Source organism: Kitasatospora sp. NPDC058406, from assembly GCF_042722765.1.
GTDB lineage: Bacteria > Actinomycetota > Actinomycetes > Streptomycetales > Streptomycetaceae > Kitasatospora.
Genome location: NZ_JBHXKE010000021.1, coordinates 1 through 57,671, shown reverse-complemented (window position 1 = coordinate 57,671; position 57,671 = coordinate 1). Strand labels below are relative to the sequence as shown.

Annotated in this window: 42 protein-coding genes and 2 pseudogenes; 30 read left to right on the top strand and 14 right to left on the bottom strand. The window is 75.1% G+C overall.

Going from position 1 to position 57,671, the window contains the following annotated elements; genetic code table 11:
• The first annotated feature begins 105 nt into the window (after nt 1–105).
• The 5 genes from ACFWOG_RS06810 (at nt 106) to ACFWOG_RS06790 (ending at nt 5,546) form a co-directional block, all read left to right on the top strand.
• Nucleotides 106–1,377, top strand: coding sequence for an acyl-CoA dehydrogenase family protein (locus ACFWOG_RS06810; RefSeq protein WP_380355478.1), 1,272 nt, complete (start codon nt 106–108; stop codon nt 1,375–1,377).
• Between the two features lie 438 nt (nt 1,378–1,815).
• Nucleotides 1,816–4,077: an ATP-binding protein gene (locus tag ACFWOG_RS06805; RefSeq protein WP_380355475.1), complete on the top strand. Its 2,262-nt coding sequence runs from the start codon at nt 1,816–1,818 to the stop codon at nt 4,075–4,077.
• Nucleotides 4,077–4,508, top strand: a complete 432-nt coding sequence (locus ACFWOG_RS06800; RefSeq protein ID WP_329878217.1) for a roadblock/LC7 domain-containing protein — start codon at nt 4,077–4,079, stop codon at nt 4,506–4,508. The genes ACFWOG_RS06805 and ACFWOG_RS06800 overlap by 1 nt, the downstream gene beginning before the upstream one ends.
• Complete coding sequence (locus ACFWOG_RS06795) at nt 4,505–4,885, top strand: DUF742 domain-containing protein (protein WP_329878219.1); 381 nt, start codon at nt 4,505–4,507, stop codon at nt 4,883–4,885. Before ACFWOG_RS06800 ends, ACFWOG_RS06795 begins: the two co-directional genes overlap by 4 nt.
• A gap of 88 nt (nt 4,886–4,973) precedes the next feature.
• Nucleotides 4,974–5,546, top strand: a complete 573-nt coding sequence (locus tag ACFWOG_RS06790) for an ATP/GTP-binding protein (protein WP_329878221.1) — start codon at nt 4,974–4,976, stop codon at nt 5,544–5,546.
• A 64-nt stretch (nt 5,547–5,610) separates the two neighbouring features.
• Here the strand turns inward: ACFWOG_RS06790 and ACFWOG_RS06785 are convergent, their stop codons facing one another.
• The 7 genes from ACFWOG_RS06785 to ACFWOG_RS06755 all read right to left on the bottom strand — a co-directional run bounded on the left by ACFWOG_RS06785 (nt 5,611) and on the right by ACFWOG_RS06755 (nt 21,220).
• The gene (locus tag ACFWOG_RS06785; protein ID WP_329878223.1) at nt 5,611–6,078 is read right to left on the bottom strand and encodes a MarR family transcriptional regulator; all 468 of its coding nucleotides are present in this window, start codon (nt 6,076–6,078) and stop codon (nt 5,611–5,613) included.
• Nucleotides 6,079–6,234: 156 nt separating this feature from the next.
• A complete protein-coding gene (locus ACFWOG_RS06780) occupies nt 6,235–8,397 on the bottom strand; it encodes a hypothetical protein (RefSeq protein WP_380355470.1) in 2,163 nt (720 codons plus the stop codon).
• Entirely contained in the window at nt 8,394–12,218 is a 3,825-nt protein-coding gene (locus ACFWOG_RS06775) for a DUF5682 family protein (protein ID WP_380355467.1), read from the bottom strand. The genes ACFWOG_RS06780 and ACFWOG_RS06775 overlap by 4 nt, the downstream gene beginning before the upstream one ends.
• A gap of 270 nt (nt 12,219–12,488) precedes the next feature.
• Nucleotides 12,489–13,637 (bottom strand): AAA family ATPase, encoded by a 1,149-nt coding sequence (locus ACFWOG_RS06770; RefSeq protein ID WP_380355464.1) that lies wholly within the window; start codon nt 13,635–13,637, stop codon nt 12,489–12,491.
• The gene (locus ACFWOG_RS06765) at nt 13,634–18,829 is read right to left on the bottom strand and encodes a hypothetical protein (protein WP_380355462.1); all 5,196 of its coding nucleotides are present in this window, start codon (nt 18,827–18,829) and stop codon (nt 13,634–13,636) included. The genes ACFWOG_RS06770 and ACFWOG_RS06765 overlap by 4 nt, the downstream gene beginning before the upstream one ends.
• A complete protein-coding gene (locus tag ACFWOG_RS06760) occupies nt 18,826–19,680 on the bottom strand; it encodes a DUF4132 domain-containing protein (RefSeq protein ID WP_380355459.1) in 855 nt (284 codons plus the stop codon). The genes ACFWOG_RS06765 and ACFWOG_RS06760 overlap by 4 nt, the downstream gene beginning before the upstream one ends.
• A gap of 337 nt (nt 19,681–20,017) precedes the next feature.
• On the bottom strand, nt 20,018–21,220 hold the full coding sequence (locus ACFWOG_RS06755; RefSeq protein ID WP_380355456.1) for a PQQ-dependent sugar dehydrogenase: 1,203 nt from the start codon (nt 21,218–21,220) through the stop codon (nt 20,018–20,020).
• Nucleotides 21,221–21,461: 241 nt separating this feature from the next.
• On the opposite strand from ACFWOG_RS06755, the gene ACFWOG_RS06750 reads away from it, so the two are divergent.
• The 11 genes from ACFWOG_RS06750 to ACFWOG_RS06700 all read left to right on the top strand — a co-directional run bounded on the left by ACFWOG_RS06750 (nt 21,462) and on the right by ACFWOG_RS06700 (nt 34,436).
• Complete coding sequence (locus ACFWOG_RS06750) at nt 21,462–22,628, top strand: GNAT family N-acetyltransferase (protein ID WP_380355454.1); 1,167 nt, start codon at nt 21,462–21,464, stop codon at nt 22,626–22,628.
• A gap of 245 nt (nt 22,629–22,873) precedes the next feature.
• Entirely contained in the window at nt 22,874–23,719 is an 846-nt protein-coding gene (locus ACFWOG_RS06745; protein ID WP_380355451.1) for a DUF6202 family protein, read from the top strand.
• 25 nt (nt 23,720–23,744) lie between these two features.
• Nucleotides 23,745–24,860 carry a DUF6421 family protein gene (locus tag ACFWOG_RS06740; RefSeq protein WP_355401440.1) on the top strand — a complete coding sequence of 372 codons (1,116 nt, stop codon included), beginning with the start codon at nt 23,745–23,747 and terminating at the stop codon, nt 24,858–24,860.
• Nucleotides 24,857–25,801 carry a PhzF family phenazine biosynthesis protein gene (locus ACFWOG_RS06735; protein ID WP_380355448.1) on the top strand — a complete coding sequence of 315 codons (945 nt, stop codon included), beginning with the start codon at nt 24,857–24,859 and terminating at the stop codon, nt 25,799–25,801. Before ACFWOG_RS06740 ends, ACFWOG_RS06735 begins: the two co-directional genes overlap by 4 nt.
• Nucleotides 25,802–25,865: 64 nt before the next feature.
• Complete coding sequence (locus tag ACFWOG_RS06730) at nt 25,866–26,867, top strand: proline racemase family protein (RefSeq protein ID WP_329878242.1); 1,002 nt, start codon at nt 25,866–25,868, stop codon at nt 26,865–26,867.
• 44 nt (nt 26,868–26,911) lie between these two features.
• Nucleotides 26,912–27,781 (top strand): aspartyl/asparaginyl beta-hydroxylase domain-containing protein, encoded by an 870-nt coding sequence (locus tag ACFWOG_RS06725; RefSeq protein WP_329878244.1) that lies wholly within the window; start codon nt 26,912–26,914, stop codon nt 27,779–27,781.
• Nucleotides 27,775–28,041, top strand: coding sequence for a phosphopantetheine-binding protein (locus ACFWOG_RS06720; protein WP_329878245.1), 267 nt, complete (start codon nt 27,775–27,777; stop codon nt 28,039–28,041). Before ACFWOG_RS06725 ends, ACFWOG_RS06720 begins: the two co-directional genes overlap by 7 nt.
• Entirely contained in the window at nt 28,038–30,080 is a 2,043-nt protein-coding gene (locus tag ACFWOG_RS06715) for a hypothetical protein (protein ID WP_380355445.1), read from the top strand. The genes ACFWOG_RS06720 and ACFWOG_RS06715 overlap by 4 nt, the downstream gene beginning before the upstream one ends.
• On the top strand, nt 30,081–31,745 hold the full coding sequence (locus ACFWOG_RS06710) for an AMP-binding protein (RefSeq protein WP_380355443.1): 1,665 nt from the start codon (nt 30,081–30,083) through the stop codon (nt 31,743–31,745).
• Nucleotides 31,738–33,063 (top strand): acetyl-CoA carboxylase biotin carboxylase subunit family protein, encoded by a 1,326-nt coding sequence (locus ACFWOG_RS06705; RefSeq protein ID WP_380355441.1) that lies wholly within the window; start codon nt 31,738–31,740, stop codon nt 33,061–33,063. The genes ACFWOG_RS06710 and ACFWOG_RS06705 overlap by 8 nt, the downstream gene beginning before the upstream one ends.
• Complete coding sequence (locus tag ACFWOG_RS06700; protein ID WP_380355439.1) at nt 33,060–34,436, top strand: MFS transporter; 1,377 nt, start codon at nt 33,060–33,062, stop codon at nt 34,434–34,436. The genes ACFWOG_RS06705 and ACFWOG_RS06700 overlap by 4 nt, the downstream gene beginning before the upstream one ends.
• A gap of 264 nt (nt 34,437–34,700) precedes the next feature.
• On the opposite strand, the gene dhbC is transcribed toward ACFWOG_RS06700, so the two are convergent.
• The gene (gene dhbC, locus ACFWOG_RS06695) at nt 34,701–35,903 is read right to left on the bottom strand and encodes an isochorismate synthase DhbC (protein WP_329950969.1); all 1,203 of its coding nucleotides are present in this window, start codon (nt 35,901–35,903) and stop codon (nt 34,701–34,703) included.
• Between the two features lie 320 nt (nt 35,904–36,223).
• Here dhbC and ACFWOG_RS06690 point away from each other — a divergent pair, with 320 nt between their 5' ends.
• The 3 genes from ACFWOG_RS06690 (at nt 36,224) to ACFWOG_RS06680 (ending at nt 38,960) form a co-directional block, all read left to right on the top strand.
• Entirely contained in the window at nt 36,224–37,540 is a 1,317-nt protein-coding gene (locus ACFWOG_RS06690; protein WP_380355436.1) for an MFS transporter, read from the top strand.
• Nucleotides 37,541–37,544: 4 nt separating this feature from the next.
• Nucleotides 37,545–38,192 carry a TetR/AcrR family transcriptional regulator gene (locus ACFWOG_RS06685; RefSeq protein WP_380355433.1) on the top strand — a complete coding sequence of 216 codons (648 nt, stop codon included), beginning with the start codon at nt 37,545–37,547 and terminating at the stop codon, nt 38,190–38,192.
• Nucleotides 38,193–38,261: 69 nt separating this feature from the next.
• A complete protein-coding gene (locus ACFWOG_RS06680) occupies nt 38,262–38,960 on the top strand; it encodes a siderophore-interacting protein (RefSeq protein ID WP_380355430.1) in 699 nt (232 codons plus the stop codon).
• Nucleotides 38,961–39,028: 68 nt separating this feature from the next.
• Here ACFWOG_RS06680 and ACFWOG_RS06675 read toward each other — a convergent pair whose 3' ends face one another.
• Nucleotides 39,029–40,195 (bottom strand): CapA family protein, encoded by a 1,167-nt coding sequence (locus ACFWOG_RS06675; RefSeq protein WP_329950871.1) that lies wholly within the window; start codon nt 40,193–40,195, stop codon nt 39,029–39,031.
• A gap of 217 nt (nt 40,196–40,412) precedes the next feature.
• Nucleotides 40,413–40,625, bottom strand: a pseudogene (locus ACFWOG_RS06670) (aminopeptidase); the annotation flags it as partial.
• Nucleotides 40,626–40,827: 202 nt separating this feature from the next.
• Here ACFWOG_RS06670 and ACFWOG_RS06665 point away from each other — a divergent pair.
• Both ACFWOG_RS06665 and ACFWOG_RS06660 read left to right on the top strand, forming a co-directional pair.
• Nucleotides 40,828–42,048 carry a M48 family metalloprotease gene (locus ACFWOG_RS06665; RefSeq protein ID WP_380355427.1) on the top strand — a complete coding sequence of 407 codons (1,221 nt, stop codon included), beginning with the start codon at nt 40,828–40,830 and terminating at the stop codon, nt 42,046–42,048.
• A 37-nt stretch (nt 42,049–42,085) separates the two neighbouring features.
• A complete protein-coding gene (locus tag ACFWOG_RS06660; RefSeq protein WP_329878265.1) occupies nt 42,086–42,508 on the top strand; it encodes a MarR family transcriptional regulator in 423 nt (140 codons plus the stop codon).
• Nucleotides 42,509–42,646: 138 nt separating this feature from the next.
• On the opposite strand, the gene ACFWOG_RS06655 is transcribed toward ACFWOG_RS06660, so the two are convergent.
• A complete protein-coding gene (locus ACFWOG_RS06655; RefSeq protein WP_380355425.1) occupies nt 42,647–43,603 on the bottom strand; it encodes a zinc-binding alcohol dehydrogenase family protein in 957 nt (318 codons plus the stop codon).
• A gap of 175 nt (nt 43,604–43,778) precedes the next feature.
• On the opposite strand from ACFWOG_RS06655, the gene ACFWOG_RS06650 reads away from it, so the two are divergent.
• Nucleotides 43,779–45,215 carry a LuxR C-terminal-related transcriptional regulator gene (locus tag ACFWOG_RS06650; RefSeq protein ID WP_380355422.1) on the top strand — a complete coding sequence of 479 codons (1,437 nt, stop codon included), beginning with the start codon at nt 43,779–43,781 and terminating at the stop codon, nt 45,213–45,215.
• Between the two features lie 72 nt (nt 45,216–45,287).
• Here the strand turns inward: ACFWOG_RS06650 and ACFWOG_RS06645 are convergent, their stop codons facing one another.
• Nucleotides 45,288–45,731, bottom strand: coding sequence for an SRPBCC family protein (locus ACFWOG_RS06645; protein WP_329878272.1), 444 nt, complete (start codon nt 45,729–45,731; stop codon nt 45,288–45,290).
• Nucleotides 45,732–46,060: 329 nt separating this feature from the next.
• On the opposite strand from ACFWOG_RS06645, the gene ACFWOG_RS06640 reads away from it, so the two are divergent.
• The 3 genes from ACFWOG_RS06640 (at nt 46,061) to ACFWOG_RS06630 (ending at nt 48,840) form a co-directional block, all read left to right on the top strand.
• A complete protein-coding gene (locus ACFWOG_RS06640) occupies nt 46,061–47,221 on the top strand; it encodes an NAD(P)-binding protein (protein ID WP_329950876.1) in 1,161 nt (386 codons plus the stop codon).
• Nucleotides 47,222–47,575: 354 nt separating this feature from the next.
• A complete protein-coding gene (locus ACFWOG_RS06635; protein WP_329950877.1) occupies nt 47,576–48,235 on the top strand; it encodes a hypothetical protein in 660 nt (219 codons plus the stop codon).
• A complete protein-coding gene (locus tag ACFWOG_RS06630) occupies nt 48,232–48,840 on the top strand; it encodes an RICIN domain-containing protein (RefSeq protein ID WP_380355419.1) in 609 nt (202 codons plus the stop codon). The genes ACFWOG_RS06635 and ACFWOG_RS06630 overlap by 4 nt, the downstream gene beginning before the upstream one ends.
• Before the next feature lie 63 nt (nt 48,841–48,903).
• Here the strand turns inward: ACFWOG_RS06630 and ACFWOG_RS06625 are convergent, their stop codons facing one another.
• Both ACFWOG_RS06625 and ACFWOG_RS06620 read right to left on the bottom strand, forming a co-directional pair.
• A complete protein-coding gene (locus ACFWOG_RS06625) occupies nt 48,904–49,401 on the bottom strand; it encodes a YbaK/EbsC family protein (protein WP_355401503.1) in 498 nt (165 codons plus the stop codon).
• 36 nt (nt 49,402–49,437) lie between these two features.
• Nucleotides 49,438–51,144, bottom strand: a pseudogene (locus tag ACFWOG_RS06620) (2-isopropylmalate synthase); the annotation flags it as partial.
• A 794-nt stretch (nt 51,145–51,938) separates the two neighbouring features.
• Between ACFWOG_RS06620 and ACFWOG_RS06615 the strand changes: the two are divergent.
• The 5 genes from ACFWOG_RS06615 (at nt 51,939) to ACFWOG_RS06595 (ending at nt 57,636) form a co-directional block, all read left to right on the top strand.
• Nucleotides 51,939–54,896 (top strand): nitrate- and nitrite sensing domain-containing protein, encoded by a 2,958-nt coding sequence (locus tag ACFWOG_RS06615; RefSeq protein ID WP_380355418.1) that lies wholly within the window; start codon nt 51,939–51,941, stop codon nt 54,894–54,896.
• Entirely contained in the window at nt 54,896–55,327 is a 432-nt protein-coding gene (locus ACFWOG_RS06610) for a roadblock/LC7 domain-containing protein (protein ID WP_329878284.1), read from the top strand. The genes ACFWOG_RS06615 and ACFWOG_RS06610 overlap by 1 nt, the downstream gene beginning before the upstream one ends.
• A gap of 7 nt (nt 55,328–55,334) precedes the next feature.
• The gene (locus ACFWOG_RS06605; protein WP_380355415.1) at nt 55,335–55,760 is read left to right on the top strand and encodes a DUF742 domain-containing protein; all 426 of its coding nucleotides are present in this window, start codon (nt 55,335–55,337) and stop codon (nt 55,758–55,760) included.
• Between the two features lie 3 nt (nt 55,761–55,763).
• Entirely contained in the window at nt 55,764–56,417 is a 654-nt protein-coding gene (locus ACFWOG_RS06600; protein WP_329878286.1) for an ATP/GTP-binding protein, read from the top strand.
• A gap of 85 nt (nt 56,418–56,502) precedes the next feature.
• A complete protein-coding gene (locus ACFWOG_RS06595; protein ID WP_380355412.1) occupies nt 56,503–57,636 on the top strand; it encodes an FAD-dependent monooxygenase in 1,134 nt (377 codons plus the stop codon).
• Nucleotides 57,637–57,671 lie beyond the last annotated feature (35 nt).

The following is a 57,671-nucleotide window of genomic DNA, read 5'->3' as shown; positions in this document are numbered from 1 at the left end:
GCAATGGGGCAACCGGCCGCCACCCACCCCCACGCCTGGGCGACCGGAGCGGATCGGCTGCACGGACGGAGGCACGACCACCAGACGATCCGAGAGGACCCGGGCATGGCGATGGACTACTTCACCGACGAGCGACACGAATACCTCCGAGCGGAGGTAAGGGAGTTCGCGGAGAAGGAGATACGCCCACAGGTGGCCAGAATGGAGGCCGACCGCCGGGTCGAGTTCGAACTGTCCCGGGAGATCGCCCGTCGTGGCTGGATCGGAGTCACCATCCCCCGCGAGTTCGGCGGGCTGGGCCTCGGCCACCTCGCGAAGACCGTGATCGTCGAGGAGCTGTCCCGGGTCAGCGGCGCGATGGGCGCCATGGCCCAGGCCTCGCAGCTCGGTGTCGCCAAGGTCATCCACTTCGGGAACGACGTCCAGCGCCGCCACTGGCTCCCGAGGTTCGCCTCGGGCGAGTCGCTGCCGACCATCGCCGTCACCGAGCCGGAGTCCGGCGGCCACGTGCTCGGCATGACCGGCACCGCCCGGCGCGAGGGCGACGAGTACGTCCTCAACGGCCGCAAGTGGTTCGTCGGCAACTCTCACATCGGCGACGTGCACGGTGTGGTGTTCCGGACCGGCAAGGGCAGCCGGGGCCTCTCCGCCTTCCTGGTGGAGAGCGACCGCCCCGGTTTCCGCACCGGCACGCTCGGCTCGCAGAGCGGCCTGCACGGCTTCAGCTTCGGCGAGATCCTCTTCGAGGACTGCCGGATCCCGGTGGCCAACCGGCTCGGCCGGGAGAGCCAGGGCCTGGACGTCGCCTACTCCTCCTCGACCCTGTACGGGCGACTGAACCTCGCCGCCGTGGCGCTCGGCATCCACGTGGCGATCGTCGAGGACACCGTGCGGTTCGCGGAGGGGCGGATGCTCTACGGCAAGCCCCTCTCCCAGCTGCCCAACATCGCCCTGAAGCTGGGCGAGATGCAGTCCCGCCTGATGACCGCCAAGCTCGCCGCCTACCACGCCTCCCACCTGCTGGACCACGGCAAGGCGTGCGACGCGGAGCTGATGAACGCCAAGCTGGTCAACACCGAGTACGCCCTGGACTCGGCCCGCAACGCGATGGAGATCCACGCCGCCCGCGGCCTGCAGACGGAGTTCAACATCGAGCGCTACCTGCGCGACGCCACCCACGTCTACCCGCCGGCCGGCACCTCCGACATCCAGCGGCTGCGGCTCGGCCAGGTGGCCTCGGGCACCTACGGCAAGCAGTGGTCCGCCGAACTGTCGGGCCTGGCCAGCTGGGCCTGGACCGAACTGGCCCAGCGCGAGGCGGCGGCCGAGGCCGCCGCGGAGGTCGGTGCGGTGTTCCGGATGCCGCTGGCCGGCTGAACCGCACCGGCGACGACCGGCCGGGAGCCCGGAGGGGCTCCTTCGGGATCTCTTCCGGCGAAACGGACGACTCTTCGGAACAGGCGCCCTTGACCTGTCCCTGACGGCCTTCCGGCGACCACCCATCGGCCGCCGGAAGGCCGTCCGGCGTTTCCCGGAGCTCCGCTGACCAGCGGCGATCCCCGGCCCGACGGTCCGTCCGGGAACGGACCCATCCGTCACCGGCCGTTTACATATCGTCAGTTGATGTTGCAGTGAGGGCACCTGGGGCTGGTAGCGTGCCTGCAGTCGGCGGCCGTGCTGCACCCGTCCGGACGGTGACACCGCGTCATCCACGTCGGCGACCCTTCCGGGACCCGCCGGTCGTGGCACCCCCGAAGCCCCGGCCGGTACCGCACACGGGCGACCCCGCCGTTCGGCCCTGCTACAAGGAATCAGATGCCAGGCATATCGGCCCCCCGCACGGGCCACCGCGCCGGCCGGTCCGGCTCCCTCCGCAGCTCGCTCCTCGCGCTCGCGCTGGTCCCCTGCCTCGGCCTCGCCGCCGCCTGGGGCTACGCCGCCTACCTGCTGCGCGACTCCGGAGACACCACCGCCCTGTACGCCGGCAGTGCCGTCTTCGCCGCCGTCCTGCTCTGGAGCCTGGTCCGCGGCATACGCGTCGCGCGCTCCCTCCCGGCCAGGCTCTCCGGCCTGCGCGAGGACACCCTCGCGATCGCCCAGCACGAGATCCCGCAGGTGGTCGGCCGGCTCCAGTCCGGCGAGTCGGTCCCGTCCCCACCCGCCTGGGCCCCCGCCCGCAGGGTCGGCGACGAGGTGCAGCAGACCGCCGACGGCCTCGCCGCGGTCCGTCAGGCCGCGGTCGCCGCCATCATCCACCAGGCCCAGGGGCGCGAGGGGACGAAGAAGGTCTTCCTCAACATCGCCCGGCGCACCCAGATCCTGATCCACCGCCAGATCAGCATGCTCGACGCGCTGGAGCGCGAGCACGAGGAACCCGAGCTGCTGCGCGAACTGTTCGCCGTCGACCACCTCGCCACCCGGATGCGGCGCAACGCCGAGAACCTGGTCATCCTCGGCGGCGCCCTGCCCGCCCGGCGCTGGCGCAACGCCGTGCCCATGGTCAACGTGCTGCGCAGCGCCGTCTCCGAGACCGAGAACTACGCCCGGGTCGTCGTCCAGGGCGTGCCCCGCTCCTCGCTCAGCGGCCAGGCCGTCGCCGACGTGATCCACCTCGTCGCCGAACTGATCGAGAACGGCACCACCTTCTCCCCGCCGTACACCCAGGTCCAGGTCTCCGCGCAGGAGGTTCCGAAGGGCCTGGCCGTCGAGGTCGAGGACCGCGGCCTGGGCATGGGCGAGGACGAGTACGAGCGCCTCAACGACTACCTCGCCAACCCTCCCGAGCTCGACGTCTCCGCGCTCGGCGACGACCTGCGGCTCGGCCTCTTCGTGGTCGCCCGCCTGGCCGCCCGGCACGCCATCCAGGTCACCCTGCGCCCCTCCCCCTACGGCGGGACGCGGGCCGTGGTGCTGGTTCCGGCGGTGCTGCTGGAGCAGGCCGAGCAGGCGGCCTCCGTTCCCGGCCTGCCGGCCGGAGCCCGGGTCACCCGGACTCCGGTACCGGAGCCGCTGCCGGGCCCGGACGCGGACCTGGGCGAGATCGACGAGGAGCTGTCGGGGGCCCTGGCCGGCGTGCTCGGCGGGCTGCTGGGCACCGGGCCGACGCCCGGTTCCGGCGGCGCACCGGACTCGGCGCCGGGCGCGGTCGTGGGCCGGAGCGCGGACACCACCGCGGACACCACCGCGGTGACCGGCGACCTCGGCTACGTCCTCCCCGGCCACGTCCTTCCCGGCCAGGCCGTTCCCGGCCAGGTCGCGGGTGGGCCCGAGTGGCACGAGGCCCCGCTCGTGGACGGGACGCCCGCGAACGGCGTCCCGGTCGCCGGAACGACCGGCGGCGAAGGCGGGCTCGCCATCAGCGAGTTGCTCGCGCGCTACCCCATGGGCGGCGCACGGGGCGAGAACGACCCCGCCGTCAACGGCGGCCTGCAGGTGGGTGCGCAGATCCCCGGACTGCCCGGTGCGGTGGTCGTCCCACGACCCGTGCTGCCCCTGCCGTACGAGGAGCAGCAGGCGGGCGATCCGGCCGCCGGTCCGTCGGCCGGTCCCGCCGGGCCGTGGGAGAACGGCTCCGCGGAGACTCCCGGCGCCGGCTCCGACCGCGGCGACGGCAGCGGGAGCCACGCGCTCCCCGCCGCGCCCCGCACGCCGACGCACCAGCGGGCCGAGGACGAGGCCGCGGAGCACGGCCCCGACGGCGAGCTGCGCACCCCCCGCGTCCTGCCCCAGCGGGTCCGCAACGCCAGCCTCGCCGAGCAGTTGCGGGAGGCCCACGCCCCGGGCGCCATGCTTCCGCCGGTGGCCCACCCCGGCGCCCCGGCCACCGGCCCCGGCGCCGCGGCCCAGGGCCGGGACAACCCGTTCGGCCGGACCGGACCGCAGGGCGGAGCCGACCCGTACGGCCGGCCCGGACCGGCGGCCCCGGCCGCCGACGACCTGATGCCTCAGCGCTCGCGCGCGACCATGGCCGCCATCCAGCGCGGCACCCGTACCGCCCGTGCGGCGGCACCCGACTCGGACGCACCGGCCACTCCCTCTGCACCGGCCGCACCTTCCGCAGCTAAGGAACAGCAGTGATGACGCAGCACACCGACACCCAGCGCGACCTCAACTGGCTGCTGGACCAGCTGGTGGCGCGGGTCCCGGAGACCCGGCACGCCATCGTCCTCTCCGAGGACGGCCTGCTGGTCGGGCTCTCCCAGGGCCTGGACCGGGCCGACGCCGAGCACCTCTCCGCCGTCGCCTCCGGCCTGCAGAGCCTCGCCCGCGGCGCCGGGCACCGGTTCAACGGCGGCCGGGTCCGGCAGACCGTGATCGAGATGGACCAGCTGTTCCTGTTCGTCACGACCGCGGGCCAGGGCGCCCGGCTCGCCGTCCTCACCAGCGAGGCGGTCGACGCCGGGCTGATGGCCTACGAGATCAACATGCTGGTCAAGCAGGTCGGCCAGTACCTCACGGCGGCGCCGCGCAGCGACGCCGGCCTGTCGGGCGCGGGTGGCAGTGCGTGACCGTCGACGCCGAAGAGGCCTGGTTCTTCGACAAGGACGCAGGCCATCTGGTCCGTCCTTACGCCATCACCAACGGGCGCACCGGACCGGTCCGTGACGGGTTCGCTCTGATCACCCTGGTGGTCACCGCCGACGCGCGCACGGACACCAGCCGGCTGACGCCCGAACCGGCCGCGATCCTCGACCTCTGCCGCGAACGCCCGCTGGCGGTGGCCGAGATCGCGGCCAGCCTGGACCTCCCGGTGAGCGTGGTCAAGGTGCTGCTGGACGACCTCGCCGAGGCCCGGATGATCCTCACCCGGGCACCCGTGCAGCTCGCCGAGGCGCCGGACATCTCGCTGATCCGGGCCGTCATCGAGGGCGTGCGCCGGCTCTGACCGGCCGTCGCCCGCCCGGCCGTCCCCGCGGCCGTCGCAGTCCCCCGTTCATTCGTGTTCCGTTCAGTTCCCTCCCAGGAGACCCGACGTGACGACCCAGAGCCTGGTGCCGGGCGCGGTCAAGATCCTCGTCGCCGGCGGCTTCGGCGTCGGCAAGACCACCATGGTCGGCTCGGTCAGCGAGATCGAACCGCTCCAGACCGAGGAACGGATGACCCGCGCCAGCATCGGGGTCGACAGCCTCGACGGGATCCAGGGCAAGTCCACGACCACCGTCGCGATGGACTTCGGCCGGATCACCGTCCGCGAGGACCTGGTGCTCTACCTGTTCGGCACGCCGGGCCAGTTCCGGTTCTGGTTCATGTGGGACGACCTCGCCCTCGGTGCGCTCGGCGCGATCGTGCTGGCCGACACCCGGCGGCTGGAGTCCAGCTTCGCCGCCGTGGACTTCTTCGAGCAGCGCGGCATCCCGTTCGCCATAGGGGTCAACTGCTTCCACGGCCGCCGCGACTGCACCCCCGAGGACGTCCGGCGCGCCCTGGACCTCGACCCGGGCGTCCCGGTGGTGCTGTGCGACGTGCGGGACCGCGCCTCCAGCAAGGAGCTCCTGCTCGCCCTCCTCGACCGGGTCCACCGGGAAGCACTCGCCGCGCAGCGCTGACGGGCCGCGCGGCTTCCGCGCGGCGCGGCGCGGCGCCGACGGACGACTCGCGGCCGGGCCCCGGTCAGGTCCTGACCGGGGCCGCCGGCGTCAGCTCCAGCTCGTACAGGGCCCGGACCAGGGGTGCCAGCTCGGGGACGTCGGCGGCCTTGGTGAGCGTCGCCTCCAAGGCCGCGTCGTGGACCGGCCGGGCGGCCGCGAGGAGCTCGCGCCCCTGCGGGGTCAGCTCGGTGTAGATGCCGCGCCGGTCGTCCGCACAGAGGTAGCGGCTGAGCAGCCCCCTGTCCTCCAGCCGCGTCACCAGCCGGGTGGTCGCGCTGCTGCTCAGCGCGGCCGCCCGGGCCAGCTGCTGCATCCGCATGTGCCAGCCGTCCTGCCGGGAGAGGGCGTCCAGCACCGTGTACTCGACCACCGAGAGCCGGTGCTCGGCCTGCAGCGCCTTCTCCAGCGCCGTGTCGATCTGACCGTGCAACGCGGCGAGCGTGCGCCAGCCGCAGGCGCGGATCTCGGCGGCATCGTCCTGGATACCCATGGCTGGAGCCTCTCTGCTGCCGGTCGTCCCTCTGGCGACGGTCCTGCCATCGCCTGTCGTCCACTGCCGGTCGGCGGTAGGACGACCGGTCGAACGTTTCATGTCCTCCCAGTATGCCATTCGGCGCCGTTTACCTGCTCGTGCAAGTACCTCCCCTTATGGCTGGGATGACAGCTGTGAATGGACGGACGCCCCCTCCCCGGCAGGCACCGGCCCGGCGGCGGGCACCGGCCCGGACATCGCGGACGTCCAGGCGGTCGCGCAGAGCGCCGAGGCGAGCTCCTCCCCGTACCAGGCGGCTGCCAGCCAGGCCACGGCGAACGCCTCGTGGTCGTCCGCGACCACCCGGCCGAAGACGTCGCGCGGCTGGTCCGCAGCCGCCGAACGGAGCCCGTCGAGCAGCGCGGCACCGGTGGCCAGACCCGCCGACCGCAGTCGTGCCCGGTCACCGTCCACCGACCGCGCGCCGTCGGCCGTCCGCACGGTGAGGGTCAGCGCGGCCCGGCCTCCGGTCACCGCCTGCTCGACCCGGCGGGTGAGCAGGTGGACCGGGGCCGCGGGGCCCTCCCGGTCCGGGAGGGCCGCCAGGGGTCCGGGGGCGGAAGGAGCTCCGGTGAGGCGTGACGCGCCCTCCGGTTCCGCGCCGGACGGGGTCGGGGCTTCGGCCGGGGTCTCGGCCGGGAGGACGAGATCCGCCCGCTGGAGCCGCTCCAGACCCAGGTTGACCCGGTCCGCCCGGTCGGTCAGTGCGAGCGCCGGCTCGCCCGGGTGCGGACCGTCCGCCGGCGCCCCGACCGCAAGCAGCCGCAGCTCCGGCCGGGCCGCCCGCTCCAGCCGGCCGACCACCCTCAGCCGCAGCCCGGGAGCGGCGGCGAGCAGCGCGAGGTTGCCCCGGTGGGCCAGCCCCGGGTGGTCGTGCGCGGCGCGGAGCACCACGACGGCCCCGCCGCAGTCGGCCAGCAGTTGCAGTGCCCCGCCCGGCCCGTACGGAACGGCACCGATCAGCGTCACCTCCAGGAACAGCAGCTCGCTCCCGGCTGGCCTGCCCTCCGGGGGCAGCGCCGCCGCCGCGAGCGCCCGCTCCACCTGCGCGGCGGGCGGCTCGGCCCACAGCCTGGCGATCGGCTCCGCCGTCCACGCGGCCCCCGAGGCGCGGACCGCGCGGACCGCGGCACCCGCGCCGAGCCGCCCGCCCGCCGACCGGGTGGCGCCCTGGACCGCCAGACCGGCCCGGGTGAACTCGCGGTGGCTGAGCAGCGCGTCCCCCAGCCGGATCGCCCGGTTCCCGGCACCGACCGCCTGCGGTGCCGCCGTCGTCGCGTCGGCGTGCGGCATGATCTCGGCGATCGTGTGCAGGCCGCCGCCCGCGTCGACCGCCCAGGTGACCGCACCCGCATGGGTGGGCGTCAGTACCGGCTCGCTGAACAGCCCGTACAACCGCAGACCGCCTGCCTCGCCGTACGCCTGGCGGGCGGTGCCGCGCAGGCCGGCGATGCCGACCGGGACGACAGGCGGGGTACCGTCCGGGGCGCCGTCCGCCGGACCGGCCGGGGCGGCGGACGCGGCGTCGGCCAGGGCCGTGGTGAGGCCGAGGAGCTCGCGCAGGGCGGCGACCAGGTCGGCCAGCCGGTGGTCCGGCTCCCCCGAACGGGCCGCCCGGACCCGGGTGACCACCGCCACGGCCGCGGCCGACGGCCGGTACAGCCCGGCCAGCCGCGCCCGGTGGGCCGCGCGCAGCAGCTCCGCCTGGAGCACGGCGCCGGCGCCGCCCACGCCGGCCGCCAGGACGGCGGCGCCCGCCCGGTGCAGGTGGTGCACGGCGGCCACCTCGGCGGCGGCGAGGACGTCGGGGGGCGCGCCGTCACCGGTCCCCGCAGTGGTCCCGGCAGTGGTCCCTTGAGCGGCGACCGGAGTGCCGGCGGGCGGGGCCGCGGCGGACGGCCCCGCCCCGTCCGTACCGGCGCCTCCGGTGCCCGGTCGCCCGGCCGGTTCCTCGTCCGTGATCGGGCAGACGGTGACCGCCGCCGCCCGGTGCACGCACGCGGGTGCCAGCAGGCAGCCGCAGCGGACGTCGGCCTGATCGGCGATCACCCCGCCCGGGGCGTGCAGGACGAGCTCCGCCTCCTCGTCCACGGCGATCCGCCAGTCGTCGCCGGTGCGCTCCACCGGGCGGCCCGCCAACTTGGCCGCCGCGCTGTCCAGCCGCTTCTGCAGCCGGGCCGAGAGCCCCGCCACCACCTCGGCGACCACCTCCGGCCTGATCGCCGGCCAGTCCGCCCCGGTCTCCTGCACCGCTCCCACCGCTCCCGTCTCCGTCATCGGACCTTCTCCCCCACCCAGCGGGCCAGTTCGAGCGGGCTGAGCGCCGCCACCGGCATCCCGGCCGCGACCAGCCGGCCCGCGACCGCCTTCGAGTACCGTGCCGTCCCGGTGTCGTCCAGCGCGGCGCAGCCGACCAGGTGGCAGCCCGAGTCGACCAGCGCCCGGGTCTGGGCGAGCAGCCCCCCGATCGGGCCGCCCTCCTCGAAGTCGCTGACCACCGCGACCAGCGTGCGGGACGGCACGGTCACCAGCTCCCGCGCGTACTTCAGGCCGGCGGCGATGTGCGTGCCGCCGCCGATCCGGACCTCCAGGAGCAGGCTCAGCGGATCCTCCACCCGGTCGGTCAGGTCCACCACCTCGGTGGAGAAGGCGACGAAGTGGGTGCTCAGCGAGGGCACCCCGGCCAGGATCGACGCGGTCAGCGCCGCCCAGACGGTCGAGGCCTCCATCGAGCCGGAGACGTCGACGACCAGGATCAGCCGCCAGTCGGACGCCTTACGGGCCCGGGTGCGGAACACCGGCCGCTCCGGGACGATCACCAGGCCGCCGCCGGGGCTGCCGGGCGGGCCCGGTTCGGCCGGGCGGGCGGTGGCGAGGTTCGCGCGAATCGTCCGGTGCAGGTCCAGCCCGCCGCCCGGGCGGCGGCTCGGGCGCGGCACGCTGATCCCGGTGAGGGCCGGGCGCAGCGTGGTCGCCAGCTCCCGGGTCAGCTCGTCGACCAGGCGGCGGACCAGCGGGCGCAGTCCGGCGATCCGGGCCTCGGGCAGGCCGCCCGCGTGCTCCAGCACGGTGCGCAGCAGGTCCACGGAGGGGCGGACGGCGCCGGGGTCGATCGCCGCCAGGGCGTCGGTCCGGCCCCGTTCGACGGCCGCCGCCAGGACCTCCTCCCGGATACCCGGCCCGAACAGGGCGATGAGCTCCTCGGACCACTCCCGCACGCCCGGGAACGGCGCCTCGCGTCCACCGCGGTTCCCGCCGCCCCGGCCGTCCAGGCCGGGGCCGGAACCCTCGCCGTGTCCCGTCCCGTACAGCTCGTCGAGGGCGGTGGCGAGCCTGGCGGAGCGCCCGCCGAGGCCGCCGTCGCCGGGCCGGCCCAGCAGGAGCCGCCACCGCTCGGAAGGGCCGAGGGCACGGGCGGAACCGGCTGCGGGGTCGGCCGCAGAACCGGCTGCGGGAGCGGCCGGGCGGTCGGCGGACGGGTCTGCGGCGGGGACGGGTGCCGCGCCGGACGGGCGGGCCGGAGTGCCGCCGGGAGCCGGGTGCGCGCCCGCGCGGTCCGGCGCGGTGAGCGCCGCCGGGAGCAGTCCTCGACGGCCCAGTGCGGCCCGGGCGGCCAGGTCGGCCCGGGACCAGTCGGCGAGCAGGGCCGGCGGCACCTCCTCGGGCAGGACGTCGAGACGGGCGCCGAGCCGCTCCTCGACCAGGGTCAGCAACCGGTCGCGGGCGGCCGGGCTGAGGGTGTCGAAGCCGCCGCGCAGCGCGGGCAGGCGGTCCAGGAAGGCGTCGTCCGCGAGGGTGACGACCCGTTCCAGCACCGGTTCGAGGACTTCGGGAGCGCTCGCGAACAGGCCCTCGGCCGCCGTCAGCAGTCCGACCAGCGACCGGCCCAGAGCCTGCCGTGCCTCGGGACCGGTGGCCCCGTCCACCCAGGAGGCGGCCCGGCCGCCGAACACCGCGGCTTCCTCGTGTCCGAGCAGCACCCGCACCGCACCTGCCGCGCCGCGGACCAGCGGGCTTCCGCCGTCGGAGAGTTCGGCGAGGGCGTGGCCGAGCCGCAGGCCCCCGGCGAGGTCGGCCCGCCGGGCCAGTTCCACCAGGGCCCGGGCGTCGGCCGGCTCGTCCGAGCCGCCGAGCCCTTCCAGTTGCCGGACCGCGGCCACCGTCACCACCTCCGCGGCGGCGGCGAGGGCCTCGGCCCTGCCCGACCGGGCGGGGCCGGGCGGTGCCGCCGGGCGGTCCGCGTCGTGATCGGCGTCGTGATCGGCGTCGCCGCCGGCGTCGTGACCGGTGCCGGACGGGTCCGGGGCGAGGCCGGGGACGTGGCCGGCGCTGAGCCGGTCGACGAGGGCGAGGGCGTCGAGGAGTTCGGGGAGGGTCCCGCTCTCGGGGAGGACGGCGGTGAGCTGGGCGAGGCGGGAGTCGGCGAGGGCGGGGAGCCCGCAGGCGGCCGCGTCGGCCAGGCCCCGCAGGACCTCGCGCGCGGTCGGGCCGTCCGCCTGCCGCTCACGGCGCAGCTGTTCGCGCAGGGCGCCTTCGGCCGCCTGGGCCGGGGTGACACCCCGGGTACCGGCGACGGTGAGCATCGCGGCGGCGGTCGGGGTCCACTGGACGCGCCAGCGGGTGGAGAGGGTCTCGGTACCGCCCGCGCCCGTGGTGGCGACCGGGTCTCCGTACGGGACGCCGCAGACGGCGAGCCGCTGCAGGAGGAGTTCGCGGCGCCGGTCGAGGGACGACCGGAGCGGGTCGAGGCGGAGATCCCGCGGGGCGGACTCGGCGGTCTCACCGGGGCCGGGCAGGCCGAGTTCGGCGAGCAGCGCCTCGACGGCGGGTGCGAGGCCGCTGCGCGGGGCGGCCGGCGCCGGCCGGCCGGTGCGGGTGCCGACCAGGACGCGTTCCAGGGCGCGGGCGACGGCCCTGCCGCGGCCCAGTGGCTCGCCCTGGGCGAGGGCGGTCTGCACCGCCTCGATCAGTTCGCCCCGGCCGGGCGCGGCGAGCCCGCGCAGCCGGGCGAGGTCGCCGGCGATCCGGACGATCTCGCGGGCGTCGGCCGGGCCGGAGGGGTGGTCCTGGTTGCGGAGCGCCTCGCAGATGCGGACGGCGGTCGTGGTGAGCGCCTCGGCGAGCCGGTCCGGGTCGCCGCCCGCGTCGAGCACGGTGTGCTGCCACTCGGGGTCGCGGATGCCGGCCGGGTAGCCGGAGCGGGCGTCGAGCAGCGGGTAGGTGTAGGGGATCAGCGAGACGACGTGGCCGCCGCCTGCGGGGGCCGGGTCGGCGGGGTCCGCGGCCCGGGCGGCGTCCCCGGGGGCGGCCGGGCCGGCGGCCGTCAGCGCGGGGGCGTGGAACGCGCCGATCACGGCGGCCACCCGGCGTCCACCCGCCGCGGCCTCCTCGATGCGGGACCGCATCCAGTCCTCGCGCCGCAGGTCGTACGGGTCGACGCCGGGGCCGTCCTGGGCGTCCCGGCGCAGCGCCCAGCCGACCAGCAGGGCGGCGCGGCGGACGGCCTCCGGTGCGGAGCCCGGGGCGGCCGTCTCGACCAGGCGGTCCCAGAGGTCGTCGTCCTCGCGGCCGGTGAGGCGGTGCCGGAGGGCGTCGGCCACCCCCGGCAGGGGGCCGGCGGCGGCCCGCTCCCCCGCCGCCGGGGCCGAACCGCGCTCGGCGCCCCGAAGGGCGAGCGGCAGGTCGCAGGCGACCGTCTCGACGCCGTTGCGGCGGGCCCAGCGCAGGGCGGCCAGCTCCGGCGAGAAGTCGGCGAAGGGGTAGAAGGCGAGCCCTCCGGCGCCGCGCCCCGCGTCACCGCCGTCGTCCGGGCCGCCGGGCGCGGCGGCGAGGGCGACCGGCGCCCGGGTGGACTCGTCCGCCAGCCAGTCCAGCCAGGGCTGGAACTCGGCGGGCAGCTCGACGAGCAGCACCTCGGGCCGGGCGGCGTCGAGCAGTGCGGGCACGACCGCGCTGAGCGAGGGCGCGTGGTGGCGCACCCCGATCAGGTACGGCCCGGGCGCACCGAGGCCGGAGTCGGCCAGCCGGGCCGCTTCCGCCTCGACCACGCCTCGCGGGTCGTCGACGCCCGCCTCGTCGGGCAGCACCGCGCTGCTCATGTGTTCACCTCTCCGGTGTGGAACGGATCTGGATGGGGCCGGGCCGCCGGGCGGGCGGGTCGGCCGGGGGGACGGGGAGCCGCCGCGGTGCCGACCGTCGCCGGGTGGCTCTGGTGCGGTGCGGCGGTGGGCGTTTCGGGGCCGGGTGCGCCGGTGCGGGTCGCGCACACCGCGCACCGGGCCCGGCGACGGTGGCCGCCGCAGGCCCGGCGGATGCCGTCGGGGCCCGGCCGGAGGCCGCCGGTCCCGGTGGCGGTGTGCGCGGTCACCTCACGACTCCAGCGCCGTGCGGAGGTCCCAGAGCGTGCGCCAGGTGCCGGCGCCCTGTTCGGCGCGCCGGCGGACCGGGCCGTCCCAGTAGCCGAGCAGGCGGGCGCCGTCGGCGGGGTCGTCCTTGCGGACGACCCCGATGAGCTGGCCGGGCAGGCGCCCGAGCAGGTCGCCGCCGTCGGGGAGGTAGGCCGCGGTGACGCCGAGGGCCGTGGCCACCGAAACGGCCTCGGCGGTGCTCATCACGGTGGACGGGCGTTCGACGTCCCAGCCCTCGGTGGAGCGGCCGGTCCGCAGGTCCCGGAAGGCCGTGACCAGCGCCTCCAGGACCGCGTCGTCGACCGCGTAGGGGGCGCCGGCACGGGCGACCGCGGCGGTGGACTGACGCCGGACCAGCTCGACCTCGGCGGCCAGGCTGCCGATCGGACCGACCGTCTCGAAGTTGAACCGTCGCTTGAGCGCGGCGGACATCTCGCTGACGCCCTTGTCCCGCAGGTTCGCGGTGGCGATCAGGGTGAAGCCGGGCACCGCGTGCAGCTGGCCGTCCGGACTCCCGGCCAGCTCCGGGACGGCGATCCGCCGTTCGGAGAGGAGCGAGACCAGGGCGTCCTGGACCTCGGGGAGGCACCGGGTGACCTCCTCGACCCGGGCGACCGCGCCGGTGGTCATCGCGGTGAGCACCGGGGACGGCACCAGGGCCTCCCGGCTGGGGCCCTTGGCCAGCAGGAGGGCGTAGTTCCAGCCGTACTTGAGCTGGTCCTCGGTGGTGCCGGCGGTGCCCTGGACGGTGAGTGCGCTGGTGCCGCAGACGGCGGCGGCCAGGAGTTCGGAGAGCATCGACTTCGCGGTACCGGGCTCGCCGACGAGCAGCAGGCCGCGCTCGCCGGCGAGGGTGACGACGCACCGCTCGACGAGGGCCCGCTCGCCGACGAACTTCTGCTCGATGGCGAGGCTCTTCCGCCCCGCCTTGAGCTTCTCGCCGTCGCTGCCCATCACGAAGGTGATGACGGCGCGCGGGGTGAGGCGCCAGCCGGGCGGCCGGGGGCCGGAGTCGTAGGCGGCGAGGAACTCCAGTTCGGCGGCGTGGCGTTCCTCGGGCGGGACGACCTGCCGGGCGGCCGCAGGTTCCGTGGTGGTGGGGGTGGTCATCGGCGGGCCTTCCTGCGCTTGCCGGTCTGGAGCTCTTCGTAGCCGGGGGTGTCCCCGTCGGTGACGCGCTGCCAGGCCCGGGTGAACAGCTCCGGGACGGCGTGGCGGGGCAACGCGGTCCGGTGGGTGGGCAGTTCGTAGAGCCCGGCCTTCCAGGTCTCGGCGGGCAGGGCGGGAGTCTTGGCCTCCTGCCAGCCGCCGGGGAGGAAGAGGGTGCGGCCCGCCCGGGCCCGCTTGGCCTCCAGGACCAGTCCGGATCCGGCGAGTTCGGCCCGGGCCCGCTTCAGGCGGGCGGGCTTCCAGCCCGTCCAGCGGGCGGCGTTGCGGTCGGTCGGGTCGGGGAGGGCGAGCAGCTGGAGGTAGAGCGCGGCGGCGTCCTCACCGAGCTCGTGGGTCTTGGCCACCTCGGCGACGAGGTCGGGCACGCTGACCTGCGGGTGGTGCGGCCAGGACAAGTCGGACCCGTCGGCCCCGTCGGCCCCGTCGGGGTCCGGAGCCGGTCCGGCTCCCGGCAGGGCGGCCAGCCGGTCGAGCTCGCCGCCGAGGATCGTCCGGATCGCGAGCACCTGGTCCGCGAACCCGTAGCCCTCGGCGAGGCCGCCGAGCAGCTCCAGCACCGGGTCGTCGGCCCCGGTGAGGCCGGCCGGGCGCAGCCAGATCTGCTCGTCGCCGTGGCCGGGCGACAGGACGACGGCGTCGCCGCACCGGACCAGGCCGTCGGTGTCGGCGCCGCCCTCGACGGGCAGGCCGAACCGGGAGCGCAGCACCTCGGAGACCGGGCGGCCCTTGACGGTCTGCACGTAGCCGTAGCTCAGCAGCAGCTCGGGGTCCGCGAGGCGGGCGCGCAGCGCGACGGCGGCCCCGGGCAGCGACGGGCGCAGCGGGCTCTCGTAGGGCAGGTGGTAGGCGAGCCAGCGGACGGCGTCGACGGCGCCGGTGAGGCTGTCGTACGCCGGCAGGGCGGCGGGGTCGTCGGGGCGCAGGCGCAGTGAGCCGTCGTCCTCCTCGGGGCGGAGCCGGTGGCGGGTGGTGCGGCTGAGCCACGGGGTGCGGGCGACGTTGAGGATCTCCTCGATGTGCGCGATGGTGGCGCCGCTGACGGTGGCCTGGATCTCCTCGGGCAGGGTGACGAGCCTGCCGAGGCGTTCGGTCCAGAGCGCCGCGGCGGCCGCGGTGTCGGGGCCGTCGGTCCAGAGGCTCGCCGGGTCCGCGGGCAGCAGGGCCGCCCAGACGTCGGTGAGGACGGTCCGGTCCCGGTCGCGGACCCAGTCCCGGGCGGCCTTCGCCTCGGAGGACTTGAGGCCGTACTCCTTGAGCCGGTCGGCGGGCAGCGGCGCGCCGTACCACTGGACGAGGGCGGCGGTGGGGCTGAGCAGGAGGGTGGCGCGGACGGCGCCGATGCCGCTGCGGTCGCCGAAGTCGGCGGCGCGCTCGGCCCGGTGGGGGATGCCGCCGTGCAGGGCGAGCAGGGCGGTGAAGCGGGTGACCCAGTCGGCGGTGAGGGTCTCCTCGGTGCTGCGCTCCTGCTCGGCGCCGAAGTGCGCGACCTGTCCGAACGCTCCCGACGGGTCGTGGTCGACGGCGAGCCAGTGCACCCGGTCGTTCTCGTGGTGGCGGCAGCCGAGGATGACGACGGTGCGCTCGCCGTGCCGCCACACCTGGCCGGCCCGCTTCTCGTGCTTGCCCTTGGTGGCCTTGGGGTCGGTGAGCGGTTCGGTGAGGGTGACCTCGCGGACCGTGGCGCCGCGGTCGGCCAGGGGGCCGGCGGTGAGTTCGGTGAGCAGCAGCGCGAGCGAGGCGCGTGCGGCGTCGGAGGTGAGCGGGGCGGCGGCGGCGTAGGCGGCGGTGCCGAGCCGGCCGAGCAGGTGCAGCCAGCCGTGGTGGTTGTCGTCACCGTGCAGCTTGATCCGGTGCGGCGTCGTCCAGCTCTCGCCGGTGGCCGCGGGCGGTGCGGCGAGGACGGCGGTGACGGCCCGGAGGTTGTTGAGGACGCGCCAGTTGGCGGACCGCTCCCAGTTCCGGCCGAAGCCCCCGATGTCCGGCAGCAGGAGGGTGACGGCCTCGCCGAGGTCGTAGTCGGAGCCGTGCTCCGGCCGGTAGGCGAAGGCGGTGGTGCCGCTGTCCGCGGAGGCCTCGGCCTCGGCCTCGGGCTGCGGGACGTACCGGGAGATCGTGTCGAGCAGGTCGGCGGCGGTCCGGGCGAGCCCGGTGACCCCTGCGAGCAGCAGCCGGTCCCCGATGCCGGGGAGGATCCCGGCGACGTCCTGGACGGGGAGCCCCTTCTTGGCCTTCTTGCCGCTGACCAGCCGGCGGCGCACACCCTGGGTGGTGAGCCAGAGCTGGCGCTCCTCGGGGACGGGCTCGGCGTCGACCGGCCAGGCCGCGTCGATCAGCCGGGCGGCCTGCTCGGCGGTGACGGTGCGCAGGTGGCGCGAGCCCTCCTCGTCGCGCGGCCGCAGGACGTGCCAGTAGGGCAGCGGGGGCACCAGCGCGGTGCCGGCGGCGCCGCGGCCACCGGGGCGGCAGAACCGGACGTCGGCGGTGGCTCCGGCGGCGTCGCCCTCGACGACGGCCGGCCCGGCGACGGTACCCGTGGCCGTGGCGCCGTCGGTCGGCAGCACGAAGGCGAGGTGGTCGTTGGGGAGTTCGACGAGCAGCGGGTGGGCGCCACCGGGCAGGCCGAGCCGGCCGAGCGGGTAGAGCTTGGCGTGGTCCCTGGTGTTGTGCAGGACGAGGGTCGTGCCGTCGGCGGTACCGGTGGTGACGCGGCCGCCCTCGACCCGGAGCCAGCTGCCGACCGCGGAGCCGTCCGTGCCGAGCGGGGTGTCCTCCAGCCCGGGCCGGAGGGGCAGCAGCAGGGTGCGCCGGACGTCGAGCCGGCCGGCGGCCGCGGTGGCGGCGATCCGGGGCGGTTCGGCGGCGCGGCCGAGGGTGCCGGTGGCCGGGTCGAGTTCGGTGAGCGCGGCGGTGCCGCGGCCGTGGCGGACCGTCCAGTAGCCGGTGCCGTCGCCGAGGACCTGGTACTCCTCGGGCATCCGGGTGTCACCGGGGTGCAGCGGGCGCTCGCCGGTGCTCCTGCCGCCGCCGGGCAGCGGGAGCGACGGCTGGTCGGGCTCCTGGGACCCGCCGTAGTAGTAGGCGATGGTCGCGCCCCCGAGGTCGAAGATCTCGGCGGGACGGCTGGACCAGTAGGCGCGCTGCTTGCGCTCGTGGAACCAGGCGACCAGCAGCTCGCCGTCGACGAAGCGGAACCGGGGCCGCTGCCAGGACTCCTGCTTGTCGGGGATGCGGACGGCGTGTTCGAGGAGGATGCCCTCCGCGCCGACCACGAGGGCCTGGTCCCCGCGGACCAGGATGAGGTGCGGCCAGGCGTCCTCCAGGATGAGGCCCTCGGGGAGCGTCTTGCTGTCGCCGAAGCCAGGGGCCTCACTCTTCTTGACACCGAGCCGGGCGAGCGCCTCCTCCAGCGCGGGCCAGCCGAGTTCGTCGAGGATGCCGGTGCGCAGGCTGCGGGCGAGCAGGCCGGCCACGTCGAGCGCGGCGATCCGCTCGGCGGCGGCCGGGTTCTCGGTGCGGATGGCGGCGCGGCTGGAGGACAGCCCGCGCAGCAGTCCGACGGCGGTCGAGAGGCCGCGGACGGCGGCGAGCTCGTCGGCTCGCGCGTCGGACCACTCGACGAACAGCTCGCGCAGCACCGGTACCGCCGTCACGCCCTTGGTGCCGGCGGCCTTCCAGACGTCGGGGACGGCGGCGCGCAGGGACGGCCGGAAGCGGGCGTCGGCGGCGACGGCGGCGAGGTCGCGCCCGTCGGTGCCGGAGGCCTGGACCCAGCCGGAGAGGTGGAAGGTGTGCCCGTCGGACGGGTCGGCGACCGGGACGCCCTCGGCGAGCAGCAGATCGAGGAGTTCGATCTGGGTGGCACTGCGGCGCACCCCGGTGAAGAGGTCGACCGGGACGGCCTCGGCGCGCAGGCGCGCCGCCATCCGCGCGGCCAGGGCGAGGGTCTCGGCGCTGAGGCCGCGATCGCGCCAGCCGCGGCCGAGGTGGTTCACCCAGCGCTGAAGCCAGGCGGCGGCGGGTTCCGCGGGCGCGCCGCCGTCGATCGGCTCGGCGGAACCGGCGGGCGCGGCCGAACCGGTGACGTCGGTGAGCAGCCGGTCGGCGCCGCTCTCGGAGAGGACGGTGAGCCAGGCGGTGTCCTGGCCGTCGCGGTCGTCGGAGCCCGCGGGGTCGGGCAGGATCTCCAGCAGGCGGGCGCGGACGGTGTCGTCGCGCCGGGCGAGCTCGATGATGGCGTCGTGCCAGCTCTTCCAGAACGCGGTGGGTGCCCGGTTGACGGCGGGCGAGGCGAGCAGCTCGGCGAGCAGGACCCGCTCGTGCTCGTCGCGGTCGAGGCCGGCGGCCCGGAGCAGGGCCCGGGCGTCCTCGGCGACCCCCGCGTAGGGGGCCATCCCGGCCGCCGAACGCTCGGTGCAGAGCTGGCTGAACCGCTGCCAGGCGGTCACCGGGTCCAGCCGGACGCTCAGCTCCTTGACGTACTGGCGGAGCGCCTTGACGGTGAGCGCGCCGGCGAGGGCGAACTCCAGGAAGACGGCGCGCAGCCGCTCCTCGTCGACGGTCAGGTTGTGGGTGCGCTCGGCGTCGCGGGCCTTGCCGAAGAAGGTGCTCGCGTAGGTCTGGTTGCCCTGTTCGAGGAAGATCCGACCGACCTGCTCGCAGTAGGTGGGCAGGAAGTGCGGCACCGCGCGGCCGAGCCGCTTGGCCAGCTCCTCGAAGCCGTCCTTGGCGTGGCCGGGCTTGGACTTGGCCTGGCGGGCGAGCCGCTCCATCTCCTTGACCAGCGCGAGCGCGTGGTGGCCGTTGGCCGGGTCGTGGACCAGCGCCCAGGCCGGGAAGCCGAGCGCCTCCTGCCGGACCTGGCCGACCTCGGCCGGTTCCCCGGCGGGCACGAGGCCGAGGAAGTCCACCGCGAGGTCCTCGGCGGGACCGAGCGCGCCGGGCACCAGGCGGACGATCCGGCGCTCGCCGAGCACCGGGTGGGCGTAGCTGCGGGCGGTGAGGACGTCGGCGACGGCGTCGGGCGCGCCGGCGCCGGGCAGGGTACCGGGCGGAAGGACCGCCCCGGCGTCCAGCAGGCGCTCGCTCAGTTCGGTCCCGCGTGCGGTCCCGCGCTCGGCTCCGGTGGTGCTCATTCGGCTTCCTCCCCTTCGATCGTGCGGCCGGCGTACAGCGCGGCGGCCATCCGCGTCCCCTCGGACCAGGCGACCGGTCCGACCTCGGCGAGCGGCAGGACCTTGCCGTCCGGGCCCGCCCAGCTCAGCGAGCCCGTCTCGCACTCGTCGTACTCGTAGTAGTCGCCGACCCAGACCCTGGCCTCCAGCGCGCGGCCGTCCTCGACCACGGGCAGCACGGCGTGACCGCCGCGGACCCGGTAGCCGAGCCGGGCGCACCGGCCGAGCAGGTCGCGCAGCGCCGCGTAGTGACCACCGGCGTAGGTGTCGACCTCGGTGCCGGTGGTGTCGGCAGGCCGGTGCCAGACCTCCCGGTACAACTGCTGGACCTGCTGGGAGACGCCGAGTTCGACGGCGAACTCGCGCAGCTCGTCCAGGTCGGCCAGCAGGACCGGGTGGGGTATCAGCAACTCGTCGGCGGTCAGGCGGACGGTGTCGCCGTCGAGGTCGACCAGGCCGATCCCGCGCTCGGCGTCGGCACCGCGCAGGAACCCGGCGACGGCGCCGTCGGAGCCGGTGACGACCAGGTCGCGCAGGACCTCCTGCCAGGCCTCGTCGGCCCAGACGGCCGTGACGACGGCGGCGGGCACCGGCAGCGAGCGGACCATCCACCGCTCGACGCTCTCCAGGCAGCCGCGCCGGTGTGCGGCCAGCCACTCGGTGAGCTGCTTGAGCCCCACCACCACCGGATCGTCGTTGAGCTTCGACGGAAGGCTCTTCAGCGGACGCCCCGCCGCATTCCGGCAGAGCACCTTTCCCTCTTCGTCGAGGGCGACTTGATAGCCACCCGCACCCGTATCCACCCACGCCACGGCCGCTCTCCTCCCAGCTGGTCGGTCAGTGATGGAAGGAACGTAACGGGACACACTGACAACGCCACCGGCGGGGGCTGGCCCCGAGCGGATCCCGATTCCAAACCCCTCGAACGAATGAACTAGCGCAGCACAGAACGGCAGCGCAGAACGGCTGCGGAACGGCCGCGGAACAGCTGCGGGAAACGGCCCCGGCGCACGGACGCCGGGCGCCCCGGGGAGCGGGGACGCGGACCGGAGGCCCGGCGCGGGGCGGCGGAACGGGGCGGCGGAACGGGGCGGCGGAACGGCATGACCGGCAGACGGGTCCCGCCGGCAGGGCGGGCCCGGCGAGCCGCTACGAGACGGTCAGGCGGAGGATGCGGTCGTCGCCGGGGCGCGGCTCATCGCGGCCGTCGGTGTTGTTGGTGACGAGCAGCAGCGTGCCGTCCCGGTCGGCCACGACGGTCCGCAGCCGGCCGTAGTCGCCCGACAGGAACTCCTGCGGCTCAGATGCGAGTTGATCCCCGTTGAGCGGGACGCGCCAGAGCCGCCCGCCGCGCAGCGCGGCCAGCCAGACGGCACCGTCGGCGTAGGCGATGCCGCTCGGGGAGGCGTCGGCGGTACGCCACCGGGCGACCGGGTCGGTGAACTCCGGGCGACCGCCGACGCCCTCCACGGTCGGCCAGCCGTAGTTGCCGCCGGGAGTGATCAGGTTCAGCTCGTCCCAGGCGTCCTGGCCGAACTCGGAGGCCCAGAGCCGGCCCTGGGGATCCCAGGCGAGGCCCTGCACGTTGCGGTGGCCCAGCGACCAGACCGGCGAGCCGGGGAACGGGTTGCCGGCGGCGGGTGCGCCGTCCGGAGCGAGACGGAGGATCTTGCCGCCCAGGGAGTTACGGTCCTGGGCGAGTGCCTTGTCGCTCGCGTCGCCGGTACCCGCGTAGAGGAAGCCGTCCGGACCGAAGCCGATGCGGCCTCCGTTGTGCCGCGAGCCGTGCGGGATTCCCTTCAACAGGACTTCGGGAGCGCCGAGTTGCTCGCCCGCCGGACGGGTCGGGTCGTAGTCCAGCCGGATGATGCGGTTGTCGTCGGCGGTGGAGTGGTAGGCGTACAGCCGGTGATCGGTGGCGAATCCGGGCGAGAGGGCGAGTCCCAACAGGCCGCCCTCCCCACCGGAGGCGACGCCGGCGACGGTGCCGACGTCGGTCCTCGCGCCGCCGTCGGCCGCGACTCGGACGATCCGGCCGTCGTCGCGTTCGCCGACGAGGAGGTCCCCGTCCGGAAGGACGGCCAGGCCCCAGGGGGCGTCGAGGTCCTGCGTGACGGTCGCCCGGACGTTCACCGCCGGTGCGGCGGGGGGCGTGGCGGCCGGGGAGGTCGCGGGCGCCGTCGCGGGTGTCGTCCCGGCGGCCGTCGGCACGGGGGCCGGCGAGGAGGCGACGAGCGTGCCGGTGGGTGCCGGGTCGGCGGCGCGGTCCGGCGCGGCGGCGGAGGAGCAGCCCACGACGGCGGCCGGTCCGAGAAGCAGGGCGAGCAGGGCGGCGGCGGAGCGGCGGAGCATCGGTGACCCTCCCGGAGGCGGCAGGCGCATGGCGACACGAACGTCCGGCGGACGCTCTCCCAGCAGACCACATCGCCGGACGGCACGGTCAGCAACCCGCCGCGCCCGCACGGCCGACCGGGCGGTCCCGTCCCCGCCCTCGCTCCGGTGGAGCACCGCACAGGGGGGGCGGGCACCTGCCGCCGGGCGAACTCGCCCGATTCCCGCACGGGCCGCGACATTCATCAGTAAGGTGTCACATGTGACGCATCTTGCGAACGGCGTGATCCGCCCGTTCTGGCCCGCCACCGACTATCCGGCGCTGGCCGCGCTCCTGTCCTCCGCCGGGCCGGAACAGGTCACGGCGGCGGAGCTCCGGGCGCAGGACGAGGTGATGCCTCCCGTCGGCAGCCTTGCCACCGACCCCGACGGCCTCCTGATCGGGCACGGCCGGATCCGTCTGGTGGATCCCGGGCCGAGCGGCGGGCTCCTCGCGTTCGCGACCGCATGGCGGGCTCCCTGGACGCCGCCGGGCGACGTCGCCTCGCTCGTCGTCGGCACGCCGGGCCGGGCTCCGGAGCTCCTGCTCCCCCTTCTCGACGGGATCGAGGACTGGGCCCACGGCGCGGGCGCGCGCCGGCTGCTCGGCGAGCTGCCGGACCACGGCGAGTCCGCCGGGGCCGCGCCCGACGCCGACGGAGCCGACGCCCACCGGACCGCCGGCGGAAGCGAGGGCGACGGCGAGGGGCGAGACAGCACCGACGACAGCGGCCGGAGCGCGCGCGGCAGCGGCCACGCAGGACTCCTCGATCTGCTCATCGCCCGTGGCCACCGCATCGACGCCCACATCCGCACCGCCACGGCCCGGCTGGAGCCGCGCACCCTCGCCCCGCCGCCACCCCTCGGCATCGACCTCCGCACGCTCGCCACCTCCGGCGCACCGCAGCCGGCCCGGCAGCTCCACCGGCTCTACCGCGAGACGTTGAGCGACAACCCGGGCTTCACCGACGCGGTGCCCGGCTTCGAGCGCTGGCACGCCGAGGCGTTGTCCGGCCAGGGCTGCCGCCCGGACTGGGTGTTCACCGCCGAGGCCGCCGGCCGGATCGTCGGCGTCACGGCCGTCCGCGAGACCGCCGACCCGCGCGTCTGCCACATCGACTTCACCGGCGTCCTGCGCTCCTGGCGCGGGCGCGGACTGGCCCGGACGCTCAAGCTGCACGCCGCCCGACACCTCGCCTCCCGTGGCGTGCGGACCGCGTGCACCGAGGTCGAGGCGTCCAACATCCCGATGATCGCGGTCAATTCGGCTCTCGGGTACGAGTGGGGCCCCGGCCACCGCCGGCTGGTCAAGCTCCTCCGGCCCGCCGGGAACCGCCGACCGCAACCGCCCTCCGGCCGGCGCGAAGGCCCGAACGCCGTCCGCCCGTAGCGCGGTCGACCGACACCCACGGGCACACGGCCGCCACCCGCCCCGGGGGCGACGGCACACGCCCACCCGGGGCACCCGCCCAAGCCCCGGTCCACACCCCCGACCGCGCCCCGCTCCGCACCCCCGACCACCTTCCCGCCACGGCCTCCCGCCCGTCCTCCCGCCCCTCCGGGGATCATTGACACCTCCTCAGATGCCATTTAACGTGTGGCATGTGAAATGGCACAGGCAAAGGGGGAGCAATCATGCCTGGTGAGACTGCACTTGACGAACAGGTTTCCTCGATCGTCCGGGCGGCGGGGCTGGTCCGGCCCGGAAACCGTTTCTTCGCGAACGCGCGGCTGGTGGACGACGTCCCGCCCGCGAACGCACTCGCCGTGGCGCGGCAGTGGGAGGCCATGACCAAGGCCTTCATGTTCACCACGATCGGCGGACTCGGCGCGGCCGCCCGACACTTCGCCGCGCAGGAGGCCCCGGGGCGGGAGACCCTCGCGGCCTTCCAGACCGCATTCCGGGTGATCGGCGACGACCTGGACAACCTGGCGGACGACTTCGGCGCGGTGGCACCGGGCGGAGCGGCGGGCATCCACTACCTGTGGTGGGCGGACTCGATCGTGGCGCCGCTGGTGAAGGCCTCGGGCGAGGAGTCCGCGCCGGCGCTGCCCGCGGGCGTCGCCCGGCTGCTGGAGGCGATGGACGCACTCGCCGACCACCGACTCGGCGCGGCGGTCCAGTTGCGGGTGGTGGAGGCGATCGCGCTGGACATCGCCGTCGCGTTCCGGCGCGTGTACAGCAAGGTGCAGGTCGGCGGGGAGAAGCTGTTCGCGGACTCCGACGCGCTGGTGTGGATCGACGCGCACATCAAGGCCGAGACCAGCCACGCCAAGTCGGTCAGCGACGAGGAGACCGGCATGACCGCGCTGGTCGAGGGCGAGGAGGACGCGGCCGAGCTGCTGCGGCTCGCCACCGGGTACGCGGCCCACTGGGCCGACGCGCTCGACGACTTCGCCGACCAGCTCTCCGGCCCGCTCGCCGCCGGGACCCCGGCGCAGGCCACGGCGCAGGCCACGGCGCAGGCCTCCGCGAGCTGATCCGGGGAAGGACGTACGGAACCAAGTGAACAACGAGCCACTGAACGACGTCGTCGACGCGGTCAACGCGCTGCGCGGCTCGGTCCGGCGCGACGAGCTGCGGGACGAGGATTTCCTCAAACGCCTTTCGCACGAGCTGACTTCGTCACCGGCCCTGCGGAACCTGCCCGCCGCGCAGGCGCTGGCCGAGGACGTCCTGACGTTCACCGAGGACCCCCGGCTGCTCCGGACCAAGGCGCACATCAACGGCAGGAAGGACGGCCACGTCCTCTCCCTGTTCGACGCGTCCTACTTCCCGACCCTCTCCCTGGACTTCCTGGCCTACCGGCCGCTGCCGACCGACGAGGGCCTGGAGGTCCGGTACCCCAGCCCGACCCTGCCGGTCACCATCGAGCGGATGTCGAAGGGCTTCGAGGCCCGACCGGTCGTGGCGCTCTTCCCGGAGAACCACCTCGACGGCCGGCAGGAGAGCGGCGACCTGATCTTCTACTTCATCGACAAGTTCGTGGAACGGCACCTGCGCCTGACCCGCCTGCTCACGCGGCACGTCATGGCACCGGGCTCCTTCCCGCTGGTCGAGACGGCGGGGCCGGCGGAGGTCGAGCAGGCGTCGTCCTGGTGGGTGCGGCTGCACGAGTACCACCACCGGCAGGGCGACATGCCCATCCCGGACTTCCTCCCGGTGAAGAAGCTGAAGCCACTGGCCGGCCTGGAGGAGCTGCGGGTCGACGTGTCCGCGATGCTCGCCTGCCTCCACGACCCGGGCCTCCCGGAACGCGACGCACGGCTCGCCTACGAGTACATCCTGTCCGAACGGCTGCTGCGCTACGCCGTCGAGGGCATCCCCCGGCCCAACTACGACGCCGTCGCTTCGCAGTTGCTGTTCAACTACCTGCTCGCCGCGGACGGCATCCGGGTGCACGGCGGCCTGATCCATCTGCGGCCGGGCCTGCCCGCCGTCCTCGCCGAGTTCCTCGGCGAGATCCAGGGCATCGAGCGACGGATCCACCGTGAGCCGGCGGAACAGGTCCAGGACCGGCTCCTGCAGTTCACCAACCGGTACACCGACTACGACGAAGCGGCGAAGGACTACCGTCACATCCCGTTCTTCGCCGACGCCAAGCAGAGGTTGGGCGTGTGAGTACGACGAACGCAACGACGAGCAGCACGACGAACACGACGACGACCACGACGGCGAGCGCGCCGGCGAGCGCGCCGGTGCGCACGTCGGCGATCAGGATCCCGATCTTCCAGGTGGACGCCTTCACCGACCGGCTCCTGTGGGGGAATCCGGCGGCCGTCTGCCCGCTCGACAGCTGGCTGCCCGCACCCGTCATGCAGGCCATCGCCCTGGAGAACAACCTCCCGGAGACCGCCTTCATCGTCCGGAACGGGGACGCCTACGACCTGCGCTGGTTCACCCCGGCCACCGAGGTGGACCTGTGCGGGCACGCCACGCTGGGCGCGGCCCACGTCGTCCTGACCCACCTGGAGCCGGACTGGGACGAGGTGACGTTCCACTCGGCCAGCGGACCGCTCGTGGTCGCCCGGCAGGGGGACGGCGACCGGTTCGGGCTGACCTTCCCCGCCCTGGAGTTCACTCCTGTGGACCCGCCGGCGGACCTGCTCCGCGGGCTGGGACCGGTGGCACCCACGGCGGTCTACCGGTCGATGGACTACATCGCGGTCTACGAGAACGAGGCACAGGTCCGCGCGGTGGTGCCGGACCCGCGCGCGCTCTCCGCGCTCGACCTGCGGGGCGTCGTCGTCACCGCGCCGGGTGACGGGGCCGACTTCTGCTCGCGGTTCTTCGGGCCGAAGCTGTCCATCCCCGAGGACCCGATCACCGGGTCGGCGCACTGCGCGCTCGTCCCGTACTGGGCGGAGCGACTGGGCCGGACCCGGCTGCACGCCCACCAGTTCTCGCCCCGGCTGGGCCGGACCCGCACGATCAGCCTCGACTGCGAGCTGACCGGCGACCGGGTCGGCCTGATCGGCGCGGCACGACCGTACATGACCGGGGTGATCCAGCTCTCCGAGGAGGACCTCGACCAGAGCCCGGATCCCGCGCGGCGCCCCTGACCGGGGCTCCGCCCGGACCCCACACCCCAGCCCCCCGTCCAGACCCAGACCCCAGAGGGACGACATGCGCACCAATCGAGTTTTCCACGCGGTGGACTCCCACACCGAGGGCATGCCCACCCGGGTGATCACCGGCGGCGTCGGGGTGATCCCCGGCGCGACGATGGCCGAACGCCGGATCCACTTCCGCGACAACCTCGACCACATCCGCACCCTGCTGGTGACCGAGCCCCGTGGGCACGCGTCGATGAGCGGGGCCATCCTCCAGCCGCCGACCCGGCCCGACGCGGACTGGGGGGTGCTGTTCATCGAGGTGTCCGGCTACCTGCCGATGTGCGGCCACGGCACGATCGGTGTGGCGACCGTACTGGTGGAGACGGGCATGGTCCCCGTGACCGAGCCGGTCACCACGGTGCGCCTGGAGACCCCGGCCGGCCTGGTCGTGGTCGACGTGGCGGTCACGGACGGGGTCGCGAAGCACGTCACCCTGCGGAACGTGCCCGCCTTCGCGGAGCGGCTGGACGCCGAGCTGGAGGTGCCCGGGTTCGGCACCGTCCGCTACGACGTGGCGTACGGCGGCAACTTCTACGCGATCGTGCGGCTCGACGACTACGGGCTGCCGTTCGACCGGAAGGCCAAGAACGAGATCACGGCCGCCGGGCTGGCCACCATGCAGGCGATCAACTCGACCGACGAGCCGGTGCACCCGGAGGACGCCCGGATCCGCGGTGTGAAGCACGTCTACTTCGAGGCGCCCGGCTCGGACGCGTCGTACTCCCGTCACGCGATGTCCATCCACCCGGGCTGGTTCGACCGGTCGCCGTGCGGGACGGGCACCAGCGCGCGGATGGCGCAGCTGCACGCACGCGGCGAGCTGGCGATCGGCGCCGACTTCGTCAACGAGTCCTTCATCGGTTCGAAGTTCACCGGCCGCCTGGTCGAGGAGACGACGGTCGCGGGCCGTCCGGCGGTCGTGCCGACCGTCACCGGACGGGCCTGGATCACCGGCACCGCGCAGTACTTCCTGTCGCCCGACGACCCGTTCCCGGCCGGCTTCGAGCTCTGACCCGACCCCTCCCCGGCCTCTGGAACAGAAGGGCACGCCTCTCCATGGCCTCCGTGATACTCGGCCGCATCCCGTTCGACGACGAGCGCCTCGCCAAGGACGTCGCCCGCCTGGCGAGCCTCCCGGTCCCGCAGGAGCCGTACCAGGTGTTCACCACCGGCACCTGGCTGAACCTCAACCTGTGGAACGCCTCCGGCGACCACGGCGACGGTTTCTGGTACGGCCACGAGCAGCGGCCGGGGCAGCCCACCGAGCTGCTCGACGAGGTCCCGTACCTCCGCGAGGTGCTGGCCGAGTGGTTCGACGGGAGCCGGCTGACGATGGTGCGCGGGCGCAACGTCTCCGAGTTCTCGATCATCCCGCACCGCGACTTCATCGAGGCCGGGGACGTCACGGAGTTCTTCCGGGTGATCGTCTTCCTGGAGGACAACGAGCACGCCGTCAACTCCGACGAGGACATGGTCTTCCACATGCGCAAGGGCGAGGTGTGGTTCCTGGACGCCGCCCAGATCCACGCCGGGATGAACATGTCCTCGCGCAGCCGCTGGTCGCTCTGCCTGGACTTCGCTGCCGGTCCGGGCTTCCGGCCCGCCGACATCTTCGCGCGGCCCGAGCTGTACCGGCCCGACCTGGAACCCGCCCTGGTGGAGCGGCGGCCGGCCGCCGCGGACCTGCCGGAACGGCTGCGCGCCCTGGGCACCGTCGTCTCCCGGTACAACATCAAGGACATCGCGTTCCTGCTCGGCCGGATCCACTTCGCCGAGGAGGTGCCGATCGGGGCCTCGTGGGACTGGCTGGTCGACATCACCCGGGAGTCCGGCGACCCGGAGCTGATCGACATCGCCGAGCGCGCCAGGAAGTTCTTCGTCCTCTCCCGCGAGGTCGGCGAGGACTTCGCCTTCCTGCCGTGCTGAGCGGACCCGACGAGGGGCGGTCGCCGCGGGCGGAACTGGTCGAGCACATCACCGAGGTCTGGCGGGACGTGCTCGGCGTGGACCGGATCGACCCCGACCAGGACTTCTTCGAGCTCGGCGGTCACTCGCTGGGGGCGATCCGCACCGCCTCCCGGCTCGGGGAGGAACTCGGCCGCGACCTCTCGTTGCGGGTGATCTTCGAACACCGCACGGTCGACGCGCTCGCCGCCGCGATCGTCAACGACGACGGGGTGGCATGAGCGGCACTGACGACACCGACCGCACTTCCCGCGCGAGCGGCACGGGTGGCACGAGCAGCACGGGTGGCACGAGCGGGACCGACGACCTGGCGGGAGTGCCGGGCATCTTCCGTGCGGTGTCCGGCGCGGCGGACTTCGCGCGCGCCGTCGCCGCGTTCGGGTCCGGGGCGGAGGACGCCGTCCCGGTGTGGATCGGCGACCGCTCCGACCTCCTGGCGGCCCTCGACCTCGCAGCGGGCCTCTACCCGGCCCGGCGGCGCCCGCCGGTGTGCGCGGCGGGGGTCGTGGTGGGGGACGTGCCGGCGACGATCCGCGCGTTCGCCCGCCCGCTCGCCCGGCACTGGACCGAGCACGGCGCGCCGGCGGCGCACGGGGCCGGCCGCACCACCGGCGCGCCGCCCGCGGACGACGGCCCGCTGGTCGTCCTCGGCCGGTACGAGGACCTCCGGATGGACGTCATCGGCCCCGTCCTGGTGGACGCGTACGCCCGCGGCCGGGACGTCTTCCTGCTGACGGGCCGCGACCTCCACTCGCTCACCTGGGCGATCGCCAAGCAGTACGGCGAGGTCCACCCCGACGGTGCGACCGGGCTGTTCACCGACCTCGACACCCGGCCGGTGGCCACCTCCGCGACCTATCACGACGCACGCACCGTCAGCGGCGCGGACCTGGTCCGCCTCACCGCCGAGCGGGTCTGGCGACGGGTGCTGGTCAGCGGGCACGGCACCGAGGACAGCATCAACCTCGGCGCGCACACGGTGTGCGGGCTCAGCCCGGCCGCCGGCCCCGGCCGGTCCGGGCCCACCTGTTCGTACGGCCGGGGCTGCTACAAGCCCGAGGACAAGCTGATCCCCGCCCACCGCGTCCGGGCCGCCGAGTTGGTGCTCAGCGGCTGCGACAGCGGCGCCCTGGCGGACCTCGCCACCTACGACCCCCGCTACCAGCTGCTCCTGAACGCCGTCGACGGCCCGGCCCAGGCGGTGGTCGCCGCGCTCTCCATGCACCAGTCGGCCCGCGTCGAGAACCTCGTCTGGCTGGACTCGGCGGACGGGGACGGGAGCACCGCCCGGCGGCTGAACGCGAGCCTGTACGCCCTGCACCCGTACCCCACGTTCATCCAGGTGGGGCTGCCGAGTTCGGCCTACCCGGGGGCCTCGTCGCCCCAGGAACCGGCCGGGGCACCGGCCGTGGAGTCGGCCGTGGAGCCGGACGGCGGGCCGACCGGGAAGGCGGCCGCGGGGTCGGCCGTGGAGTCGGCGACCGAGCAGGCCGGGTGGGTCGGCGGCCTCTCGGCCCGGGCCCAGGGGTTCCTCATGACCGGCATGCTGCCGGCCGCGCACCCGCTGCGAGAGCCGCTCGGGCAGCTGGCGGAACGGGCCGAGCTGACGGCCGTCCGGCCGGTCATGGGTCCGGCCGCCGACCGGGAGGCGTTCGTCGGCACGCTCCGGGAGGAGGCGCGGGTGCTCGACCGGGCGATCGCCGTCCGCATGTCGGAGCGGCCCGACGACCCGCTCTCCGAGTTCCCCCGCTTCTTCGGCGACCGGAGTTCGGTCGCGCGGACCGAGGCGGTGACCACCCCCTGCGTCCTGTGCGGGCGGGAGGCCTGGCAGTACCCGCGCCGCGGGTTCACCTCCCGGGTCCCGCTCACCACCGCGCACGTCTGCCTGAGTTGCGGCCCGGTCGGCTACTGGACGGACGGCGCGGCGCGGCTGCTCGGTGCCGCCTCCGCCGCGACCGTCCCCGCCGGCGGGACGCTGCGGATCGAGGTGCCGGTCGTGCCGTCGCGCCCCGGGCCGGTCCAGGTCGGCGTGCTCCTGCCGTGGAGCGTCCGGGCCGCCGTCTCGCCGCCGGTCCAGACCGTCGGACCGGGGGCGGCCGGGTCCGACCGGCGGGCGGGGCGGCCGAGTGCCGTCTTCGAGGCGCACCTCGACGCGTCGGCCCCGCCCCAGGAGCACCACTTCACCGTCTTCGCGGTGCAGGACCTCGCGTTGTCCCTGCTCCGCTGCCCGTTCGCCGTCCTTCCGGCCGGGGAGGTCTAGATGAACCGGACCCTCCACGCGGCGGTGGCCCGCCGGGCCCTGCTGACGCCCGACCGTCCGGCGCTGGTCGAGCCCGGAACGACCGTCACCTACCGGACCCTCGACCGCGCGGCCGACCACCTGGCGTCGCTCCTCACGGACCTCGGCATCGGGCCGGGAAGCCTGGTCCCCGTGATCCTCCCCCGGTCCGCGCGCCTGGTCATCGTCCAGTTGGCCCTGCTGAAGTGCGGCGCGGCCTACTCCGTGCTCGATCCGGGGTGGCCCCCCGCGCGGTTGGCGTCGCTGGTCGGACGGCTGCGGTCGCCGCTGGCGGTGGCGGACGAGGCGGTGGCCGCCCGGGCGGTGACGGACCTGGCCGGGGCGCAGGACCCCGGGCCGGGGGGACCCGGACCGACGGACGGGCACGGCTTCCCCGTCTGGACGCCGCCGCTGGAACCCCCGGCCGAACTCGCGGACCGGGCGGGCGCACCGGTGCGGCGGGCGGCCGACGGCGAGTCCCCCGCCATGGTCATCTTCACCTCGGGGACCACCGGTTCACCGAAGGCCGTGGTCCTGCCGCACCGGGCGGCACTGCGGCTGTTCGACGGGACCGGCCCGGCGTCGTTCGGCGCGGGCCACGTCATGCCGCAGGTGTCGAACGCGGCCTGGGACATGTACGCGCTGGAGGTGTGGGGCACGCTGGTCGCGGGCGGGACGTGTCTCCTCCCCGGCCCGGGCGCCCCGCTCTTCCTCCCGGATTCGCTGCGTGCGGCGGTCGCCGGGCACGGTGCCGACACGGTGCACCTGCCGACTTCCCTGTTCAACCTGTTCGTCGACGTGGACCCGGGCTGCTTCACCGGTCTGCGGGCCGTCCTGGTCAGCGGCGAGGCGATGTCCGGCGCCCACGCGGGCCGGTTCGTACGGGCCCATCCGACGGTCCCGCTGGTGAACTGCTACGGGCCGGTCGAGTGCTGCATGTTCGTCTCCTGGCACCGGGTCTCGCTCCCGGACTGCGACCGGCCCGACGGCGTGCCGCTCGGCACGGCGGCTCCCGGGACACGGCTCCTCGTCCTCGCGGACGCCGGAGCGGACAGCGGCGCGGACGTCGACGGCTTCGGCGACGGCTTCGGCGAGATCTGCCCGCCCGGAAAGGAGGGCGAGATCTGCGTGGCCGGCGAGGGCCTGGCCCACGGCTACCTGGGACAGGCCGGCCTGACGGCGGAGAAGTTCCGCACCCTGACCCTCGACGGCGTGCCCACCCGGGTGTACCGCACCGGCGACCGGGGACGGGTGGACGACGACGGCCTGCTGCACTATCTCGGCCGCGGGGACCGCCAGGTGAAGCTCCGCGGCTACCGCGTGGAGCCCGCCGAGGTGGAGCGCGCCGGGCGCGCCGTCCCCGGCGTCCTCGACTGCGCCGCCGTCCCGGTCCGCGAGGCCGACGGAAGCTGCCAGTCGCTGCTGCTCGCCTACACCGTGCGGCCGGGCGAGGAGGCCGACCGTGCGGCCGGCTCCGCCGACCCGCTCGGGGTGCGCGCCGCCCTGGCCGCGGTGCTCCCCGGGTTCCTGGTGCCCGCCCGTGCCGTGGCCGTCGCGGCCCTGCCGCTGACGCCGAACGGAAAGTTGGACCGTGCCGCCCTGGAGGACTGGGGACGCACGCAGAACCGAAGGAACAATCATGGCTGATCGCCGACCTCGCCTGCTCGTCGTGGGACTGGACCGGTACACCCTCGACGCGTGCGTCCGCCTGGACGTGGACGCCGTCGTCGTCCGCGGCGCGGCGTCCCGGGACGACGGGCTGATGAGCGTGCCGCCCGAGCTCACCGTGCTGGACGTCGACGACCAGAGCAGCGTCGAGAGCGTCCTGGCGGCACTGCGCCGGGCCGGGCCGGACGCCGGCGGCTTCGACGCCGTCCACACCTCCGACGAGTTCTCCATGGTCACGGCCGGCGTCCTGGCACGCCACCTCGGGGTGCCGGGACTCGACCCGGAGGTGGCGATCCGGTTCCGCGACAAGTCGCTGCAGAAGCGCGCGGTCCGCGGGGCCGGGCTGCCCACCGCGGACTACCTGGTCGTCGACGACGTCCTCGACGTCACCCACCTCGACGAGCTGCCGTTCTCGCCCGCCGTCCTGAAGCCGGTGGCCGGGGCCGCCACGTCCTTCACCTCCTCGGTCCGGTCCGTCGAGGAGCTCCGGGCGCGGAGCGAGGAGTACCGGCAGCAGAAGCCCGCCCAGCGCACGTTCCTGCTGGAGGAGCACATCGGCGGCGACGAGTGGTTCGTGGACGGGGTCGTCTTCGGCGGGGAGCTGCTGTTCCTCGCCGTGGGCGCCTACGGCGACCCCTGCCTCACCGCGCTGGAGAGCGGACAGCCGCTGTGGCTGCGCCACTTCGACCCGGTCCGGGAGGCCTGGGTGTACGAGCGGGCCCGGGGCGTGGTCGAGTCCGCGCTCGGGGCGCTGGGCCTGCACGACGGGTCGTTCCACATGGAGCTCTTCCACGACGCGGCGTCCGGGTCGCTGACCTTCGGCGAGTGCGCCGCACGGCGCGGCGGCGGGCTGATCCACGAGCAGATCCAGGCGAAGTTCGGGGTGAACGTCGCCGAGTGCGCCGTCCGGATCGCGCTCGGCGCCCGCCCGGAGATCAAGCCCGAGGTCCGGCCGGAGATCTTCGGCGGCACCTACCTGCCCGGCCGGCCGGGGACGCTGCTCGGCTGCCCGACGGCGGCCGACCTCGTCGCCCTGCCGCAGGTGGAGTTCGCGCGGGTCGAGCACCCGGTCGGCACCCGGTTCGCGGCCGGGCCGGCCAACACCAGCCAGCGGGTGGGGCAGTTCATGGTCGTCGCGGAGTCGGTCGAGGAGCTCACCGGGCGCTTCGACGAGGTCCGGCGCTGGTTCGACGAACGGCTGTGGGTGCTGCCCGAGCACCTGACCACCGGCGGGCGGCGGGAGTTCCAGCGGGCCTGGCAGCCGGGCGCCGACTTCGGGGACACCCTGTGGCGGTGACGAGGTCCCGCCCGCCGGCGGGCCGGCCCGGCGCGGCCCGGCTGTCGGCCGCGCTGCTGCCGTCCGACCGGGGGCAGCGGGTGGTCGCGCTCACCTCCTTCGTGCACAGCCTGGGCACCGGGATGTCGGTCGCCGCCGGGGCGCTCTTCTTCACCCGGATCGTCGGACTGCCCGCCTCCCAGGTGGCCGTGGGCCTGTTCGCGGCGGCGATGACGGGCCTGCTGGCCGGGGTGTACGTCGGCCGGCTGGCGGACCGGTGGGGGCCCAAGCGCGTCCAGCTCGTCGTCGCGGTGTGCGGGACGGTGGTCAACACCGGTCTCCTGCTGGTCGACGCGTTCTGGACCTACCTGGCGGTCTCGGTGCTCTCCGGCGCCGTGGTCGCGGCGAGTTGGTCCACCCTGGCACCGCTGGTCCGCGCGTTCGGCGGGGACTCGCCGGCCGTGTTCCGCGGCTACCTGCGGTCGGTCGGCAACCTCGCGATCGCACTCGGCGCCGTCGCGGCGGGCTTCGCCGTCCAGGTGGACACCCGGGCGGCCTTCCTCACCGTCATGATCGCCCGCTCCCTGACGTACCTCGTCTCCGGGCTGATCCTGCTCCGGCTCCCGCCGTTCACCCTGGAGGGCCCCGCGGTCACGACCGACGCGGCGCACGCCGCCGACCCGGGAGCCGCGCCCGCCAGCGTGACCGGCTCCGAGTCCGCCACCGAGTCCGCAGCCGGGCCCGGTGGAGTCGCCGGCCGCGGCTGGGCGGCGCTGCGCGACCGCACCTACCTGACCGCGACGGCGGTCAACGCGGTGATGTCCCTGCACTTCGCGGTCCCGACGTTCCTGCTCCCGCTCTGGATCGCGGACCACACCGCGGCGCCGCGCTGGACCATCTCCGGCGTACTCGTCCTGAACACCGTCCTCGTCGTCGTCCTCCAGGTCCGGTTCAGCCGGGGCGTCGCCGACGTGCCGTCCGCCGGGAACGCGATGCGCCGGGCCGGGCTGGCCGTCGCGGCGGGCCTGATCCTGATGGCGGTGGCCGGGACTCCCCCGGGCTGGCTCGCCACCGTCGCCCTGGCCGCCGGGATGGCCGCCTACACGCTCGGCGAGATCTGGCACACCGCCGCAGCCGCCGAGTACTCCTTCGGGCTGGCCCCGGCCGAGGCACAGGGCCAGTACGCCGGGGTGTTCGGCCTCGGGCACGGGCTCGCCGAGGGCGTGTCACCGGCCGTCCTGAGCGCGCTCCCGCTCGCCCTCGGGCTGCCCGGCTGGCTGGCCCTCGCCGTGATCGTGCTGGCGACGGGCGCGATCTGCCGGCCCGTCATGGACCGGATGACCGGTCCGCGGCCCGCGCCCGCAGCGGTGGGCGTCGGGGCGAACCTCACCTGACGGCACGAACCGGGGACCGTGCAGGCGCCACCCGTCGGAACCCGACGGGAGACGCGCCACGTCGTCCGGGGGCGGACCCGCCCGGCGAACCGGCGCGGGCCGGGTGCGTCCCGGCGACGCGCCCCGTGAGGAGGGGCGCGCCGCCGGAGTCTCTGGGTGGGGCGAGCTGCCGTACGGGCCGCCCGGGCCGGCCCGGCTACGCCGCCCGGGTCGGCGCACCCGGCCGCGCCGGCCCGCTCACCCCGGGGCCGTCGGCCGCCCCTCTCACCGCGGCACCCCGGCGGCGTCCAGGAAGGTGCGGAACTTGGCGCTGGTCTCGGCGAGTTCGGCCTCGGGCCGGGAGGCGGCGACCACGCCGGCCCCCGCGTACACCCGCAGGGTGCGTTCGTCGGCCTCGGCGCAGCGCAGGGTGACGACCCACTCGCCGTCGCCGTTCGCGTCGCCCCAGCCGACCATCCCCGCGTACAGGCCCCGGTCGAACGGCTCGATCTCGCGGATCGCCTCCCGGGCGAGCGGTGTCGGCGTGCCGCAGACCGCCGGGGTCGGGTGCAGGGCCGTGGCCAGCTCCAGGGCGGAGACGGCCGGGTCGGCCAGTTCGGCGGTGATCGTGGTGGCCAGGTGCCACATCGCGGCGGTTCGCACCAGGGTGGGCCGTTCCGGCACGTCCAGGGTGCGGCAGTACGGGGCGAGCGCGGCGCTGATGGCGTCGACCACGACCGCGTGCTCGTGCAGGTCCTTGGGCGACTCCAGGAGCGCGGCGGCCCGGCGGACGTCCTCCCCGAGGTCCGGGCTGCGCGGGACGGAGCCGGCCAGGGGGTTGGCGAGGACGGCGACGCCCCGGCGGGAGAGCAGCAGTTCGGGGCTGGCCCCGATCAGGGTGCGGCCGGACCCTGCGGGCAGCGCGAAGGTGTAGCCGCCGGGGTCGCGCCGCGCGAGGCGCTGGAGGATGGCGGGCAGGTCGAGCGGCTCGGCGGCGCTCAGTTCCAGCGTCCGGGCGAGCACCACCTTGCTCAACTCGCCCTCCTGGAGCCGTCGGACGGCCTCGGCGACGCCGGCGCCGTAGGTCTCCGGCGCGGGCACCGGCCGGACGTCCCACTGCACCCGGTCGGCGGGCGGGGCGGGCAGCGCGATCAGCGGGTCGTCGCACAGCGCGCCGCAGGCGCGGACCCTGACGGGGACCGCGAGTTCGGCACGGCTGTCGTGGTCGAACGCCACGGCGCCCACCACCAGCGGGTTCTCCACGCCGTCACGGCGGGCCTGCGCGAGCGTTTCGGCGACCCGGACGGGCAGCGGGCGGCCGTCCTGCGGGACCTCGGCGTGCACGCCCTCGGCGAGCAGCGTGCGGGTCGGGGAGGCGAAGAACGCCTGGTCGGGAGCGGCCCGGTACTGACCCAGCAGTCCGCTGGCCGCGCCGATGACGGCGTGGTCCGCCCCGGCGGGGGCGTGATGCACCGTGGTCACCTGGATTCCCCCAGTCTGTGAGCGGCGGCCGAGGCGGCGAATGCGGACTGCTGCACAGGAAATCCCCTCCGACCAGCAACATTAGGCAAGCCTAACCTAACACAATCGAACGATTCCGCCGAGAGGTCCTTCACGGCTTCCGGGTCGGACCGCGAGGGCCCACAGGACGCCGGGGGCACCCGAAGGTGGACGCAACGTTGCGTCTGGTGTTACGGTCCGGTCGAGACGCAACGTTGCGTCCATTCTCGCGAATCGTCCCGCCCACCGGCACGGACCGGCCGCCACCACCCTCCCCCTGCTCTCCTTCTCCTCAGAGGAGCCTCCGCATGCCCTCCGCCCCGCCCGGCCGCACAGGCCCGCCCGGCCGTTCCGCCCCGCTCGCCCGGGCCGCCGTCGCCCTCGCGTTCTGGGTCACCATGGCCGGCACCACCGTCCCGACCCCGCTCTACTCGCTCTACCAACACGCCTTCGGGTTCTCGCCGTTCATGGTCACGGTGATCTTCGCCGTCTACGCGCTGGGCGTCGTCGCCGGACTGCTCGCACTCGGCCGACTGTCCGACCAGATCGGCCGGCGCCCGGTCATGGCCACCGCCCTGCTGCTCGCCGCGGCCGCGGCCGGACTGTTCGAGGCCGCCGACTCGCTGCCCTGGCTGCTCACCGCCCGGGTGCTCTCAGGCTTCGGCGCGGCACTGATCACCGGCGCCGCGACCGCGGCCCTGCTCGACCTCGCCGCGCCCGAACGACGGCTGCGCGCCCAGACCCTGGCGCTCGCCGCCAACATGGGCGGCCTGGCCGGCGGCACCCTGTTCTCCGGCATCCTCGCCGAATGGGCCGGCTCGCCGCTCCGACTGCCCTGGACGGTGACCCTCGTGCTCACCGGCATCACCCTGATCGGCCTGTCCGCCGTCCCCGAGACCGTCCCCGCCGAGATCCGCGCCGGCGGGATCCGCCTCCGCTTCCAGCCCCTGCGCATACCGGCCGACATCCGCCCCGCCTTCCTGCGGGCCGCGCTCGCCGGCGGTTCCGGCTTCGCCGTGAGCGGCGTGCTGACGGCGGTCAGCGGGCTCTTCCTCGCCACCGTGCTCGACCTGCACAACCACGCGCTGACCGGCCTGGTCGTCGCGCTCGCCTTCCTCTCCACCGCCGTCGGGCAGCTGCTCGTCCGCGTCCTCCCCCCGGCCCGCACCCTGCCGCTGGCGTGCGCCGGACTGGTGCTGGCCGCCGCCCTGATCGCCGCCGCGCTGCTGACCGGGACGCTGGCGCCACTGCTGCTCGGCGCCTGCGTCAACGGACTCGCCACCGGTACCGCCATCGGCACCGGGCTGGGCACCATCAACGGCGGCGTGGCCCCCGAGCGGCGCGGCGAGACGGTGTCCACCTTCTTCGCCGTGCTGTTCTCGATGCTCTCGGTGCCGGTCATCGGCGTGGGCGTGCTCATCCAGGCCACCGGGCTGCGCACGGGCGGGGTGACGTTCAGTGCCGTGGTCGCGGCACTGGCGGTGGGCGTCGCGGCCGGCCTGGTCCGACGGACCCGCGAGGCGACGGGGGCGGAGGAGTCCGGCACCCCGGGTCCGGCCGGCACCCCGGGTCCGACCGGAGCGAACACCGCAGGTCCGTCGGCGGCCCTGGCCGAGGAGGCATGAGAGGATGACCACGATCGACACCCCCGGCCAGCCGCCCCCGCACAAGGACCCGAGCACCATCGCCGCCCAGCCCCGACCCGCCACCGGCAGCAGCTCCAGCAGCCGCCGCAGTGAGTCCGCGCGCCTGGCCGTGCTGAACGCGGCCGACGACCTCCTGGTGGAGCAGGGCTTCGAAGGTCTCACGATCGAGGGCATCGCCGCTGCGGCCGGGGTCGCCAAGCAGACCATCTACCGCTGGTGGAAGTCCAAGGTCGACATCCTGTTCGACAATCTCGTCCTGGACGCCTCCACCGCACTGGCCTGGCCCGACTCCCCGTCGACCCCCGCCGACCTGCGCGCCTACGTCCACCGGTTCGCCGCCTTCCTCGGCGAGGCGCCGGCCGGCCGGGTCCTTCAGGCCCTCCTCGGCCACGCCCAACTCGACTCCCGTACGGCCGACCTGCTGCACGGTGGCTTCCTGGACGAGTTGCGCGCCCGCGACGTCGCCCACACCCGTGCCTGCCTGGACCCCGCGGGGGACGACCCCGACGAGCGGGCCGCCCTGCTGCTCGACGCCCTGCTCGCCCCGCTCTACCACCGGGCCCTGGTCCTGCGCCGCCCTCTCGACACCGCGTTCGTCGACGCGCTGCTCGACCGGCACCTTCCGCGCTGACCTTCCACGCCCTCACCAACTCCCTTCACTCCGGCCCGTGTTCACCTCCGGGCCCGTTCAGGAGTCACCATGCTCAACCGCACCCGCCCGACCTACGACGTCCGGGTCGCCGCCGTCACGCCGCTCACCTCGGCGCTCACCCGGATCACCTTCACCGGCCCCACCCTGAGCGACCTCCCCATCGAACACCCCACCCAGTGGGTCAAGTTGGCGATCCCCGAAGGCCACTCCCGGGCCTACACCATCCGCCACCACCGACCGGCGGACCGCGAGGTGGACATCGACCTCGTGCTCCACGACAACGGCCCGCTCGCCCGCTGGGCCGCCGTCGCCCGCCCCGGCGACCGGGCGCAGCTGGCCGGACCGCGTGGTCGCCGCCCCTCCTTCGAAGGGGCCGAACACGTCCTCCTCGCCGCCGACGAGAGTGCCCTGCCCGCCGCGCTCACCATCGTCGAGGACCTTCCGCCGGGGATCCCGGTCTCCCTCTTCGTCGAGATCGGTGACCCCGGGAACGACCTTCCCCTCCCCGCCCGACCCGGCCTCACCGGTCACTGGCTCGTCCGGCGCCCGGAGCAGACCAAGGGCAGCCTGCTCGCCGACACCCTGCTCGCCACCGACATCCCCGCCGGCACCGCCGCCTGGCTGGCCGGCGAGGCCCACGCCGTCGCCGTCGTCCGCCGCCACCTGCTGACGGACTGGTCGCTTCCGCGCGAGCGCGTCCACAGCAAGGGCTACTGGAAGCACGGCGAGTCCGACCACAAGGGCTGACGTCCGCCGGGCACCGGAGGGCCCGCCCGGCGCGCGGGACCCGGCGCGAGGGACCAGGCGCGCGGAGGTCAGCGCGTGGGGCTCGGTGCGGGGGTCAGCCCCGTACAGCCGCGCAGGCCGTCGCGCCGCTTGAGGGCGGCGGTCGCCGCGGCGCCGGACTGCGGGACGGGTACGCCCTTGTCGTCGATGGTCGCCGGCGCGAACGCCTCGCCGAGCACCTTCCCGGTCGGGCTGACCGTCAGCGTCGTCACGCCGGTCTCGTTGGAGTTGGCGTAGTTGGACGTGCCGTACCAGAGGAAGTTGCCGAAGCCGTACCCGACGTAGGTGGCGCCGAGCATTCCGGAGCCGAGCATGGTGTGCGCGTGGGTGCCGACCACGGCCGTGGCGCCGGCGGTGGCGAGCTTCCGGGCGATGGTGGTCTGGGCGTTGGTCGGACAGGCCTTGCCCTCGTCGCCCCAGTGCAGGTAGACGAGCACCACCGGCGCCTGCTTCTTCGCCGTCTCGACCGCCTTGACCAGCGCGGCGGCGTCCAGCGCCGAGGCGATGCCGGGTTTGTTGGCGCCGGCGCGCCACTTCTGGTTGGTGAGGTCCTCGACCTGGCTGGCCGCGACCACCGCGACCTTCACCCCGCGCACGGTGGACACGTACGGGGCGTACGCCTCCTGCGCGTTGCGGCCGAAGCCGACGATCGGGACCGGCGAGGAGTCCTGGGCGGCGAGGGTGTCGGTGAGGCCCTCGGCGCCGAAGTCCACGGCGTGGTTGTTGGCGAGGGAGATCACGTCGACGCCCGAGCCCTTCAGCGCGGTGAGCGCCTTGGGGGAGGTGCGGAAGGTGTAGGTCTTGGCCTCGGGGGCACCGCGTTCGGTGATCGCGGTCTCCAGGTTGAGCACGGCCAGGTCGGCGGCCGAGAGCGTCCTGGCGATGGGGCCGAGCGCCGTCTCGGGCGCCTTCACGCCCAACCGGGCCTCGGTGCGGCCCTCGAAGTGCACGTCGCCGGCGAAGGCCACCGTGATGCTGCCGTCGGGGCGGGGAGCCGCGTCGGCGCCGTCGGAGGAGGTCGGGTCGTCCGGAGTGCCGGACGCCTCCGGGGCCGCCTTCGCCGCCTCGGCCGCCGCACTCGCGGCCTTGGCCTCCTTGGCCGCCTTGACGGTGGCCGGGTCGGGGTCGTCCGGTCCGCAGGCGGCGACGGGTATCAGCCCGAGCAGCAGTGCGACGGCGGCCGCGGCACGGCGCATGTGTTCCCCCCGTGGGTCGGTCCAAGAGCGCGGTCAGCCTACGCCACTCCCCCACTCCCCCTCCGCCACGCCTCCACGAGCCGCGCCCGCCCGCCGCCCGGTGTCCGCCACCGCCCCGCCCCACCCGTGCGACCGACGGGACGGGTGGGGCGGACGGGGTGGACGGGACTCGCGGAACGGCTGCGGCGGGGCGGGGCGGTGGCGGGCTCCTCCCGGCTCAGGCCAGGTCGAGCAACTGCTCGTAGAACCCGCCGAACCCGCGCTCCCGGTCGACCAGATGGAGTTCCAGGATCCAGTGGCAGACCCGGCCGGCCCGGTCGGTGCGGCGCAGCGGGGTGTCGTTCTCCGGCGTGATGTAGGACTCGGCCCTGGCACCCTCGTTGGTCTCGTGCGGGAACTCGCCGACGAGGTGGCCGGCGTGCCAGATGCCAGGGCGCTCCGCGCGGGCACCCGTGGCGCCGCGGGCCGGGCACGGGGGTGCCATGCTGATACCCGGCGGCCCGCACGGCCGGGGGCTGCCCGGCCGGCGAGCAAGGGCCGCCGGACAGGCACGGACCGACAAGCAAGGGCAGACAGGCAACGGCCGACAGACGACGGCCGGCAGCTGACGAGTTTCGGATGACGGATAACAGATGACGGATTCTGTCCGACCACACCCGGGCGGCACCGAGCCCGGCCACGCCCCCGCGCCGGCCTCCCCCGAGTCCGACTTCACCCCCGCCCAGCGCGCCCGCGGCCGGGCGCTGCGCCGCGCCGGGCTCCCGTGGGCGCTGGGCGGACGGCTCACCGGCCTGGCGCTGACCCTCGCGCTCGGGCTGACCCCCGCCGGGGCCGGGCTCGTGACGGCGGTGGGCGGCTGGTTCGGCGGCTCCCGTACGGCGGAGGTGCTGGCCGGAGCGGGTGCGCTGGTGCTCCTCGGCCGGGCGGCCCAGCTGCCGTTCGGGGCGGGCGCCCGGTCGGTGCGGACCCGGTTCGGCCTGGTGACCCAGGGCTGGGCCGGCTGGGCCGCGGACCTGGCGCGCGGCCTCGCCCTGACCCTCGCCCTGGTCCTGCCGACGGCCTTCGGCCTGTACGCGCTCACCGACCGGTCGCCGGAGCACTGGTGGGTGCCGGCCGCGGGCGCGGCCGCGCTGCTGACGGCGGCGCTCTCCTTCCTCTACCCCCTCCTCGTCGAGCCGGTGTTCAACCGGTTCACCCCGATGGAGCCGGGCCCGCTGCGCGAGGCGCTGCTGACTCTCGCCGAGCGGGACGGCGTCCGCGTGCGGGACGTCCTGGTGGCGGACGCGTCGCGCCGGACGACGGCGCTGAACGCCTACGTCTCGGGACTCGGCGCGACGCGGCGGATCGTCGTGTACGACACGCTGCTGTCCACCGCCGAGCCGCGCGAGGTGGAGCTGGTGGTGGCGCACGAGCTGGGGCACGTGAAGCACCGGGACGTGCTGACCGGCACGGTGCTGGGCGCCGTGGGGGCGGCGGTCGTGGTGGCACTGCTGGGCCTGGCCCTCGACCGGGGCCCGCTGCTGTCGGCCGCGGGCGCCGCGGACGCGGCCGACCCCCGTTCGCTGCCGCTGCTGGCGGCGTGCGCGGCGCTGCTGGGCGCGCTGTCCGGCCCGGTGCAGTGTGCGGTGAGCCGCCGCGTCGAGGTCCGGGCCGACCGGCACGCCCTCGAACTCACTTCGGACGCCGAGCAATTCATCGCGATGCAGCGCAGACTGGCCCTGACCAACGTGTCCGACGTCGACCCGCCCCGGGTGCTCGAACTACTGTTCGCCACTCACCCGAGCGCAACGCGCCGGATCGCGGCCGCCCGAGCCTGGCAGGCACGTCGCACCGCACACAAACTCGTTGTATAGTGCAACAAATATCGGAAGCCGAGGAGGTGGGTCCACCATGCCCGACCGCGAGACGTCGATCGACACCATCCAGCGCGAGCTGACCGCCTTCGCCCGCCGGGCCCGCCACAAGGCCTCGCAGCTGCATCCGGACCTCTCCCTGGTCACGTACAGCATCCTGGACCTCATCACGGAGCGCGGCGGCTGCCGGGCCGCGGACGTCGCCGCGCACTTCATGCTCGACAAGTCCACCGTCAGCCGCCAGGTCACCGCGCTGGAGAAACTCGGCCTGCTGCGCCGGGAGACCGACCCCGAGGACCAGCGCGGCCAGATCCTGCGCGCCACCGACGCCGGCCTGACCCTGCTGCGCGAGGCCAACGAGCACCGGCGGGTCTCCTTCTCCGCCCGCTTCACCGACTGGTCGGACGAGGACGTCGCCCGGTTCTCCGCGTACCTGGCCCGCTACGGCGCCGAGGACTGACCGGCCGGCCGCGCCGGGACGACGGTCACCGAACGAGGCGGCCGGCGAGGCGGCCGACCCGCCCCCCCTCAGCGACTCGGCGATCGGCGATCGGCGGCTCAGCGGCTCAGCGGCTCAGCGGCTCAGCGGCTCAGCGGCTCAGCCGACCGTGAGGACGATCTTGCCGCGGACGTGGCCGCCCTCGCTCTCGCGCTGCGCCTCGGCCGCCTCCGCCAGCGGGTAGACCCGGTGCAACGGCAGGACCAGCCCGTCCCCCTCGAACAGGGCGAGCGCACCCGCCAGGGCCGGCCCCTGGTAGTCGGCCGGCTCGGTGCCGCCGGTGAACCGCACGCCGTGCTCGGCGGCGCCCTGCCAGTCGGCGATGGCCAGCACGTTCTCCGGTCCGCCCGCCAGCTCGACGGAGAGCGGCAGGACGCCGCCGAGGCCCGCCGCGTCCAGGACCCGGTCCACACCCTCCGGGGCGGCGGCCCGCACCCGCCCGGCCAGACCGTCCCCGTAGACGACCGGGACGGCGCCCAGATCGCGCAGGTGCGGGTGGTTGGCCTCGCTCGCGGTGCCGATCACCCGGATCCCGCGCTGCCGGGCGAACTGCAGCAGGATCGTGCCGACCCCGCCCGCCGCACCGTGCACCAGCAGCGTCCCGCCCGGCTCGACGGCCAGCAGGTCGAGCGAGCGCCACGCGGTCTCGGCGGCCACCGGGATCGCCGCGGCCTGCTCCCAGCCCAGCCCGGCGGGCTTGCGGGCCAGCTTGTCGGCCGCCGCCAGCACGTGCTCCGCGTAGCCGCCGCCGTGGACCGCGCCGAACACCTCGTCACCGACCTGCCACGCGGTGACGTCCTCGCCCACCGCCTCCACGACGCCCGCCACCTCGTAGCCGGTGACGGCGGGGAAGGCGACCGGGAAGAACTCGGTGATCGAGCCCGAACGCACCTTGTGGTCCAGCGGGTTCACGCCTGCGGCGCGGACGGCGATCCGCACCTGGCCGGCGCCGGGCGCGGGCACCTCGATCTCGATCGGGCGCAGCACGTCGAGGCCGCCGTACTCGGCGAAGCCGATGGCCTTGGTCGGAAGGGTGCCGGGATCGGCGTCGGTCATGGGGATTCCACCGTTCTCTCGTCTGTCTCTGCCGGGGCCTCGGTGTCGGGTGCGGCGCCGAGGTGACGGTCCCAGCCTGTCCGTGGTGGAGGCGATCCCCCGCCGGTCGTTCGGCCGGTTCGGCCTGGCCGTTCGGCCAGGCTGCGCCGGGCGGGCCCGGTCTACGCTGGACGGCATGGTGGAACAGGCACGCGCAACGGGCCGGGCCCGGACGGCGGCACCGGTCCGAACGGCCGAGACCCGGTCGACGAACCCCGCCCGGACGATGGACCGGGCCCCCGGCGGCGAGCGGGCCGCGTGGTCCTGGGACCGGCCGGAGGGCGCGCTGGCCCGGGTCGTCGAGGTGCTGCGCACGCCCCGGCCGGCGATCATGCCGAGGCTCTCGGAGGTGACCGCCGACCTCGTCCCGCACGTCGCGCTCGCCCAGCTCAGCGGCGTCTGCACCTACTCACCGGCCAGCGCCTTCGGCCCCGAGGAACTGTCCACCCGGATCACCAGCCCGGAGCTGGCCCGGGTCGCCGAGGCGGTGCCGCCGGGCCGGCCGTGGCAGGGTGAGGCCGTCCTGGCCGGGCGGTCGCGGCCGGCGGTCGCGGTGGCGTCGGCACCGGCCGGCAGCAACGGCGCGCTGCTGGTACTGGTGCGGGCGACCGCCGGGCCCCTCGCCCCGCTGCCCGAGCTGCCGCTCGCCCTGCTCCAGCAGCTCTGGGAGCTGGTGACCACGCACTCCCACCACCGGGCCATCGACGCCGCCCCCGCGCATGCCGCCGCTTCCCGCGCCTCGGCCGCCGCCAGGGCCCGCGCGATCGCCGAACTGAGCGGTGCGCACGCCTCCGCGCTCTCGGCGATCCTCGCGCCGCTGCGCGCCGCCGCCCTGGACGACGCCACCGCCCGGCGCAGTGCCACCGACCTGGCCGTCACCGCCCTGCTCGACCTGCGCGGGGCCGCCGACCTCGACCGCGAGCTGAGCGAGGAGCCCGCGGCCACCGCGTTCGCCCGACTCGCCGACGTGCTGAGGCCGTTGCTCCGGCACAGTCCGGTCCGGCTGGACCTGCTGGCGCCGACGGCCGGCGACCGGTCCGTCCCCGCCGACACCGCGCACACCGCGCGGGCGGCCGTCCGCTCCACCGTGCTGGCCATGCTGGAGCAGGACGGTCTGGGCCGCCTGCACGTGAGTTGGCAGTTCGTGGACGGCACGCTGCGCGCCGTCGTCCGGGACGACGGCCCGGGGCTGCTCACCCCCGACGCGCTCGCCGTCCACCGCACCGCCGACCGGATCGCCGCCCTGGCGGGCCGGTTGACGGTCGACGCCGTCCCCGGCTGGGGCACGACGGTCACCGTCGACCTGCCGCTGAACGTGGCGGCGGCCCCGGTCACCTCGGTGGATCCCCTGGAGGGCCTTCAGCCGCGGGAGTTGGAGGTCCTCGACCAGCTCGCCCAGGGCCGCCGCAACCGGGAGATCGCCCAGGCCCTGCACATCAGCGAGTCGACGGTGAAGTTCCACGTGGCCAACATCCTGGCCAAGCTGGACGTCAGCTCCCGCGGCGAGGCCGCCGCCCTCGCCCACCGCGCCGGGCTGTCCTCGACCCCGCCGTCCCTCCACGCCGCGTCCTGAGCGGCCGGCCCGGCACCGGACCCACCTGCCCGCCGCGCCCCGCGTGCCCGGGGGCCGCGGGGCCCGAGGGGGTCAGGACCGCTCGACGGCGGCCTTGATGCGGCGGCCGAAGTCGGGGGCGTCCTTGCGGGCCGCGCGCAGCGCCGGGGCCACCAGGAGTTTGCCGAGCCCGTGGCCGTCCAGCTCGTTGAAGATCCGGACCCGGGTGCCGCCGCCCGGGAGCGGTTCGAGGTCGTAGCCGCCCTCGGCGGTGATCAGGTTCTTGCTCTGCTCGGTCCAGCGGATCGTGTGCGGCGGCTCCAGCGCGGTGATGCGGAACTCCCGGGAGGTCTTCACCCCGGCGTCCTTCACCGTGCTGCGGAAGACCGTCCCGACGGCGGTCGGGCCGTCCGGGGTCTTCTCGATCGACTGGACCCGGGGGCTGAACTCCGGGTCGTTGCGGCCGTCGGCCAGGTAGGCGAAGACGTGCTCCACCGGCCGGTCGACCTCGACGCTGGTGTCGAACATTCCGGACATGCCGGCTCCTCGCGGGGTGCGGTCGGGCACTGCGGTGCTGCGGGTACTGCGGTGCTGCGGGTACTGCGGTCGGGCACTGCGGTGCTGCGGGCACCGCGGTACGGCGGCACCGCGGTACGGCGCGGCCAGGATTTCAGAGAGCCGCCCACCCCGCCTCCCGGGCGCCGGGTCCGGCGGTGCCGCCGGAAGCGCCGGAGCGGAGCAGCCGGGCGGCGGGACGGGGCCGGGGCAGTCCTCTGCGGATCGGCTGTCACATTCCGGCGGGCTGCTCCGTCCCCTTGGCGACGGCGACCGGAAGCGGCCGCCCGGCACCCGGAGGGGCACAGGACATGGCGCAGCACATCACGGTCGTCGGCGGCGGTTTCGGCGGACTGACGGCGGCGATCTCGGCGGCCGAGGCGGGGGCTGCGGTCACCCTGCACGAGGCGCACGGAACGCTCGGCGGGCGGGCCCGGACGGCGCAGGCGCCGTACCGGACCAACGAGGGCCCGCACGCGTTCTACCGCCGGGGGCCGCACTGGACGTGGCTGCGGCAGCGCGGGCTGGTCGGGCCACTGGCCCGGATCCCGGCGGCGGAGGCCCTGCGGATGCGCTACCACCGGGACGGCGGGCTGCACCGTCTGCCGCCGGTCGGGCTCACGCGGCTGGCGCGTCGGCGCGGGGCCCCGGTGGGCCGGACCTTCCTGGGCTGGGCGAGCGAGGTGGCGGGTGAGCGGACCGCGCGGGCGGCGGCGAACTTCGTGGCCGTCGCCACGTTCCACCACGACCCCGGGCTGCTGTCGGCGGCGTTCGTCCAGGAGCGGCTCCGCCGGTCCGCGAGCCTCCTGCCGGAGGCGCGGTACCCGGTGGGCGGCTGGCAGTCGGTGATCGACCGGATGGCGGCGCGGGCCCGCGAGCTGGGTGTGCGGATCGAGACGGGCGCCCGGGTGGACGACCTTCCGGTCGGGGGCGGCCCGGTGATCGTGGCGACCTCCCTGGACTCGGCGCGGCGGCTGCTGGGCGACGACGGCCTGGTCTGGCACAGCGGTCGGACGCTGTTGCTCGACCTGGCGGTGCGGTCGCGGCGCGGCGACGCGTTCTTCGTCTCGGACCTGGACGGCCCGGGGTGGGTGGAGCGGTTCACCGCACAGGACGGGAGTCTGGCGCCTGCCGGGGAGGAGCTGATCCAGGCCCAGTTCCCGCTCGCCCCGGGCGGGCGGAAGGAGGACGGGACCGCCCGGGCCGAACGGCTGCTGGACCTGGGCTTCCCCGGCTGGCGCGAGCGCGTGGTGTGGCGGCGCACGGCGGTGGCCGGCGGCCGGACCGGCGCGGTGGACCTGCCCGGTACCTGCTGGCGCGACCGCCCGGCCGTCGACCGGGGCGACGGCGTGTACCTGGTGGGCGACCAGGTGGCGGCGCCGGGCGTACTGAGCGAGGTCTCGTTCACCAGCGCGCTGGAGGCCGTCTCGCTGGCCGTCGCGCAGCGCCCGGCGAGCCGGGTCTCCCGCTGAGGGTGCCAGGGCGTGCACGGGACGGGCGGGTGGCGGCGCGGACGGCCCTGGCGCAGGTCTTCGGCCCGGGCGGCCCGGGCTGCCCGGGCTGCCCGAAAACGGTGTGCGCCGCCTCCGGGCACCACCCTCGACGCGCCCGACGAGGCGTGGATGGCCCTGAGCCTGGACGCCGAGCGCCACCCGCTGCCGTCCGGAACGGCCCGCTGGGCCGCGCCGTTCGGCATCGCGTAGCGGAACGCCGCCGCCCCGGTGCGGCTTCCCCTCCAGATTGCTGGGATGGAAGCCGTGCCGGGGTGCACCCGAGGATTCCGGTAGTCAGTTCGGGACCGTTCCCCCTACCGGAGGGATCTCCGCATGACCATCACGTCTCCCGCCCCCAAGCGTCGGCGGGCCGTCTTCACCACGGGCCTCACCACGGGTTTCGCCGCGGTCCTCGCGGTCACGGGCCTCGGGCTCGGCGCGGCGCCCGCCCACGCCACCCCGCCGCCCGGGGCCACCTGCAACCCCAACATCGAGAGCGTCTGGGACGACATCACCTCCGCCACGATCACCCCGGTGATCACGGAGTTCACCTCGTTCAACATCACGCCCGGGACGACCGGGCAGCAGACGCAGCGCCTCAGCGTCCTGAACACGGTCACCACGAAGATCAACAACACCGCGGACTTCAGCGCCGGTTACAAGTCCACCCTGTCCGAGGTCGGCGTCAAGGTCGGGTTCCAGGTCGCCAACGAGCGCACCAGCACCCGGACGACGGAGCTGAGCCGGGTCGTCAACCTGAACGCGCCCGGCTACTACGGGATCTACCGGGGCGTCCTGCGGGTCGACGGCGAGTGGTCGCGGTACCTGTGCGCCCGGTCCGGCGCGGCCTCGGGCTACTGGATCAACGCGAGCCAGACGGGCACGGGCCAGTACACGACCTTCAACTTCCCGGAGGAGGGCACGGTCTCCTGCCCGTCGCCCGAGCCCGCCGGCACCGTCCGGGCCGCGGCCCGCAAGGAGCTGTGCAAGTGACGACCCGCAGGTACGACCAGGAGGGGAAGAGCATGACGAAGCGCAGGAGCGGGGCCGCCCGCCGCCTCGGTGCCGTCCTCGGCGCGGCCGTCACCGTCGGCGCGCTGCTGACGGTCGGGGCGCCGGCCGCGTCGGCCGACCCGATGGACGGCTACAGCTGCGAGGGCGGCGGGTACCGGATCCTCACCCCGCACACGTACGGCGGTGAGCGGATGGTGCTCCAGGTCTCGCAGGAGCGGGGCGAGCACGGCTCGATCATCCAGGCCCCGTGGGACGGGGAGGCCGTCCAGCAGTGGCAGCTCTGCAGCCGGCCCGACCCCGACCACCCCGGCAGCAGGTTCTACAAGCTCAAGGACCACGCGCGCTGGTGGTGCCTGGCCGTCGACCAGGGGTACGAGGGCGACGGCGCCTGGCTCCTCACCGAGGGGTGCAGCACGGCCACGCGGCAGGTGTTCTGGAGCAAGCCGGTCCCGGGCACCGACCTGGTCGCGCTCCAGGCCCAGCACAGCAGCAGCTGGGTGGCCGTCCAGGGCGGGTGGTGGGCGGCGCACGCCGTCCAGATGCAGTTCCAGGCCGACCTGTTCACGCTGCACAAGGTCTGGTAGCCGGAACGGGACGGGGGAGGTCCTCCCGGCGCCGGGCAGCGGCCGGGAGGACCTCCGGACGGGTCAGAGCACCCGCCGCTCCTCGGGGACGACCGCCGAGGGGGTGCCGCCGGTCAGCTTCAGCAGGTCGTCGTACGTCATCGGGACGACGGTGTGCGGGTGGCCCGCGGCGGCCCACAGCACCTCGTGGCCGGCGAGGTCGGTGTCGACGACGGTCCGCAGCGGGGCGGGGTGGCCGACGGGGGCGACGCCCCCGATGGCCTGGCCGGTGGCCTCGCGGACCTGCTCGGCGCCCGCCCGGGTGATCGGTCCGGTGCCCAGCCGCCTGGCCAGGTACTCGGTGTCGACGCGGTGGGCGCCACTGGTCATGACCAGCAGGGGCGCGCCGTCGCAGGTGAACACCAGGCTGTTGGCGATGGCGCCGACCTCGCAGCCGAGGGCGGCGGCGGCCTCGGCGGCGGTACGGGCGGAGTCGGGCAGGACCCGGATCTCGCCGGGCAGACCGGCCGCCGCGAGGGCGTCGGCGACCGCCTGACTGCGGGCGGGGAGGGAGGACGTCATCGCGCCGTCCTGCCGGACGCCCGCGGAACGCGCCCGGCCGCGCCCGACGGCGCTGAGGACGGCCCGGACCCCGGCGGTCAGGACGGAGGAGTCCCGTCCGACGCCCCAGACCACCTCGCCCCCGGCACCGCCGGTGTCCCCCGCGTCGTCCGTGCCGTCGGCGCTGCCACCGCCCCCGATCCTGGCCTCCACGTACGCGACGGCGTCGCTGTCGGGGCCGGTGCGGACGGCGTGCTCGGTGAACCGGAGGATGTCGACGGGGTGCCCGGCCGCACGGAGCGCCGCGGACACCGCGTCCAGCGGCCCGTTGCCCTCGCCCCGGAACGCCGTGCCGTCGAGGGTGACCTCGGCCCAGTGCGCGCCGCCGGCCGTCTCCCCCGTGCGCCACGACGCGTCGACGGCGGCGTCCAGGTAGGTGGCCCGGAAGAGCGCGTAGAGCTCGTCGGCGGTGACCTCGCGCCCGCTGTCGTCCGTCGACTCCTGGACCACGCGCGAGAACTCGATCTGGAGGCGGCGCGGCAGGTCGAGGCCGTGCCCGGCCTGGAGCAGGTAGGCGATGCCGCCCTTGCCGGACTGGCTGTTGACCCGGATCACGGCCTCGTAGTCGCGGCCGAGGTCGGCCGGGTCGATCGGCAGGTAGGGGACGTCCCACGGGGCCAGGCCGGGCGGGACGCCCAGGCCGGCGGCGGTCGCGGCGTGGTGGGCGAAGCCCTTCTTGATGGCGTCCTGGTGGGTGCCGGAGAAGGCGGTGTGGACGAGGTCGCCGACGTAGGGGTGGCGTTCGTGGACGGGCAGCCGGTTGCAGTGCTCGACGGTGCGCCGGATCTCGTCGATGTCGGAGAAGTCGACCATCGGGTCGACGCCCTGCGTGTACAGGTTCAGCGCGAGGGTCGACAGATCGACGTTCCCGGTCCGTTCGCCGTTGCCGAAGAGGCAGCCCTCGACCCGCTGGGCGCCGGCCAGGACGGCCAGTTCCGCGCAGGCGACGCCGGTGCCCCGGTCGTTGTGCGGGTGGACGGAGAGGATCACCGAGTCCCGGCGGGCCAGGTGCCGGTGCAGGTACTCGATCTGGTCGGCGTAGACGTTGGGGGTGGCGATCTCGACGGTGGCGGGCAGGTTGTGGACGACCGGGCGGTCGGGGCTCGCGTCCCAGAGCGCGGTGAGGCCGTCGCAGAGCTCCAGGACGTAGTCCGGCTCGGTGAGGTTGAACACCTCGGGCGAGAACTGGAACCGCAGGCCGGGCCGGTCGCCGGCCCGCCGGGCCATGTGCTCGGCGGCTCCGGTGACCAGCGCCCGGACCTCCTCGCGGCTGCGGCCGAGGACGACGTCCCGCCAGACGGGGGCGGTCGCGGTGTAGAGGTGGACGACGACCCGGGGCAGCCCCTCGACGGACTCGAAGGTGCGGTCGATGAGGTCGGCGCGGGCGGCGGTGAAGACGACGACGGTGACGTCCTCGGGCACCGCACCCGGCGTGGTGGCGAGGCGGCGGACGAAGTCGAAGTCGGTCCGGCTGGCGGAGGGGTAGCCGACCTCGATCTCCTTGAAGCCCATGGCCAGGAACAGGTCGAACATCCGCTGCTTGCGCGCCGGGTCCATCGGCTCGGCGAGCGCCTGGTTGCCGTCCCGCAGGTCGACGGGCACCCAGAGCGGGGCCCGCTCGATCCGCCGCGACGGCCACGCGCGGGCGGTGGCCTCGGGCAGCGGTACGCGCCGGTGGGCGGGGCGGTAGCGGTGGAACGGCATCGCACTGCCGCGCTGCGGGTTCCAGGCGGGGGCGGCGGCCGGGACGGGGCCGGCGGGGGTGCGGAGGGTGGGGAACTGCGGAGCGGTGCCTGGGGCGGTCACGGGGGGTCCTTCGCTGCGCGGTTTCCGCGCGGTCGGTACCGGACGACGACCGGCAGCACGGCACCCCGCAGCGGGGTGCCGGTCCGGTCAGACCCCGCTGCGGCCACCGAGAAGGAGACTCCACGACTGCATAGCGGGTACCGTAACCACGATCCGCCGCCTCGGACAACTCGGTTCCGCAGAACGGACATCGGGCCGCGCGCCGCTGCCGGGCGCCCGCACCGGGGCCCGGCCGGAGCACGTCGGACGTCGTCGGAGGTCGGGTCGGAGGGCAGGTCGGAGGCGCGATCGGGCACATCCCGGACGGATTCGGGGCACGGCCGCGGACACGGCCGCGGCACCTCCGGGGGCGGGCCGCAGGGACCGTCCGGCGCCCGGCCGGGACGTTAACCGCACACTGACGCCATGTTAAGGACGTGTGTGCACGTCGTCCGAAGATCGAACGCGCTTTCACTCCTAACACACCGTATGACTAGTATCGCCTCGTCAAAAGACCGTGCCCCGGACGGCCCGGCCCTCACGGACCGGCCGCCAGCCCCAAGGAGACAGTTCTGCGCGCGCGTGCGAATCGGCGGCCCCCGACGCCGAAGGCCCCCCGCAGGCGTCCGCGCCTGTCACTGCGGACGGCACTGCTCGTCCTCGCCCTCGTCCCGAGTCTCGCCCTGGCCGCCCTCTGGGCCGTCACCAGCGGCGTGACCTTCTTCGACTTCCAACGCCAGGCGGCCCAGGGACTGCTGGCGCAGAAGGCGGGACAGCCCTCCAACATCGTCTACTACAACCTCCAGGAGGAGCGCCGGCTCAGTGCCGAGGCGCTCGCCCGGCCCGGCAGCGTCACGGACCAGCTGAAGCGCCAGCGGCAGCTGACCGACGAGGCCGTCACGAAGTTCCAGGCGCTCTCCGGCGAGACCGCCGACAGCGCGCCCACCGACGTCCGCAACGCGGTCGCCGAGGCGCGCCGCGCGCTCGGCAGGCTGGCCGAGCAGCGGTCCGCCGTCGACCGGTCCGCCGTCGACCAGCAGACCGTCTACGCGTACTACACGGACCTGATCGCCGTCGACCTCCGGCTGTTCACCGCGCTCAGCCACGTGGCCAACGGCGAGGTCACCTGGATCTCCAAGACCCTGGTCAACGCGTTCTGGGCCAAGGAGATGCTGGCCCGCGAGGACGCCATCCTGGCCCGCGGCTGGCCCTCCGGGAAGCTCAGCACCGCCGACTACCAGCTGCTCCAGCAGGCCATCGGCGCCCAGGACCACCTGTTCACCGTGCAGGTCGTCCCGTACGTGCCGGCCGACGAGCAGGGTGCCTGGCAGCAGCTCGCCAACAGCCCCGCCTGGCAGGCCAAGGCCACCGTCGAGCAGGCGCTGATCCGGCCCGCCACCGTCGACGCCGGCGGCAGCGTCAAGCTCCCGCAGCTCCAGGACCAGTGGCGACAGGCCCTCGACCAGGTCAACCCGGCGCTGGTGAAGGCCATCGAGACGCGCACCGAGGGCGTCGTCGAGGTCGGCAAGGGCTCGATCATCTCGCTGCTCACCCGGGTCGCGCTGACCGCCGTGATCGGCCTGTTCGCGGTCGTCGCGGTGGTCCTCACCAGCTGGCGGCTCACCCGCTCGCTGCGCCGCCGGATCAAGGAGCTCCAGAGCCAGGCCCAGGAGCTGGAGCGGACCCTGCCCGAGGTGGTGGAGCGGCTCTCGCAGGGCGAGCAGGTCGACGTCGAGGCGGAGAGCCGGGCCATCACGGCCGGACCGCACTCCAACGGCACCGACGAGCTGGCGCAGCTCGGCCAGGCGCTCAACCTGGCCCGCACCTCCGCGCTGGAGACGTCCGTCCGCCAGGCCGAGCAGTACCGCGGCTTCGAGCGGCTGCTCCAGCGGATCGCACGCCGTACCCAGCTGCTGATCGGCCAGCAGCTGCGCAAGCTCGACGAGCTGGAGCGCAAGCACGAGGACCCGGAGGTGCTGGAGGGGCTGTTCGACCTCGACCACCTCACCGCGCGCCTGCGCCGCTACGAGGAGAACCTGGTCATCCTGGCCGGCGGCCAGCCGCAGCGGAAGTGGCGCAAGCCCGTCCCGCTGCTGGACGTGCTCCGCTCCGCCCAGGGCGAGGTGCAGGACTACCGCCGGATCATGCTGGACGTCGAGGGCCACCCGTGGCTCTCGGAGCGCGCCGTCGGACCGGTGGCCCACGTGGTCGCCGAGCTGATGGAGAACGCGGCGACCTTCTCGAAGCCGCCCACGCCGGTCGACGTGCGGGCGGCCGTCGTCGGACGCGGCCTCGCCATCGAGATCGAGGACCGCGGGCTCGGCATGGACCCGGACCAGTACGACGCGGCCAACGCGCTGATGACCAGCCCGCCGCGGATGGACGTGCTGGCCCGCGCCGACGACATCCGGCTCGGCTTCTACGTGGTCGCCCGGCTCGCGGCGAGCACCGGCATCAGGGTGGAGTTCCGGCCGTCGGCCTTCGGCGGCACCCGGGTGGTCGTGCTCGTCCCCGGCGAACTCGTCATCGACGGGGACGCCGACCTGCCGGACGCCGTGCCGGTCGAGCCGATCCCGCTCGCCCGCCGCCAGCGCGGCGCGCACGGCAACGCGGTGCTGGCCTCGGTGACCGAGATGCCCGCTCTGTCGACCGCACCGACCGTGCCGACCGCTGGACCGGTGGTCCTGGTCGACGAGGACGAGGAGGGGCGCGCGGCCATCGAGGCGGCGTTCGGCGACAGCGTCGACACCGTGACCACGGCCCCCACCGCCGCCGGCCCCTCCGACGGCCCCGGCGAGGCCGCCCCCGCCGACCAGGGTGCCTTCCCCCAGGCGGGCGGCTACCCGGAGCAGGGCGGCTACCCCGAGGGCCGCGGCTACTCCGGTGGCAAGACGTTGACCGACGACGACGTCCCCCCGGACACCGACTGGTTCACCGGCAACCCCCGGCCGGAGCCCGCCGAGGCGTTCGCGCTCGTCGAGTACGTGACGCCCGCGGAGGCGGAGCAGCCCGTCGAGCACGGTTCGCCCGGCTACCAGGCACCCGCGTACGGCGGACCCGGCTACGACGGCACCCCGGCCCACGGCAGCCCCGCCCACGCCGGTGCCCCGGAGGCCGCGCTCCCGCCGTACGACGCCCCCGCGTACCCCGACATCGCCTACGCGACGGTGACGCCCGCCGAGGCGCCGTACGCCGACGAGCAGTACCGGCCCGCCGACCACTACCGGCTCGCGGAGCGCCGGGAGCGGCGCGAGTACGACTCCGCGATCCCGCTCAGCGCCCCGGAGACCGGCCAGCCGCCGCTCCCGCAGCGCGTCCGGCAGGCCAGCCTCGCCGCCGAGCTGCGGGTCCCGCCGCAGCCCCGGGCCGACCACGGCGCCACCGCCGGCGGGCAGGCCGACGCCCCCGGGCTCGTCGGGCAGGGTGGGCAGGACGGTGCGGCGGGGCCCTTCCAGCGTCCGCCCCGCCGGTCGGGCGCGACCATCGGCGCCTTCCAGCGCCAGTCCCGCGCCGCGCGCGGCCAGGGGCCGGACCCGGACGGCACGGGTCCCGAGCACCCCGACTCCCCGGCACCCCCCGCCCACGCCGGCCCCCCGACTCCCGCGCCGGGCCCGTCCCCCTGGGCCCTCCCCGCCGCGGACCCCCGAACCACGAGGACGGAAGACCAGTGATGAACCGTACGATCGCCACCCACCAGGACCTGGACTGGCTGCTGGACGGACTCGTCGACTCGGTGGCCGGGACCAGAAGCGCCGTCCTGCTCTCCGACGACGGCCTGGTCGTCAGTCACTCGCGGACCATCGAGCGGTCGGACGCCGAGCGGCTGGCCGCCGTCGCCACCGGCCAGCAGAGCCTGGCCCGCGGCGTCGGCCAGCTCTTCGACGGCGGTCCGGTGCACCAGGTGATCGTCGAGCTGGCCGAGGTCTGGCTGTTCATCATCGCCGCCGCCCAGGGCACCCACCTGGCCGTGGTCGCCTCCCAGGAGGTGGACGCCGAGGTCATGTCGGTGGCCATGCACACCCTGGTGCAGCAGGTGGGCCAGAAGATGAGCACCCCGGCCCGCAACGAGTTCGACGCCTTCGCGGCCCGGAACCGGGGCTGAGACGCCGGTGCGCCCCCACTGGAGCGAGCCCGACGAGGACGACGACGAGGACTACGGCGCGGGCACGATGGTGCGCCCCTACACCATCACCCGCGGCCGGGTCGCGCCCGAGCGCGACGACCTCACCCTGATCACCCTGCTCACCACCGTCGACGACCCGGCGGCCGAGGCGCTGGCCCGGGGCTCCCGGTCCGGGCCGCGCTCGCTGCAGCCGGAGCACCGGATGATCCTGGAGCGCTGCCGCCGTCCGGCCGCCGTCGCCGAGGTGTCGGCCGGCCTCAACCTGCCGGTCTCGGTCACCAAGATCCTGCTGGGCGATCTCATCTCGCAGGGCCTGCTGCTGGCCCGGCCGCCGCTCTCGGTGGCCCGGGTCAGCGGGGGCGTGGACCTCGGACTGCTGACGGCCGTACGCGAAGGACTCCGGAGACTCTGAACCATGGCACCGACCGCACCCCTCCCCTCCCCCGGACCGCACGCAGCGGGGCCGAACCGCCTGGCCGCCGGGGGCCCGGCCTCCCACGGCCCGACGACGGCCCCCGCCGCCGTCAAGATCCTGATCGCCGGCGGCTTCGGCGTCGGCAAGACCACCCTGGTCGGCTCGGTCAGTGAGGTCGCGCCGCTGCGCACCGAGGAGCTGCTGACCCGCGCCAGCGTCGGTGTCGACGACCTGTCGGGCATCGACAGCAAGGAGACCACCACCGTCGCCCTGGACTTCGGCCGGATCACGGTCAATCCGGAGCTGGTGGTCTACCTGTTCGGCACGCCCGGCCAGGAACGGTTCTGGTTCATGTGGAACGACCTGGTGAACGGCGCGCTCGGCGGGATCGTCATCGCCGACACCCGCCGGCTGGACACCAGCTTCGCCTCGATCGACTTCTTCGAGAGCCGGGGCATCCCGTTCGTGGTGGCGATCAACTGCTTCCACGCCCACAACACCCGCGGCCCGGAGGAGATCCGGGCCGCCCTGGACCTGGACCCGCAGGTGCCGATGCTGCTCGGCGACGTGCGGGAGCGGACCTACGGGCGGGACCTGCTGCTGGCCCTGGTCGACCATCTGATGGACCTCTCGACGGCCGCAGCGGTCGGCTGAAACGTTTCTTCGCCCGCCGGCCCCTTCCCCGGCCGCCGGGCTCCCCCCTCCCCTCCCGCTTCCCCTTCCGCTTGGAGAACCCGTCATGACCCCACCCCTGCGCGTACTCGTCCACGGCGGCGGCATCGGCGGCCTGACCGCGGCCACCGCCCTCGCCCGGCGCGGCCACCGGGTCGACGTCGTCGAGCTGCGCGACGAACTGGAGGCGCTGGGCGTCGGCATCATCCAGCCGTCCAACGCGCTGCACGTGATGCGTGAGATCGGCGTGCTGGAGCAGTGCGTCAAGGCCGGCTTCGAGTGGGAGGTGCTGACCATCTGCGACCCGGCCGGCGTCACCGTCGCGAAGATCCCGCAGCCCCGGATGGGCGACGCGCCCTCCAACAACGGCATCCCGCGGCCGGTCCTGGCCCAGGTGCTCAACGAGGCCGCCACCGCCGCCGGCGCGAGCATCCGGTTCGGCACCACGATCACCGAACTCGTCGACGAGGGCGAGGAGGTGGCGGTCACCCTGTCCGACGGGCAGAGCAGCCGCTACGACCTGGTGGTCGGCTTCGACGGCATCGGCTCGCCGCTGCGCCGGCACCTGTACGGCGAGACCTACGCGCCCGAGTACACCGGCTTCGCCAACTGGCGCGTCACGCTGCCGCGTTCGCCCGAGGTGCAGGGCGTCGTGATGTCCGCCGGCAACCTCAAGGCCAAGGCGCTGCTCACCCCGATCAGCGAGGACCTGATGTACCTGGGCTCGGTGTTCGCCGAGCCCGAGGGCTTCCGGCCGGACCCGGAGCTGGCCCACGAGCAGCTGCGCGAGCGGCTGGCCGGCTTCGGCGGCCCGATCGCCGAGGCGCTGGCGCAGGTCGTCGACCCGGCGACCGTGGTGTACACCCGGATCTCCCAGGTGACGGTCGAGGAGCCGTGGCACGTCGGCCGGGTGGTGCTGGCCGGCGACGCCGCGCACGCCTCCACCCCGCACCTGGCCCAGGGCGCGGCGATGGCCGTCGAGGACGCGCTGGTGCTCGCCCAGAGCCTGGACGCCGCCGAGACCGTGCCCGCCGCGCTGGCCGCCTGGGAGGAGCGCCGCCGGCCGCGCGCGATGTGGGTGCAGGCGCTGTCCCGGGCCATCCTCAAGCAGGAGACCGGCACGCCGACCACCGCGGAGGAGGACGAGCTGCTGAAGGTCGGCATCCCGGGCGCCGCGCACGTCCTCGTCCAGCCGTACTGAGCGTTCCCCCGGTTGTGACCGGCCCGGGCCCGGCG

What these genes read in the sequence shown, in the direction of transcription:
- ACFWOG_RS06690 (WP_380355436.1), top strand. Translation starts at nt 36,224, where the DNA reads ATGCCCTCCGCCCCGCCCGGCCGCACAGGCCCGCCCGGCCGTTCCGCC.
- ACFWOG_RS06710 (WP_380355443.1), top strand. Translation starts at nt 30,081, where the DNA reads ATGAACCGGACCCTCCACGCGGCGGTGGCCCGCCGGGCCCTGCTGACG.
- ACFWOG_RS06680 (WP_380355430.1), top strand. Translation starts at nt 38,262, where the DNA reads ATGCTCAACCGCACCCGCCCGACCTACGACGTCCGGGTCGCCGCCGTC.
- ACFWOG_RS06745 (WP_380355451.1), top strand. Translation starts at nt 22,874, where the DNA reads ATGCCTGGTGAGACTGCACTTGACGAACAGGTTTCCTCGATCGTCCGG.
- ACFWOG_RS06655 (WP_380355425.1), bottom strand. Translation starts at nt 43,603, where the DNA reads ATGACCGACGCCGATCCCGGCACCCTTCCGACCAAGGCCATCGGCTTC.
- ACFWOG_RS06685 (WP_380355433.1), top strand. Translation starts at nt 37,545, where the DNA reads ATGACCACGATCGACACCCCCGGCCAGCCGCCCCCGCACAAGGACCCG.
- ACFWOG_RS06770 (WP_380355464.1), bottom strand. Translation starts at nt 13,637, where the DNA reads ATGACCACCCCCACCACCACGGAACCTGCGGCCGCCCGGCAGGTCGTC.
- ACFWOG_RS06725 (WP_329878244.1), top strand. Translation starts at nt 26,912, where the DNA reads ATGGCCTCCGTGATACTCGGCCGCATCCCGTTCGACGACGAGCGCCTC.
- ACFWOG_RS06600 (WP_329878286.1), top strand. Translation starts at nt 55,764, where the DNA reads ATGGCACCGACCGCACCCCTCCCCTCCCCCGGACCGCACGCAGCGGGG.
- ACFWOG_RS06625 (WP_355401503.1), bottom strand. Translation starts at nt 49,401, where the DNA reads ATGACGTCCTCCCTCCCCGCCCGCAGTCAGGCGGTCGCCGACGCCCTC.
- ACFWOG_RS06785 (WP_329878223.1), bottom strand. Translation starts at nt 6,078, where the DNA reads ATGGGTATCCAGGACGATGCCGCCGAGATCCGCGCCTGCGGCTGGCGC.
- ACFWOG_RS06800 (WP_329878217.1), top strand. Translation starts at nt 4,077, where the DNA reads ATGACGCAGCACACCGACACCCAGCGCGACCTCAACTGGCTGCTGGAC.
- ACFWOG_RS06765 (WP_380355462.1), bottom strand. Translation starts at nt 18,829, where the DNA reads ATGAGCACCACCGGAGCCGAGCGCGGGACCGCACGCGGGACCGAACTG.
- ACFWOG_RS06805 (WP_380355475.1), top strand. Translation starts at nt 1,816, where the DNA reads ATGCCAGGCATATCGGCCCCCCGCACGGGCCACCGCGCCGGCCGGTCC.
- ACFWOG_RS06755 (WP_380355456.1), bottom strand. Translation starts at nt 21,220, where the DNA reads ATGCTCCGCCGCTCCGCCGCCGCCCTGCTCGCCCTGCTTCTCGGACCG.
- ACFWOG_RS06665 (WP_380355427.1), top strand. Translation starts at nt 40,828, where the DNA reads ATGACGGATTCTGTCCGACCACACCCGGGCGGCACCGAGCCCGGCCAC.
- ACFWOG_RS06705 (WP_380355441.1), top strand. Translation starts at nt 31,738, where the DNA reads ATGGCTGATCGCCGACCTCGCCTGCTCGTCGTGGGACTGGACCGGTAC.
- ACFWOG_RS06610 (WP_329878284.1), top strand. Translation starts at nt 54,896, where the DNA reads ATGAACCGTACGATCGCCACCCACCAGGACCTGGACTGGCTGCTGGAC.
- ACFWOG_RS06775 (WP_380355467.1), bottom strand. Translation starts at nt 12,218, where the DNA reads ATGAGCAGCGCGGTGCTGCCCGACGAGGCGGGCGTCGACGACCCGCGA.
- ACFWOG_RS06635 (WP_329950877.1), top strand. Translation starts at nt 47,576, where the DNA reads ATGACCATCACGTCTCCCGCCCCCAAGCGTCGGCGGGCCGTCTTCACC.
- ACFWOG_RS06675 (WP_329950871.1), bottom strand. Translation starts at nt 40,195, where the DNA reads ATGCGCCGTGCCGCGGCCGCCGTCGCACTGCTGCTCGGGCTGATACCC.
- ACFWOG_RS06780 (WP_380355470.1), bottom strand. Translation starts at nt 8,397, where the DNA reads ATGACGGAGACGGGAGCGGTGGGAGCGGTGCAGGAGACCGGGGCGGAC.
- ACFWOG_RS06645 (WP_329878272.1), bottom strand. Translation starts at nt 45,731, where the DNA reads ATGTCCGGAATGTTCGACACCAGCGTCGAGGTCGACCGGCCGGTGGAG.
- ACFWOG_RS06660 (WP_329878265.1), top strand. Translation starts at nt 42,086, where the DNA reads ATGCCCGACCGCGAGACGTCGATCGACACCATCCAGCGCGAGCTGACC.
- ACFWOG_RS06730 (WP_329878242.1), top strand. Translation starts at nt 25,866, where the DNA reads ATGCGCACCAATCGAGTTTTCCACGCGGTGGACTCCCACACCGAGGGC.
- ACFWOG_RS06650 (WP_380355422.1), top strand. Translation starts at nt 43,779, where the DNA reads ATGGTGGAACAGGCACGCGCAACGGGCCGGGCCCGGACGGCGGCACCG.
- ACFWOG_RS06810 (WP_380355478.1), top strand. Translation starts at nt 106, where the DNA reads ATGGCGATGGACTACTTCACCGACGAGCGACACGAATACCTCCGAGCG.
- ACFWOG_RS06640 (WP_329950876.1), top strand. Translation starts at nt 46,061, where the DNA reads ATGGCGCAGCACATCACGGTCGTCGGCGGCGGTTTCGGCGGACTGACG.
- ACFWOG_RS06595 (WP_380355412.1), top strand. Translation starts at nt 56,503, where the DNA reads ATGACCCCACCCCTGCGCGTACTCGTCCACGGCGGCGGCATCGGCGGC.
- ACFWOG_RS06715 (WP_380355445.1), top strand. Translation starts at nt 28,038, where the DNA reads ATGAGCGGCACTGACGACACCGACCGCACTTCCCGCGCGAGCGGCACG.